The sequence below is a fragment of the Aliiroseovarius crassostreae genome (assembly GCF_025137635.1).
GTDB lineage: Bacteria > Pseudomonadota > Alphaproteobacteria > Rhodobacterales > Rhodobacteraceae > Aliiroseovarius > Aliiroseovarius crassostreae.
In genome coordinates this window covers 2,227,736-2,283,399 of sequence record NZ_CP080772.1, presented here as the reverse complement: position 1 = coordinate 2,283,399, position 55,664 = coordinate 2,227,736, and the positions used below count along the sequence as shown (strand labels likewise).

Annotated in this window: 58 protein-coding genes, 1 tRNA gene and 2 pseudogenes (2 of these 61 running past the window's edge); 28 read left to right on the top strand and 33 right to left on the bottom strand. The window is 59.9% G+C overall.

Features of this window, described 5'->3' with window-relative positions; all coding sequences use genetic code 11:
- The 6 genes from rpsA to trpB form a co-directional block, all read left to right on the top strand.
- Positions 1–637 carry the final stretch of a 30S ribosomal protein S1 gene (gene rpsA / locus K3J57_RS10940; RefSeq protein ID WP_074963728.1) on the top strand. 1,040 nt of this gene lie to the left of the window's left edge, so 637 of the gene's 1,677 nt are visible here — the last part of the coding sequence; the start codon falls outside the window, past its left edge; the stop codon is at positions 635–637.
- A gap of 100 nt (positions 638–737) precedes the next feature.
- Complete coding sequence (locus K3J57_RS10935; protein WP_259791771.1) at positions 738–1,007, top strand: hypothetical protein; 270 nt, start codon at positions 738–740, stop codon at positions 1,005–1,007.
- A complete protein-coding gene (gene ihfB, locus K3J57_RS10930) occupies positions 970–1,251 on the top strand; it encodes an integration host factor subunit beta (RefSeq protein ID WP_055190201.1) in 282 nt (93 codons plus the stop codon). Before K3J57_RS10935 ends, ihfB begins: the two co-directional genes overlap by 38 nt.
- 9 nt (positions 1,252–1,260) lie before the next feature.
- Positions 1,261–1,611, top strand: a complete 351-nt coding sequence (locus K3J57_RS10925) for a LapA family protein (RefSeq protein ID WP_173484994.1) — start codon at positions 1,261–1,263, stop codon at positions 1,609–1,611.
- Entirely contained in the window at positions 1,608–2,285 is a 678-nt protein-coding gene (locus K3J57_RS10920; RefSeq protein WP_259795851.1) for a phosphoribosylanthranilate isomerase, read from the top strand. Before K3J57_RS10925 ends, K3J57_RS10920 begins: the two co-directional genes overlap by 4 nt.
- Before the next feature lie 156 nt (positions 2,286–2,441).
- Complete coding sequence (trpB, locus tag K3J57_RS10915; RefSeq protein ID WP_259795848.1) at positions 2,442–3,689, top strand: tryptophan synthase subunit beta; 1,248 nt, start codon at positions 2,442–2,444, stop codon at positions 3,687–3,689.
- 208 nt (positions 3,690–3,897) lie between these two features.
- On the opposite strand, the gene K3J57_RS10910 is transcribed toward trpB, so the two are convergent.
- The 6 genes from K3J57_RS10910 to lepB form a co-directional block, all read right to left on the bottom strand.
- Positions 3,898–5,067: a serine hydrolase domain-containing protein gene (locus K3J57_RS10910; protein ID WP_259795844.1), complete on the bottom strand. Its 1,170-nt coding sequence runs from the start codon at positions 5,065–5,067 to the stop codon at positions 3,898–3,900.
- A gap of 39 nt (positions 5,068–5,106) precedes the next feature.
- Complete coding sequence (locus K3J57_RS10905) at positions 5,107–6,135, bottom strand: DUF2332 domain-containing protein (RefSeq protein ID WP_259795841.1); 1,029 nt, start codon at positions 6,133–6,135, stop codon at positions 5,107–5,109.
- Positions 6,132–6,809 (bottom strand): aminoacyl-tRNA hydrolase, encoded by a 678-nt coding sequence (gene pth, locus K3J57_RS10900; protein ID WP_259784577.1) that lies wholly within the window; start codon positions 6,807–6,809, stop codon positions 6,132–6,134. Before pth ends, K3J57_RS10905 begins: the two co-directional genes overlap by 4 nt.
- 208 nt (positions 6,810–7,017) lie before the next feature.
- Positions 7,018–7,491 carry a DUF411 domain-containing protein gene (locus K3J57_RS10895; protein ID WP_259784572.1) on the bottom strand — a complete coding sequence of 158 codons (474 nt, stop codon included), beginning with the start codon at positions 7,489–7,491 and terminating at the stop codon, positions 7,018–7,020.
- Between the two features lie 178 nt (positions 7,492–7,669).
- Positions 7,670–8,305, bottom strand: coding sequence for a 50S ribosomal protein L25/general stress protein Ctc (locus K3J57_RS10890; RefSeq protein ID WP_173484999.1), 636 nt, complete (start codon positions 8,303–8,305; stop codon positions 7,670–7,672).
- A 106-nt stretch (positions 8,306–8,411) separates the two neighbouring features.
- Positions 8,412–8,912 carry a signal peptidase I gene (lepB, locus tag K3J57_RS10885; RefSeq protein WP_259797765.1) on the bottom strand — a complete coding sequence of 167 codons (501 nt, stop codon included), beginning with the start codon at positions 8,910–8,912 and terminating at the stop codon, positions 8,412–8,414.
- Between lepB and K3J57_RS10880 the strand changes: the two genes are divergently transcribed.
- Positions 8,890–9,135, top strand: coding sequence for a hypothetical protein (locus tag K3J57_RS10880; protein ID WP_259795839.1), 246 nt, complete (start codon positions 8,890–8,892; stop codon positions 9,133–9,135). The genes lepB and K3J57_RS10880 overlap by 23 nt on opposite strands.
- Positions 9,136–9,244: 109 nt before the next feature.
- On the opposite strand, the gene K3J57_RS10875 is transcribed toward K3J57_RS10880, so the two are convergent.
- A complete protein-coding gene (locus tag K3J57_RS10875) occupies positions 9,245–11,380 on the bottom strand; it encodes a DEAD/DEAH box helicase (RefSeq protein WP_259797764.1) in 2,136 nt (711 codons plus the stop codon).
- Positions 11,381–11,678: 298 nt separating this feature from the next.
- On the opposite strand from K3J57_RS10875, the gene K3J57_RS10870 reads away from it, so the two are divergent.
- Positions 11,679–12,143, top strand: a complete 465-nt coding sequence (locus K3J57_RS10870) for an ACT domain-containing protein (protein ID WP_259795837.1) — start codon at positions 11,679–11,681, stop codon at positions 12,141–12,143.
- A gap of 42 nt (positions 12,144–12,185) precedes the next feature.
- On the opposite strand, the gene K3J57_RS10865 is transcribed toward K3J57_RS10870, so the two are convergent.
- The 3 genes from K3J57_RS10865 to K3J57_RS10855 form a co-directional block, all read right to left on the bottom strand.
- Complete coding sequence (locus K3J57_RS10865; RefSeq protein WP_259784568.1) at positions 12,186–13,361, bottom strand: alpha-hydroxy acid oxidase; 1,176 nt, start codon at positions 13,359–13,361, stop codon at positions 12,186–12,188.
- A gap of 319 nt (positions 13,362–13,680) precedes the next feature.
- A complete protein-coding gene (gene trpA / locus K3J57_RS10860) occupies positions 13,681–14,484 on the bottom strand; it encodes a tryptophan synthase subunit alpha (protein WP_259795835.1) in 804 nt (267 codons plus the stop codon).
- Between the two features lie 82 nt (positions 14,485–14,566).
- On the bottom strand, positions 14,567–14,737 hold the full coding sequence (locus K3J57_RS10855) for a hypothetical protein (RefSeq protein ID WP_259791749.1): 171 nt from the start codon (positions 14,735–14,737) through the stop codon (positions 14,567–14,569).
- 116 nt (positions 14,738–14,853) lie between these two features.
- Here K3J57_RS10855 and ychF point away from each other — a divergent pair, with 116 nt between their 5' ends.
- Complete coding sequence (gene ychF, locus K3J57_RS10850; protein WP_055190177.1) at positions 14,854–15,951, top strand: redox-regulated ATPase YchF; 1,098 nt, start codon at positions 14,854–14,856, stop codon at positions 15,949–15,951.
- Positions 15,952–16,020: 69 nt separating this feature from the next.
- On the opposite strand, the gene K3J57_RS10845 is transcribed toward ychF, so the two are convergent.
- Together K3J57_RS10845 and K3J57_RS10840 are read right to left on the bottom strand one after the other, a co-directional pair.
- Complete coding sequence (locus K3J57_RS10845) at positions 16,021–16,596, bottom strand: cytochrome b (RefSeq protein ID WP_259795834.1); 576 nt, start codon at positions 16,594–16,596, stop codon at positions 16,021–16,023.
- On the bottom strand, positions 16,596–17,195 hold the full coding sequence (locus K3J57_RS10840) for a YceI family protein (protein ID WP_259795832.1): 600 nt from the start codon (positions 17,193–17,195) through the stop codon (positions 16,596–16,598). The genes K3J57_RS10845 and K3J57_RS10840 overlap by 1 nt, the downstream gene beginning before the upstream one ends.
- 102 nt (positions 17,196–17,297) lie before the next feature.
- Here K3J57_RS10840 and K3J57_RS10835 point away from each other — a divergent pair, with 102 nt between their 5' ends.
- The 3 genes from K3J57_RS10835 to K3J57_RS10825 all read left to right on the top strand — a co-directional run bounded on the left by K3J57_RS10835 (position 17,298) and on the right by K3J57_RS10825 (position 19,399).
- On the top strand, positions 17,298–17,804 hold the full coding sequence (locus tag K3J57_RS10835) for a MarR family winged helix-turn-helix transcriptional regulator (protein ID WP_259775735.1): 507 nt from the start codon (positions 17,298–17,300) through the stop codon (positions 17,802–17,804).
- Positions 17,805–17,891: 87 nt separating this feature from the next.
- Positions 17,892–17,981, top strand: a tRNA-Ser gene (locus K3J57_RS10830).
- Positions 17,982–18,127: 146 nt separating this feature from the next.
- Positions 18,128–19,399, top strand: a complete 1,272-nt coding sequence (locus K3J57_RS10825) for a DUF6538 domain-containing protein (RefSeq protein ID WP_259795829.1) — start codon at positions 18,128–18,130, stop codon at positions 19,397–19,399.
- Here K3J57_RS10825 and K3J57_RS10820 read toward each other — a convergent pair.
- Genes K3J57_RS10820 through K3J57_RS10790 form a run of 7 tightly spaced genes read right to left on the bottom strand, consistent with a single transcriptional unit; the run spans position 19,381 to position 24,048 of the window.
- Positions 19,381–19,566 (bottom strand): hypothetical protein, encoded by a 186-nt coding sequence (locus K3J57_RS10820; protein WP_139231383.1) that lies wholly within the window; start codon positions 19,564–19,566, stop codon positions 19,381–19,383. The genes K3J57_RS10825 and K3J57_RS10820 overlap by 19 nt on opposite strands.
- A gap of 22 nt (positions 19,567–19,588) precedes the next feature.
- Positions 19,589–19,918 carry a DUF2190 family protein gene (locus tag K3J57_RS10815; RefSeq protein WP_259795822.1) on the bottom strand — a complete coding sequence of 110 codons (330 nt, stop codon included), beginning with the start codon at positions 19,916–19,918 and terminating at the stop codon, positions 19,589–19,591.
- 3 nt (positions 19,919–19,921) lie between these two features.
- Positions 19,922–20,137, bottom strand: a complete 216-nt coding sequence (locus tag K3J57_RS10810; protein ID WP_038145994.1) for a phage head-tail joining protein — start codon at positions 20,135–20,137, stop codon at positions 19,922–19,924.
- A gap of 1 nt (position 20,138) precedes the next feature.
- Positions 20,139–21,884 (bottom strand): prohead protease/major capsid protein fusion protein, encoded by a 1,746-nt coding sequence (locus K3J57_RS10805; RefSeq protein WP_259795820.1) that lies wholly within the window; start codon positions 21,882–21,884, stop codon positions 20,139–20,141.
- On the bottom strand, positions 21,863–22,051 hold the full coding sequence (locus K3J57_RS10800) for a hypothetical protein (protein WP_259795818.1): 189 nt from the start codon (positions 22,049–22,051) through the stop codon (positions 21,863–21,865). Before K3J57_RS10800 ends, K3J57_RS10805 begins: the two co-directional genes overlap by 22 nt.
- Positions 22,044–23,420 carry a phage portal protein gene (locus tag K3J57_RS10795; protein WP_259795815.1) on the bottom strand — a complete coding sequence of 459 codons (1,377 nt, stop codon included), beginning with the start codon at positions 23,418–23,420 and terminating at the stop codon, positions 22,044–22,046. The genes K3J57_RS10800 and K3J57_RS10795 overlap by 8 nt, the downstream gene beginning before the upstream one ends.
- Position 23,421: 1 nt before the next feature.
- Positions 23,422–24,048 carry a hypothetical protein gene (locus K3J57_RS10790; RefSeq protein WP_259795813.1) on the bottom strand — a complete coding sequence of 209 codons (627 nt, stop codon included), beginning with the start codon at positions 24,046–24,048 and terminating at the stop codon, positions 23,422–23,424.
- A gap of 229 nt (positions 24,049–24,277) precedes the next feature.
- On the opposite strand from K3J57_RS10790, the gene K3J57_RS10785 reads away from it, so the two are divergent.
- The gene (locus K3J57_RS10785) at positions 24,278–24,535 is read left to right on the top strand and encodes a hypothetical protein (protein WP_259795811.1); all 258 of its coding nucleotides are present in this window, start codon (positions 24,278–24,280) and stop codon (positions 24,533–24,535) included.
- Between the two features lie 39 nt (positions 24,536–24,574).
- Positions 24,575–24,868 (top strand): hypothetical protein, encoded by a 294-nt coding sequence (locus tag K3J57_RS10780; RefSeq protein ID WP_259795810.1) that lies wholly within the window; start codon positions 24,575–24,577, stop codon positions 24,866–24,868.
- Here the strand turns inward: K3J57_RS10780 and K3J57_RS10775 are convergent.
- From K3J57_RS10775 to K3J57_RS10750, 6 genes are all read right to left on the bottom strand, one after another.
- Positions 24,865–25,149, bottom strand: coding sequence for a hypothetical protein (locus K3J57_RS10775; protein WP_259795808.1), 285 nt, complete (start codon positions 25,147–25,149; stop codon positions 24,865–24,867). The two genes, K3J57_RS10780 and K3J57_RS10775, sit on opposite strands and share 4 nt — an antisense overlap.
- Before the next feature lie 14 nt (positions 25,150–25,163).
- Positions 25,164–25,694, bottom strand: coding sequence for a hypothetical protein (locus K3J57_RS10770; protein ID WP_259795806.1), 531 nt, complete (start codon positions 25,692–25,694; stop codon positions 25,164–25,166).
- 4 nt (positions 25,695–25,698) lie between these two features.
- Positions 25,699–27,471, bottom strand: coding sequence for a phage terminase large subunit family protein (locus K3J57_RS10765; protein WP_259795804.1), 1,773 nt, complete (start codon positions 27,469–27,471; stop codon positions 25,699–25,701).
- Positions 27,461–27,982 (bottom strand): hypothetical protein, encoded by a 522-nt coding sequence (locus K3J57_RS10760; RefSeq protein ID WP_259795801.1) that lies wholly within the window; start codon positions 27,980–27,982, stop codon positions 27,461–27,463. Before K3J57_RS10760 ends, K3J57_RS10765 begins: the two co-directional genes overlap by 11 nt.
- A 441-nt stretch (positions 27,983–28,423) precedes the next feature.
- Positions 28,424–30,457, bottom strand: coding sequence for an AAA family ATPase (locus K3J57_RS10755; protein WP_259795797.1), 2,034 nt, complete (start codon positions 30,455–30,457; stop codon positions 28,424–28,426).
- Positions 30,458–31,093: 636 nt separating this feature from the next.
- Positions 31,094–32,275, bottom strand: a complete 1,182-nt coding sequence (locus K3J57_RS10750) for a phytanoyl-CoA dioxygenase family protein (RefSeq protein ID WP_259795792.1) — start codon at positions 32,273–32,275, stop codon at positions 31,094–31,096.
- Between the two features lie 81 nt (positions 32,276–32,356).
- Here K3J57_RS10750 and K3J57_RS10745 point away from each other — a divergent pair, with 81 nt between their 5' ends.
- Positions 32,357–33,385, top strand: coding sequence for a LacI family DNA-binding transcriptional regulator (locus K3J57_RS10745; RefSeq protein WP_259795790.1), 1,029 nt, complete (start codon positions 32,357–32,359; stop codon positions 33,383–33,385).
- Between the two features lie 30 nt (positions 33,386–33,415).
- Here the strand turns inward: K3J57_RS10745 and iolG are convergent, their stop codons facing one another.
- The 5 genes from iolG to iolD are packed head-to-tail and all read right to left on the bottom strand — an operon-like array spanning position 33,416 to position 38,946.
- Entirely contained in the window at positions 33,416–34,405 is a 990-nt protein-coding gene (iolG, locus tag K3J57_RS10740; protein ID WP_259784544.1) for an inositol 2-dehydrogenase, read from the bottom strand.
- Between the two features lies 1 nt (position 34,406).
- The gene (locus K3J57_RS10735; RefSeq protein ID WP_259791673.1) at positions 34,407–35,237 is read right to left on the bottom strand and encodes a class II fructose-bisphosphate aldolase; all 831 of its coding nucleotides are present in this window, start codon (positions 35,235–35,237) and stop codon (positions 34,407–34,409) included.
- Positions 35,234–36,091, bottom strand: a complete 858-nt coding sequence (locus tag K3J57_RS10730; RefSeq protein WP_259791672.1) for a 5-deoxy-glucuronate isomerase — start codon at positions 36,089–36,091, stop codon at positions 35,234–35,236. Before K3J57_RS10730 ends, K3J57_RS10735 begins: the two co-directional genes overlap by 4 nt.
- 12 nt (positions 36,092–36,103) lie before the next feature.
- A complete protein-coding gene (gene iolC / locus K3J57_RS10725; protein ID WP_259787055.1) occupies positions 36,104–37,078 on the bottom strand; it encodes a 5-dehydro-2-deoxygluconokinase in 975 nt (324 codons plus the stop codon).
- Entirely contained in the window at positions 37,078–38,946 is a 1,869-nt protein-coding gene (iolD, locus tag K3J57_RS10720) for a 3D-(3,5/4)-trihydroxycyclohexane-1,2-dione acylhydrolase (decyclizing) (RefSeq protein WP_259795788.1), read from the bottom strand. Before iolD ends, iolC begins: the two co-directional genes overlap by 1 nt.
- A gap of 122 nt (positions 38,947–39,068) precedes the next feature.
- Between iolD and K3J57_RS10715 the strand changes: the two genes are divergently transcribed.
- The 3 genes from K3J57_RS10715 to K3J57_RS10705 are packed head-to-tail and all read left to right on the top strand — an operon-like array spanning position 39,069 to position 42,231.
- Entirely contained in the window at positions 39,069–40,172 is a 1,104-nt protein-coding gene (locus K3J57_RS10715) for a Gfo/Idh/MocA family protein (protein WP_259795787.1), read from the top strand.
- Between the two features lie 19 nt (positions 40,173–40,191).
- Positions 40,192–41,085, top strand: coding sequence for a TIM barrel protein (locus tag K3J57_RS10710; protein WP_259795784.1), 894 nt, complete (start codon positions 40,192–40,194; stop codon positions 41,083–41,085).
- Between the two features lie 12 nt (positions 41,086–41,097).
- Entirely contained in the window at positions 41,098–42,231 is a 1,134-nt protein-coding gene (locus tag K3J57_RS10705; RefSeq protein WP_259784523.1) for a Gfo/Idh/MocA family protein, read from the top strand.
- A gap of 2 nt (positions 42,232–42,233) precedes the next feature.
- On the opposite strand, the gene K3J57_RS10700 is transcribed toward K3J57_RS10705, so the two are convergent.
- Positions 42,234–43,232: a LacI family DNA-binding transcriptional regulator gene (locus K3J57_RS10700; RefSeq protein ID WP_259791658.1), complete on the bottom strand. Its 999-nt coding sequence runs from the start codon at positions 43,230–43,232 to the stop codon at positions 42,234–42,236.
- 185 nt (positions 43,233–43,417) lie between these two features.
- On the opposite strand from K3J57_RS10700, the gene K3J57_RS10695 reads away from it, so the two are divergent.
- The 4 genes and pseudogenes from K3J57_RS10695 to K3J57_RS10680 all read left to right on the top strand — a co-directional run.
- Positions 43,418–44,368, top strand: a complete 951-nt coding sequence (locus tag K3J57_RS10695; protein ID WP_259784519.1) for a sugar ABC transporter substrate-binding protein — start codon at positions 43,418–43,420, stop codon at positions 44,366–44,368.
- Between the two features lie 73 nt (positions 44,369–44,441).
- Positions 44,442–45,563: an ABC transporter permease gene (locus tag K3J57_RS10690; protein WP_259791655.1), complete on the top strand. Its 1,122-nt coding sequence runs from the start codon at positions 44,442–44,444 to the stop codon at positions 45,561–45,563.
- Position 45,564: 1 nt separating this feature from the next.
- The gene (locus K3J57_RS10685; RefSeq protein WP_259784515.1) at positions 45,565–46,353 is read left to right on the top strand and encodes an ATP-binding cassette domain-containing protein; all 789 of its coding nucleotides are present in this window, start codon (positions 45,565–45,567) and stop codon (positions 46,351–46,353) included.
- 577 nt (positions 46,354–46,930) lie between these two features.
- A pseudogene (locus tag K3J57_RS10680) lies at positions 46,931–47,201 on the top strand (hypothetical protein); the annotation flags it as partial.
- Here the strand turns inward: K3J57_RS10680 and K3J57_RS10675 are convergent.
- Positions 47,163–47,647 (bottom strand): annotated as a pseudogene (locus K3J57_RS10675) (transposase); the annotation flags it as partial. The pseudogenes K3J57_RS10680 and K3J57_RS10675 overlap by 39 nt on opposite strands.
- Before the next feature lie 457 nt (positions 47,648–48,104).
- Between K3J57_RS10675 and K3J57_RS10670 the strand changes: the two are divergent.
- The 6 genes from K3J57_RS10670 (at position 48,105) to K3J57_RS10645 (ending at position 55,119) form a co-directional block, all read left to right on the top strand.
- The gene (locus K3J57_RS10670; protein WP_259773028.1) at positions 48,105–48,494 is read left to right on the top strand and encodes a response regulator; all 390 of its coding nucleotides are present in this window, start codon (positions 48,105–48,107) and stop codon (positions 48,492–48,494) included.
- Positions 48,495–48,539: 45 nt separating this feature from the next.
- A complete protein-coding gene (locus K3J57_RS10665; protein WP_259791652.1) occupies positions 48,540–50,684 on the top strand; it encodes a hybrid sensor histidine kinase/response regulator in 2,145 nt (714 codons plus the stop codon).
- A 154-nt stretch (positions 50,685–50,838) separates the two neighbouring features.
- Positions 50,839–51,699 (top strand): glutathione-dependent disulfide-bond oxidoreductase, encoded by an 861-nt coding sequence (yghU, locus tag K3J57_RS10660; protein ID WP_259795782.1) that lies wholly within the window; start codon positions 50,839–50,841, stop codon positions 51,697–51,699.
- Positions 51,700–52,172: 473 nt separating this feature from the next.
- Positions 52,173–53,189, top strand: coding sequence for a TRAP transporter substrate-binding protein DctP (gene dctP, locus K3J57_RS10655; protein ID WP_055190124.1), 1,017 nt, complete (start codon positions 52,173–52,175; stop codon positions 53,187–53,189).
- Positions 53,189–53,764 carry a TRAP transporter small permease subunit gene (locus K3J57_RS10650; RefSeq protein WP_055190122.1) on the top strand — a complete coding sequence of 192 codons (576 nt, stop codon included), beginning with the start codon at positions 53,189–53,191 and terminating at the stop codon, positions 53,762–53,764. Before dctP ends, K3J57_RS10650 begins: the two co-directional genes overlap by 1 nt.
- Positions 53,765–53,805: 41 nt before the next feature.
- Complete coding sequence (locus tag K3J57_RS10645; RefSeq protein ID WP_259773023.1) at positions 53,806–55,119, top strand: TRAP transporter large permease; 1,314 nt, start codon at positions 53,806–53,808, stop codon at positions 55,117–55,119.
- A 254-nt stretch (positions 55,120–55,373) separates the two neighbouring features.
- Here K3J57_RS10645 and K3J57_RS10640 read toward each other — a convergent pair whose 3' ends face one another.
- Positions 55,374–55,664, bottom strand: partial view of a CaiB/BaiF CoA transferase family protein gene (locus tag K3J57_RS10640; RefSeq protein ID WP_259775725.1) — the final stretch only. 816 nt of this gene lie beyond the right edge of the window; 291 of the gene's 1,107 nt are visible here — the last part of the coding sequence; the start codon falls outside the window, past its right edge; it ends in the stop codon at positions 55,374–55,376.

The window sequence follows — 55,664 nt, the reverse complement described above, 5'->3', positions numbered from 1 at the left end:
GTCGCTCGGTCTCAAGCAGACCATGCGCAACCCGTGGGAAGTGTTCGCCGAAACTCACCCGGCCGGCACCGAAGTGGAAGGCGAAGTCAAGAACATCACCGAGTTTGGTCTGTTCATCGGCCTCGACGGCGAAATCGACGGCATGGTTCACCTGTCGGACATCTCGTGGGACGAGCGTGGCGAAGACGCCATCCAGAACTTCAAGAAGGGCGACATCGTCAAGGCTGTTGTTTCGGAAGTTGACACCGACAAAGAGCGTATCTCGCTGTCGATCAAAGCCCTGGAAGGTGACCCCTTCGCCGAAGCCATTGGTGGCGTGAAGCGCGGTTCGATCATCACCGTCGAAGTGACCGCCATCGAAGATGGTGGCATCGAAGTGGAATACGAAGGCATGAAATCCTTCATCCGCCGCTCCGATCTGTCGCGTGACCGTGCCGAACAGCGCCCCGAGCGTTTCAATGTCGGCGACAAGATGGACGTTCGCGTGACCAACGTGGACAGCAAATCGCGCCGCCTGGGCCTGTCGATCAAAGCCCGCGAAATCGCAGAAGAGAAAGAGGCCGTGGAACAGTATGGTTCGTCCGACTCCGGCGCTTCGCTCGGCGACATTCTGGGCGCAGCCCTGAAGAAAGACTAATCCTTAGTCTCTCGAAAGATCTTGAAACGGCCTCGCGGATGCGGGGCCGTTTTCTTTTGCACCGATCATCGTCACCGGGGGAAACTTCTGGTTCCGAATCATGTATTTGACCGGAAAGCCGCTGCAAACCCACCCCGTCAGACAGATGCAAATCCCGTTCATTTCCGAGTTTGAGGTGGGCAAACCGCCCCATGGACCGGTTTTTTGCCGGAAAATTGCCGATGGCCCCTCTAAGGGCTTGTTTATCAACAATCCCTTTGCTCCTATAGTTGGAACAACAAAGCGGCGCGAAGCCCAGCCTCGCGCCAAAAGCACTTTTTGGGGGGATATTCATGATCCGGTCGGAACTGATCCAGAAAATCGCGGATGAAAATCCGCATCTTTATCAGCGGGATGTCGAACGCATCGTCAACACGATTTTTGACGAAATCGTCGAGGCCATGGCACGTGGGGACCGGGTTGAACTGCGCGGCTTTGGCGCATTCTCCGTCAAGAAAAGAGATGCTCGTATCGGACGGAATCCACGCACCGGAGAATCTGTTCAGGTTGAAGAGAAACATGTCCCCTTCTTCAAGACAGGCAAGCTCCTGCGTGACCGTCTGAACGGCAAATAAGAGGTCAATATGCGGTATATCCGTTACCTGTTCCTGGCGGCCCTCGCGGTTTGCCTGGTAACAATCGCCATGGCGAACCGTGGCATGGTCACCCTTCACCTGCTGCCAGCCGAGCTGTCCGGCTTCCTCGGGTTCAGCTGGTCGATCACCCTGCCCCTGTTTATTGTGATCTTCCTGGGCATTATCGCCGGGGTCATGATTGGGTTTGTCTGGGAATATCTGCGCGAACATAAGTTTCGTGCCGCGGGCAAACGGACCCGCAAGGAACGCGACGCCCTGATCCGTGAAGTGAAAAAGCTCAAGGATCCCAAGGCCAAACCCGGTGACGATATTATCGCGCTTCTGGAAGAGGCCAAGTGAGCACATTTGTCCTTCCGGGCGGAAAACCTGACGCCGCCGTGAAAATTTGCGGGCTGAAAACGCCCGAAACCGTGCAGGCCGCCTGCGCGGCCGGTGCCCGTTATATTGGCTTCAACTTCTTCCGTAAAAGCCCGCGCTCCGTCAGCATCGATCAGGCCGCATCCCTCATGCTCGATATGCCCATCGGCGTGGCCAAGGTGGCGCTTGTGGTGGATATGACCGATGATGAAATCGCCCAAATTGTCGATGGCACCACCACCGAGATCCTACAGCTGCATGGGGCTGAGACTCCGGAGCGGGTGGCCGAGGTCAGGGCGCGGTTCGGGCTACCGGTGATGAAAGCAATCGGAGTAGCCGGACCGGAAGACGTGGGCGAGATCGACCGCTACGCCCCCGTCGCCGACCAGTTGCTGATCGATGCCAAGGCGCCAAAAGGGGCGGACCTGCCGGGCGGGAACGGGATCAGCTTCGACTGGCGGCTGGTGCAACGAAAATACTGGCCCTGCCCATGGATGCTCGCCGGTGGCCTCAACCCTGACAACGTCGCTGAAGCCATGCGCCTGACCGGCGCCAAACAGGTGGATGTGGCCTCGGGGGTGGAAAGCGCGCCTGGTGTGAAGGACCCCGATCTGATGCGCGCCTTTGTCCGAAACGCGACAGGCTCCTTCGCCTGACCCTTTCTTCTTGGCCAAAAACTCCGGGGTGAGGAACCGCTCGAAGAGGGGGGCCGAGGGGCAGAGCCCCTTTTGACCTTATCCCCCATCAAAAACCACTGGAACTGACACGCTGTGACGCCTATCAAAGTCCGGCAACGTGAACAGGGGGACCTCATGTCCAACGATCTTTTCAACAGCTTCATGAATGGCCCGGATGAGCGTGGCCGTTTTGGTGATTTCGGTGGCCGCTTCGTGTCGGAAACGCTGATGCCGCTGATCCTCGATCTCGAGGCCGAATATGAGAAGGCCAAGACGGAAGCCAGTTTCTGGGCCGAGATGGACTACCTGTGGAAGCATTATGTGGGCCGCCCCTCGCCGCTGTATTTTGCCGAGGGTCTGACCCGGCATCTGGGGGGGGCAAAGGTCTATATGAAGCGCGACGAGCTGAACCACACCGGCGCGCATAAGATCAACAACGTGCTGGGGCAGATTTTGCTGGCGCGACGTATGGGAAAAACCCGGATCATCGCCGAAACGGGGGCTGGGCAGCACGGGGTCGCTACCGCCACGGTCTGTGCCAAGTTCGGTCTGAAATGTGTGGTCTATATGGGTGCGCATGATGTGCGGCGTCAGGCCCCGAACGTGTTCCGGATGCGCCTGCTTGGTGCGGAAGTGATCGCGGTGGAAAGTGGTCGCGGCACGCTTAAGGACGCCATGAATGACGCGCTGCGTGACTGGGTGACCAATGTGCATGACACGTTCTATTGCATCGGCACGGCCGCAGGGCCGCACCCGTATCCGGCCATGGTGCGGGACTTCCAGTCGATCATAGGCAAAGAGGCCAAAGCCCAGATGCAGGAAGCCGAAGGTCGTCTGCCCGACACGGTGATTGCTGCCATTGGGGGGGGGTCGAACGCGATTGGCCTTTTCTATCCGTTCCTTGACGATGAATCCGTGCAGATCATTGGCGTGGAAGCCGGTGGTAAAGGTGTGGATGAAAAGATGGAGCATTGCGCCTCGCTGACCGGTGGACGCCCCGGCGTGTTGCATGGTAACCGGACCTACCTGCTGCAGGATGATGACGGTCAAATTCTGGATGGCTATTCGATCTCGGCGGGTCTGGATTATCCGGGGATTGGCCCTGAACACAGCTGGCTGCATGAAATTGGTCGCGCAGAATATGTCTCGATCACCGATAAAGAGGCGCTTGAGGCGTTTCAGCTCAGCTGTTCGACCGAAGGGATCATTCCGGCGCTGGAACCCTGCCATGCTCTGGCCCATGTGATGAAAATTGCGCCCAAACTGCCCGAGGATCACATCATTTGCATGAATATGTGTGGCCGCGGCGACAAGGACATTTTCACAGTGGCGAAATACCTTGGGTTCGATATGTCTGACACAGAAGGGCGCGAGGTGGACTGATCCACGCGTTCAACGGTCAAAAAGAAAGCCGCGCAAATCCAGCGCGGCTTTTTTTGTCACATCCGACAGGTTAAAATTGCGGATCAGGGGGGAACGTGGTTGCCCCTCAGATCTCGGGCCGCAAAACTAGAAAACTAGAAAACTAGAAAACTAGTATTCTGGTTTTACCTGCTTTGGGGCACCCCGCTGTTGCCAGTTTAAAGGCAGGTTATGATCCTGCTGCGGCAGCGATTTTGCGCATTATGTCGATATTTGCTTCATGTGCGCCCTGTTCCCGAAAACCACGGTCTGCTGCGTTCACCGCGACAACCACATCTCGGTTCGTGTCGATGAAGATGTATTGGCCATAAATACCGCGGGCAAAATACTCCCCTTTGGGAGCATCCGGCGCAATCCACCATTGATAGCCATATTGCTGTTCGCCCGGTTCTGTGGGGGCCGAGGGCACGGTAGAGGCTGCAATCCACTGCGCTGGCACCACCTGCTGCCCCTGCCATTCACCTTTTTGCAAAAACATCTGTCCAAACCGGGCATAGTCTCGGGTGCGCAGGTTCAGCCCGCCCAGCACAAAGGCCACGCCCTCCCCATCGCTCAGATAATAGGGGGCCATTTCGAAGCCCATCGGCCCTGTGATATAGGCGTTCATCAGGTCCGGGATTGTGCGCCCGGTGGCCCCGCGGATGACCATGCCGATCACATGGGTGTCGATCGAGACATATTGCCAGGTCTCTCCTGGTTGGGCGAAACGTTCGGTCAGCTCTGCGGTGAAATCATCCATGGATTTTCCAAGCGCAAGCACCCGTCCCATCTTGTTGATGTCCGAACCGCTGTCCAGATAATCTTCGTTGAAGGTGACGCCCGAGGCCATATTCAGCACATTGCGGATTGTTGCCCCATCATATGCGCCCCCAATCAGGCTGGGTGCATATTTGGTCACCGGGTCGTCCAGAGAAGCGACAGAGCCTTGCTCTACCAATACCCCCATCAGGGCGGACAGAAAGCTTTTAGCCACCGACCAGCTGATGCGCAGGTCATCAGCTTGGGTGTCAAGGTGATAGCTCTCATGGCGCAGCTTCCCGCCTTGCAGCACGACAAGCGCGGTGACAGATCGATCCGTGATCCACGCCTGGGCCCCTTCGGGCAGTTCCAGATCGTCGCCCTTGGGCAGCGGGCTGACCGGGCCGTCGCCACGCGACAATGGCACCGTCAGAAAAGCGTCCTTCATATGTGAGAAGTTCTGCACGATCTTTTCTTCGGAAAACAGCGTGTTAACCGCCAGAAGTCGCTTCAGTTCCTCGGCTTTCCACAGCCCCAGAAAGGCCACCAGGACAAAAGCAGCCAACAGCAGCTTGATGATGCGCTTAAACAGGTTTTCCATGAGGTCTCCGGGTTTGCGAGAATGGGGGCGAACGCTGCGCTAAGGTGCCGTCCAATCGATCCAGCGTCCATGAAAATCCACACGACCTAACGTCAGGCGTTGCCCTTCAGGCCATAAGGTCAGCGTGATGGCGGCGCCCTTGCCAATATGCTCATCGGCCTCCATCGACAGATGGGCGACAGGCCCCCGCCTGCCTGCGGCCTTGATCGCGGACAGGCAGCGCGTTTGTGTTTCGGTTGGGAAATACTGCCATGCAATGGTGTGATAGATCAGCGTCAGGTGGTCCGGCGCCGTGCACGTCAACTGGTCCACAAGCCAATCCGCCGCGTCGCCCTGATCGACCTTGGCACCAAACAATCTGATCGCGGCGCTGGTCCGGTCCAGACGTTCCGGCTGATCTGCCCAAAGATAGGATTGCAGGCGCAGCGCATCATCGGCGTTGCGCACATTTAACGGAGAGATATCCACCCCCCGGCGATCCAGAATAACGGGGGCATGTGCCGCCTGTGTCGGAAGGTCTCCACGCCATTCAGGCCTGAGTATCACTTGCGCATCTGCCGGTCCCATTTGCCCGTCTGGAAGCGCAAGCGCGAACCGGTCCCACATCAGGTTCAACCCGCCAGAGGCGCCAAGCTCCAGCATTCGAAAGGGGAGATCAAAGTGGGATGTCAGAAAATGCCCCGCTGCGATCATCACCACCGCGCGGCGCACTTCATTGGTCTGTGGCGGATTGTCTAGCCAGTGGTGCAGCAGCTCGCTGTGCGCGTTCAGGGCACTCTCAAGGGCTGCCCAAAGCCTGTCATCCTCCGGGGCGGGATGGGGTGGATACACCGCCACAAGCTCCGGGCAGGCCCCGGTGAGCACCAGCGCATGAAACCCTGCCAAAAGGCGCAATGGGACGGACTGCCCAATGGGCCCCAGTTCGCCGGGCCAATGAAACAGCCTGTCGGTCAATTCGGTGCCCGGGGTCAGCCGCTGTGCAAGAAGGTGTAAAATACGTGCGGTAAAAGGCGACCCCAGATTGGCATTGCTGCGTGCCTGTTGCTCCAGGGCTGCGCGCAGGGTCAAGAGAACTTGTCCATCAGTTTTTGCAATGGCGACCGCGTATCCTCAGCGGGCGTCGCTTTTTCGGGCTTTTTCTCCGGGGGAGTCTTTGACCCGTTTGAAGAGCGGGGCGGGTTCACGCGCAGGCCGATGGCGTTCATGAACTTCCCGCTATCCCCACGCGCAAGGTCAGCGGCCCCATCGGCGCAGCCCCGCAACACATCGTCCAACCAGCCCTGATCCGCCTTGGCAAAGTCATTCAGCACATAGCGCGAAACCGCATCCTTGTGACCGGGATGGCCAATCCCCATCCGCACCCGGTCATATTCGGCACCGATATGCTGATGGATGGAGCGCAACCCATTATGCCCGGCATGCCCGCCCCCGGTCTTGACCCGGCACTTGCCCGGCGCCAGATCCAGCTCATCATGAAACACAACCACATCCGCGGGGGACAGTTTGTAAAACCGCATCGCCTCTCCGACCGATTGTCCCGAAAGGTTCATGAAGGTTTCGGGTTTGAGCAAAATCACCTTCTCTGACCCCAGCTTGCCCTCGCAGAGCTGCCCCTGAAATTTTGCCCGCCACGGAGAAAACCCATGGTCAGAGGCAATCTGATCCAGGGCCATAAAGCCGATATTATGCCGGTTGCCCGCATATTTCGGTCCAGGGTTCCCAAGGCCAACAAAAAGTCGCATGGCATTCTCCACATGAGCAGAAATTTATCCGCCTGATGTAGCGCAACTGTCACCATGGCTCAACTCATGCGGCATCTGATGTGTCACCATATGCTTGCAAAAGGGGCCCATCGGGCTTTTTTCTTGCTGCAAATACCTCGGGGTGAGGACGAAGTCCGAGGGGCAGCGCCCCTGTTTGAGGGGGCTGCCCTGATCTGACCTCAAAGGGTCAGGCCGCTGGGTAACGGGCGAACAGTTCGGTCGAGCCATCTTTGCGCATCAAGAGCACATCATAGGCGTCCCGCTCGCTTTCCGGCCCCATGCCGGGGGCACCATAGGGCATGCCGGGAACCGTCAGGCCGATGGCCTCCGGACGCTCCGCCAGCAGGCGGTTCAGATCTGATGCCGGCACATGGCCCTCAATCAGATAGCCTTCGACCTCGGCAGTGTGACAGGACATCAGATCATCCTGAATGCCACCGGCACGCTTGAATTCATAAAGCGTGTCATAATCCATGTTGTTGATCTCGGCCGTGAACCCGCTGCGTTGCATCACCTTGACCCAGGCCCCGCAACAGCCGCAGCTTGGATCCTTGTGAACAATCATGTGCGGGGTGGTTGCAAAGGCGGGCAGGGCGGAAAGCGCCGGGGTTGCCAAGAGGCCCGCCAGGACGTGGCGGCGCGTGATAAGGCTCTGTGTCATGGAGTGTCCTGTCGTCTGGATAAGTCTGTCCATTGCTACCCCCGCCAGAACCGCGGATGTGTTGACCTGAGTCAATTTCACGAAAATGTGTGAACAGCACCGGTGCTGCGCAGTCGTTTGGGCAAAAGAAAACGGGGCCCGATTGGACCCCGCTTCCGCCTCGGCTTGCGCCCAGGGCTTATTCTTCGGCTGCAGCCTCTTCGCCTTCGCCTTCACCCTCGTCTTCGTTATCCGACGAACGCAGCGAGCTCGGCGCAGTGATGTTGGCGATCACGAAGTCGCGGTCGATGGTCGGCTTGGCGCCCGACGGCAGGGTCACGTCCGAAATGTGGATCACGTCACCCACGTCACGGCCGGCCAGATCAACAACGATCTGCTCGGGGATGTCACCGGCAACAACGTTCAGTTCGACTTCCGGACGCACAACGGTCAGAACACCGCCCTTTTTCAGACCCGGCGCATCATCGTGGTTTTCAAATTCCACGTGGATGAACAGGCTGATCCGCGAGGTGCGGCGCAGGCGCATCAGGTCGATATGGGTCGGCAGGTCTTTCACAACGTCACGCTGAACGCCGCGGCAGATCACGCGCACATCTTCTTCGCCTTCAACCTTCAGGTTCCAAAGGGTCGACAGGAAGCGGCCAGCTTTCAGTTTCTTCAGCAGGTCGTTGAACGGAATGTTGATCGACAGGGGATCGGCGTCGCCACCATAAACCACACCCGGAACCAGCCCGTCACGACGTGCCTGGCGAGCGGCGCCCTTGCCCGTCCCCGCGCGTTTCTGAGCAACAAGATCAGGGATCTCTTTTGCCATTTGAATTCTCCAATATAGATAGGGCGGGGCTCCTCCAAGGCTGTAGCCCCGCGATGAAGCCCTGCCCATACAGGGGAATCATTCAAAAGGGAAGGCATTTCTGCGCTTATTCAAAGATGCCGAGAATGTTTTCAACCGGGATCATGCCGGGGCCGGCGGCGGCTTGAGGGACGCGACTGTCTGCGGCGTTATCGCGATGGTCCCCCAGGACAAAAACATGCTCCGCTGGAACAATGAATTCGGGGGTGGAGTCAATCCTGAACGTTCCGATATTCCAGATCTCGTAGCTCTTGCCTGATGGCAGGGTTTCGCGCAGCCGAAAGCGGGTGCAGCTTTTCCCCGGAATGGCAGGGCGCTCAGCGCATCGCGGGAAGGGGGGTGTTGTTGGAACCGTGGATATGTCCTCACTCAGCTTCACCTGCGGCAAAGGGTGTCCGTTCAGTACGACACCCCCATCCTTTAGCTGGATTCGGTCCCCGGCAATCGCCATCACCCTGAAAACAAACGCGGCGGGCTGCACCGGATGCGTAAAGCCGATGATGTCGCCGCGCTGAACCTGATCTGTTTGCGGGTCAATATGGCGCATGACGGCGCAGTCCCCGGTCATCATCGTGGGCGCCATCGCCGCGGAGGATGCCCGGAAATTTTCCAGTTTTGGGTTAACAGCGCAGGAAAAACAGATGCAGGATCCGGCCGTGGCGCCATGGGGTGTCAAGGCGATGGCAAACAAGAGGACGGTTGCGGCATGTGAAAACAGGGTGCGGCGCATTGCAAAAACTTGGGGCAAAAAGCCTGAGGTTAAATATAAATACATGGCTGATACTCGGTAAGACATGGGTTCGTGTCAACTTACCGATCAGACTGCCCTGTTCCAACAGGGTTTGCGCGCAGCCGGGCGCGCGAAAAAGGCAGCCCCTTTGCAGGAGCTGCCTTCGGTTGTTATTTCTTGGTTCGGCGCGGCAGGGCATTGGCTCCGCGCGGCTGGTTCTTGCGGGCCTTTGGCGATTTGGAGGGCGATTTGGCCGTTTTCCCGGCTGGTTTGCCGAACTTGCCTTCGGGCTTACCCGCTTTGCCTGCCTTGCCGGGTTTGTCTTTTTTCCAGCGCTGCTTCTTCCCCTCCGCATCGCGTTTCTTGCTGGGGGATGTGCCCGGCGTGGTGGCTTTTTTCTCGTCACGCGATTTGGGCGGCTGATACTCGCTGCGTGTTTCGGGGTTCACTTCCGGGGCCAGTGCGGGAGCCCATTGCGCAGGCGTGTTGGCAGACGGGGCCGTGGCGCGGTCATCGCGCTGGTTTTGCGGACGCAGCGATTTCTTGGGTTTTGCAGGGCGTTCGGAGCTATCCCCCTTGCGGTGCGGTTTCGGCGCGCGATCTTCCCGGTCTGACCTGTCCTTGCCCTTGTAACCGGGGCCCTTGTAACCGGGCTTGTCGCCATATTTCCCGCCCGGCTTTCCACCGGTCTTGCGCGGGGCCGGGGTCAGGTCCGGCTTGCCGTCCAGCTGCGTGGCGCGGATGCCATCCTCCAGCTCCCCCCCTTGGGCTGCAGCCAGGAATTTCTCAACCGCGTCATTGGTCAGTTCGACAAAGGTTTCACGCGACTGGACTCGAATGGCGCCAATGTCGTTTTTGTCGAGATTGCCTGACCGGCAGAGCATCGGCAGGAGCCAACGCGGCTCGGCATTCTGCTTGCGCCCGACCGACAGTGAGAACCAGGTCGACGGGCCAAAATCCCGCTCTTCCCGGCGTGCCGGTTTGGCCGCGATTTCAGCAAGTTCTTCAGGGGCCGAGAACTGTTCGCGGTGCAGGCGGATACAGGCGGTGGCAATCTGTTCCGGGGTGAAGCGGGCGATCAGGTCACCTGCCAGCTGCCCTTCATCACCGGATTGGCCTTCCTGCCACATCGGGTGGTCCATAAGGCGTTCCACATCGCGGGCCCGGATGTCGTCAGCGGAGGGGGGGAAGTTCCATTTTGCGGTGATCTTGGCCCAACCCAGCAGGCGTTCAGCGCGTTTGACCATGCGGGGGGGGACGATCAGCGCAGACACGCCTTTGCGCCCGGCGCGCCCGGTGCGGCCCGAGCGGTGCAGCAGGCCTTCGGTGTTTGTGGGAAGCTCTGCATGGATCACAAGATCCAGCATTGGCAGGTCAATACCGCGCGCTGCCACGTCGGTGGCCACACAGACCCGCGCCCGCCCGTCGCGCATGGATTGCAGCGCGTTGGAACGTTCGGACTGGGTCAGTTCACCGGACAGGCACACCACCGACAGGCCTCGGTTCGAAAGACGTGAGGTCAGGCGGTTTACCGTGGCGCGGGTATTGGCAAATACGATCGCATTCTGCGCATCGTGAAAACGCAGAAGGTTGATGATCGCGTGTTCTTCATCCTTATCCGCCACGCGCAGCGCCTGATAGTCGATATCCGCGTGTTGCTTTTCCTTCGACACGGTTGATACCCGCACCGCGTCGCGCTGGTATTGCTTGGCGAGTTTCGAGATCAGCGGTGACACCGTGGCTGAGAAGAGCAGCGAGCGGCGCTCTTCGGGGGCGGCGTCCAGCATGAATTCAAGATCTTCCTTGAACCCCATATCCAGCATCTCATCCGCCTCATCCAGCACCACGGCCTTGAGCGAGTCCAGCACCAGGGCACCCCGGGTGATGTGGTCGCGCAGGCGGCCCGGTGTGCCGACGACGATATGGGCGCCGCGCTCAAGGGCACGCCGTTCGGTGCGCTGATCCATCCCCCCCACACAAGATGCGATCCGCGCGCCGGCATGGGCGTAGAGCCAGCTCAGCTCGAACTTCACCTGCATGGCCAGTTCGCGGGTCGGGGCGATCACCAGCGCCAGCGGCGTGGCGGCGGGGCCGAAGCGCTCACCCTCCAGAATGGTCGGGGCAATTGCCAGGCCAAAGCCAACGGTTTTACCCGAACCGGTCTGGGCTGAAACCAGAAGATCCTGATCGGCCAGCTCCGGGTTGGTCACCGCCTCCTGCACATCCGTCAGGGTCTCATACCCTTTGTCCGCAAGGGCCTGGGCAAGGGTGGGAACGAGGTTGGGGGCGGGGGTCGGGGTCGTCATGGCGGCGTCTTTCTTCGGGGCGCCGGGCAGGGTGCAGGCGCGAAAGACCTGCGCATACAGGGTTTCGAGGCAAAAGGATAGAGGCAGATTGCGATGTGGGGTCTGCGCCTGATCTGATGGCTGGCGCGGGTCAAAGCACGAACCGGAAATGTCGGCTATCCTTACCGCGGCGCGCGGCGGCTCCATATCTCGCTGTTGCAACGGAATGTGGAAACGCTTTAGGAAAGATCAAGACCCGCCGGGACGACCCGGCTTTGACAGGGCGATACGGGACGACCCGCAATTGGCGAGGTTTGACATGTCACTGAATTCTCCTTCCCCCACTTCCGCTTCTCCCGGCACACCGGGTGAAACGGATCTGGCGACACTGCTGGCAAGCCTGTCGCCCCGGCTCGACGGGGAAACATATGTGTTTGCAACGCTCAAGGGGACCTGCCCGGCGGGGGTGTCTCCACGGATGTCCTTTCAGGAGGCGGAAGGGGTGACACTCATCCTCACGCAGGCTGAAGCCCGGGCAGCGGGGCTCGGCCATGTCTTTCCCTGTCGGATGATTTCACTTGAGGTGCATTCCTCGCTTGAGGCGGTGGGGCTTATTGCGCGTATCGCCTCCGAGCTGGCCGCGCTGGGAATGGGGGTGAACCCTGTATCCGGGTTTTATCATGATCATCTGTTTGTGCCGGAGCACCGTGCCGAAGAGGCGATGGCGCTATTGCAGGATCTGGCCCGCACGGCCGCTGACAGTCAGACGAAAACCCCCGCCTGATGGTACAGGCGGGGGTTTGATTGGGAAATCCGTGAGTGGTGGCTACTCCCAGTCGCCCGAAAACCCTTTGGGGATATAAAGGATATCCCGTGTCACGGTGTTGATGTCCGTATGGCCGCAAAATGCCATCGACACTTCCAGCTCTTTCTTTGTCATTTCAAGGACTTTGGTCACGCCAGCCTCGCCCTGCGCGCCGAGGCCATAGACAAAGGCGCGGCCGATATAGGCGCCTTTGGCCCCCATGGCGACGGCCTTGAGAACGTCCTGTCCCGAGCGGATACCGCTGTCGATATGCACTTCGATCTTGTCGCCCACCGCGTCCAGAATGGCAGGCAAAGCACGGATCGAAGACAGTGCCCCATCCAACTGCCGCCCACCATGGTTCGAGACAATAATGGCATCGGCCCCCACATTGCAGGCTTCCAGCGCGTCCACCGGCTCCATGATCCCCTTGATGATCAGCTTGCCGTCCCACATTTTTCGGAACTGGCGGATGCGGTCCCAATCCAGGGACGGGTCAAACGCCTCGGCGGTCCAGGTGGCAAGCGATGAGGGATCTTCGACCCCTTTGGCATGTCCCACGATATTGCCGAAAAACCGCCGCTTGGTGCCCAGCATACCCAGGCCCCATTGCACTTTGGTCATCATGTTGGCCACGGATTTCACCGTCAGCTTGGGGGGCGCCGACAGACCGTTCTTCAGATCCTTGTGGCGCTGGCCCAGCATTTGCAGGTCAACCGTAATCACCACCGTGTCACATCCCGCCGCCTTGGCGCGATCAAACAGGCGTTGCATGAAATCATCATCTTTCAGCGTGTAGACCTGAAACCAGAAGGGCGTGTTGGTGTGTTCCGCCACATCTTCGATCGAGCAGATCGACATGGTGGAGAGGGTGAAAGGCACGCCGAATTTCTCCGCAGCGCGCGCCGCTTTGATTTCGCCATCGGCGCATTGCATGCCGGTCAGCCCCACCGGCGCAAGTGCCACAGGCATTTCCACATCCCGCCCGATCATCTGCGTCCTGGTCGACCGCCCGTCCATATCCACCGCGACCCGTTGTTTGAAGTAGATCCGGTTGAAGTCCGATGTGTTCTCGCGGAAGGTCTGTTCCGTCCAGGACCCGCTTTCAGCGTAATCATAAAACATCTTCGGGACACGGCGTTTGTAGATCCGTTTCAGGTCTTCGACCTCGGTGATGACTGGGTTGAGAAGGGGCATGATCGGCTCATTTCTTGAATTGGTAAAAATTATTTACCACTTGAGATGTGATTATGCAATCCTCTTCTGTCCTGCTGTTCCCCTTCGGGCCCGCGTGCGGAAATGTGCTCAGGGGTTTCTCGCGCAAAGCCATGTCATACGACTTGGGTCAGCCACAGCTTTTGTGTCGTCTGGATCGGGGCGGCACAGGGGACTGCGGTCAAAGGAGGTCGTCTTTGAAGGGGGGAGAGAAGGTGGCGCCTTGGGGAATTGCCCGAACCACCTAGAAAGCCTGCCCCCGCCAGAAGCGCCGGGGGCAGCATGGGTATCTGTTGCCGGGTCAGGCGCGATGGGCGCCGTCGGCCAGGGATTTGACAAATTCCAGCACGTCCCGCACCGGTTTCCCGGCGGCGATCTGGCTGACGATGGCGCTCCCGACCACGGTGCCATCGGCGGCCCCTGCAATGGCTTCGGCCTTCTCGGGCGTGTTCACGCCGAAGCCGACAATCACGGGAAGATCGGTTTTGGCCTTGATCCGGGCCACTTCCGGGGCGACGTCGACAGCTTGCGCTTCGGCCGACCCGGTGACGCCGGTGACCGAGACGTAATAAACAAAGCCCGAGGTGTTTTGCAGCACGGTGGGCAGGCGCTTGTCATCGGTGGTGGGGGTGGCGAGACGGATGAAGTTCAGGCCCGCGGCCTGCGCCGGGATGCACAGCTCGTCATCTTCTTCGGGCGGCAGGTCCACCACGATCAGCCCGTCGATGCCTGCGGCTTTGGCGTCTTTCAGGAACGTGTCGACCCCGCGGTTGTAGATCGGATTGTAATAACCCATCAGCACAATGGGGGTGGTGTCGTCGCTCTTGCGAAACTCTGCCGCCATATCGAGTGTCTTTTGCAGGGTCATGCCCCCGTCCAGCGCACGCCCCCCTGCCAGTTGGATGGTCGGGCCATCTGCCATCGGGTCTGTGAAGGGCAGGCCCAGCTCGATCACGTCCACGCCAGCGCCCGGCAAGCCTTTCATGACCTCAAGTGATGTGGCCACGTCCGGGTCCCCGGCCATGATATAGGAAACGAATGCCTTTTTGCCCTGAGCTTTCAGCTCGGTGAATTTGGCGTCAATACGGGTTGCTGGGCGTGTCATCGGTGGTTCCCTGTTCTTGTCTCTTCACCGATGTGCCGGAAGCGGGCGGGGAAATCAATCCCGGCTGTCTTTTGTCTTCTTATTATGGGGGCGCCTGTCCATGCAGGGGCAGGCTCGCCCTGGGCCGCGCCTCAGCGCCGGGCATTCCATCGTAAAGCAGGAAAAACAGCTCCTCTCCGCCAAAAATGCGGGCGCAGGTTTCAAAGGCGTCGCGGCATGTGCTGTTGATGGTCACATAGGGGGGCATTTTCATGGAGCGCCGCCTCTCCTGCGGGTCCAGCCCACTTGCGCCCTGACGGTCAAAGCCCTAGAACGCGTCCAGCCGAATTATGGCGACAGATACGTATTATACTATGAACGGAGGCCGTGATGGGTTTCAAAATGGGCATCGTGGGCCTGCCGAATGTGGGCAAGTCGACGCTTTTCAATGCGCTGACCAAAACGGCTGCGGCACAGGCGGCCAATTTTCCGTTCTGTACCATCGAACCCAATGTGGGGGAAGTGGCGGTTCCGGACAGCCGTCTGGACAAGCTGGCGGCGATTGCCGGGTCCAAGGAAATCATTCCCACCCGGATGACCTTTGTCGATATTGCGGGGCTCGTGAAAGGGGCCTCAAAGGGCGAAGGTCTTGGCAACCAGTTTCTGGCCAATATCCGCGAAGTGGATGCCATTGCCCATGTGCTGCGCTGTTTTGATGATGGCGATGTGACCCATGTCGAAGGCCGCGTGAACCCGGTCGAAGACGCGGAAGTGATCGAAACCGAGCTGATGCTGGCCGACATGGAATCGATCGAAAAGCGCCTTCAGAACATCGTGCGTAAGGTGCGCGGGGGCGACAAGGAAGCGGTGCAGCAGGAGCGGCTGATGAAGGCGGCCATGGCGGCCCTGGAAAACGGTCAGCCTGCCCGCACGGTGGAGGTGGACGACGAGGACCGCAAAGCATGGAACATGCTTCAGCTTCTGACCACCAAGAAGATCCTTTATGTCTGCAATGTGGATGAAGGCGATGCGGCGACCGGCAACAAATACTCGGATGCCGTTGCGAAAATGGCTGAAGAACAAGGCGCCGCCTCCGTGGTGATTTCTGCCAAGATCGAAGAGGAAATCAGCCAGCTTGACGCGGATGACATGGAGATGTTCCTTGAGGAGCTTGGGCTGGAAGAGGCGGGGCTCGACCGGCTGATCCGCGCCGGTTACGAACTTCTCCACCTGGAAACCTATTTCACGGTTGGCCCGAAAGAGGCGCGTGCCTGGACCATTCGCGAAGGCACTTTGGCGCCGCAGGCAGCTGGTGTGATCCATGGGGATTTTGAGCGCGGTTTCATCCGTGCCGAGACCATTGCCTATGATGATTACGTGGCTTTGGGGGGCGAAGGTCCGGCCAAGGAAGCGGGCAAGATGCGCGCTGAGGGCAAGAGCTATATGGTCAAGGACGGCGACGTGTTGCACTTCCTGTTCAACGCCTGATCGGGTCTGATCGGGCGCAAGACCAATGAAAACGGCCGGGGCATTGCTCCGGCCGTTTTCGTTTCAGGGTCAGCTGTCAAACCGTCCGAAGCTCATACGTTTCAGCACGTCGTCCTTGTGGTAAAGGTGGTGATAGAGCGCCGCCCCGATATGGCCAATCAAAACAGCCACCAGCGCCCACGCCGCATAGAAATGAACCGTTGCAAAAAGTTCAGACAGCGCCTTGTCGCCCGGCACAAACGGGTCATACATCTCAAACAGGTCAAACACCTTGTTCTTGATGCCAAACGTATCCTGCAAGGGAGAGGCCGACGCCATGAGCCAGCCGGAAAGCGGCATGATCAGCATCAGGGCGTAAAGCGCAAGATGACCCAGATGGGCGGCCAGACGTTCATGCGCCGGCATGTGGTCGGGCATATCGGGCGCGCGGTTCATCAGCCGCCAGACAATGCGCAATCCCGCCAGAACAAAGGCCACAAATCCCCAGCTTTTATGTGTCTGGATCAGTGGAAACTGGGCCAGCGCATCGGTGACCCATTGTGTCATGTATATCCCCAGCCCGACGCAAAACAGGATCACCCCGGCCGTGGCCCAATGCAGGAGGCGCGCAGGCGCCCCCCAACTGGTATGCGTGTTGCGGATCATTACTCCGGCCATCCGCCTTTGCGCAGTTCAGCCGAAATGCCCAGGCGCACCTCATCCGAGGTCAGCGGTGCAAACATGCCCACCCCGTAATCCGAGCGCAGCATCTCGCCCGTGCCCTGCACGCCGATCCAGTCGCCTTGATAGAATTCGACGAATTCCCCCAGCGGGTGGGCGCCATTATGGTTGAGGGTGAAGGCCATCGTGATCGGCTTGGTATTGTCCTTGATGGTCAGGTCGCCGGTCAGGTTGATGGTGTTGTCACCGGTCTGTTCCACCCCGGTCGAGGTGAAGGTGATTGTGGGATAGGTTTCCACATCAAAGAAATCGGCGCTTTTCAGATGCTCGTCCAGCGCGGTCACGCCGGTGTCGATCGAGGCCGGATCAATGGTGACGGTCACTTTGGTGGCTTCGACATTGGCCGGGTCGAAATCCACCTCTCCGTCGATCACTTTCCACTGGCCGTGCTGATCGGAAAGGCCAGCGTGGTTGTAGTAGAAATGGATTTCGGTATGGCCCGGATCGAATTTGTAGATGTCCGCGCTGGCGGCGGTTGTGAAGGCAAAAGAGGCAAGGGCGGTGCCCAGCAGGATCTGTTTCATGGATTCACTCCAAAGTGTGTTGCACTATTTAGATGCATGTGCATGTATCTAAATGGGCGCACCCTTGCAAGCGAAACGAGGGTGACATAACAGGAATGTGAGATGGACACACCAAACCCAAATGACAGTACAACCGCAATCTGGGTGCTGCTGAACCTGGCGCACCGGCAGGTAACGGGCAGGTTCGAGGTTGCGCTCAAGCGTGCGGGCCTGCCCAATGCACGCTGGTATGATGTCCTGTGGGCGCTTGAAAAAAATGGCGGTGACAAGGGGCTGCGCCAGTTTGAGCTGGAAAGCTTCAGCCTGTTTGATCAACCCAACCTGTCGCGCACGCTCAAACGAATGGTGGAATCAGGCCTGGTCACGCAATGTGCTGCGGAAAATGATGGACGGGGCCGGGTGCTGCGCATCACAGAGGCGGGGCGCGATCTGCGGGCCAGGATGTGGCAGATCTATGGCGGGTTGATGATCTCTGAAATCGAAGAAAAACTGCCAGCAGATCTGGCCCATGCTTTGGGGCAGGGGCTGCAATACCTCCTTTCCGATGAAATAGCAGAGAAGTTTGCGCATAAGTTCCCGCCCCGCGATCCGTCCAGGCCTGACGCTTGACCCGCAAATTCGGGGATTGCGCAAGCTTCATGGTTTTCTCACTTTTCCCTCTTGCCCCCCTCGTCGCATCCCATTAAACGGGTCGACGGAGACGTGGCCGAGTGGTCGAAGGCGCTCCCCTGCTAAGGGAGTAGGCCCGGAAGGGTCTCGAGGGTTCGAATCCCTTCGTCTCCGCCAGATTTCCCAAGTGTGAAATCAGCATTTATTAAGCAAAAACAAGATGATATGGAAATCCGCCGCCCGGCGGGTCCGCTATTATGGCTTGATTTGCTACACATTTTGCCGCACAAATCGCAACACGGGGCAAAACCGGGAGTCCGGCCATGACCATTATGAAGCGCGGCAGCACATACCACCTGCGGAAGCGGGTTCCGACGCGATACCAGCGGGTTGAAGACCGCAAGAGCGTCTGGATTAGCTTGCACACTGATTCCGAAACCATTGCCAAACAAAAGGCCCCAATCGCGTGGCAACATCTGGTGGAGGCATGGGAAGCCCGGCTGGCGGGCGACACGGCGGACGCTGAACGGCGCTTTGACGCTGCCAAGGAATTGGCGGCGGTGCGGGGCTTTCGATACCTTCCGGCGGCCCGCGTGGCCGATCTGCCCCGCGAAGACCTTCTGGCCCGCGTGGAGGCCGTCACAGGGCGGGACGGTGAGCCGGACACGCGCGAGGCGGCGGCGGTGCTGGGCGGCGTCTCCGAGCCGCAAATCACGGTCTCTAGGGCGCTGGACCTGTATTGGGGCTTGGCCGCCGATAAGACCCTCGGCAAGAGCGATGACCAGCTTCGGCGCTGGAAAAACCCCCGCAAGAAAGCGGTGCGCAATTTCATTGAGGTGGTCGGGGACAAGGCCCTGCCCGACATTACGGGCGACGATATGCTGGATTTCCGGGGCTGGTGGCTCGAAAAGCTGGAGTCCGACAACCTCACCCCGAACAGCGCCAACAAGGACCTGATTCACCTCGGGGACGTATTGAAGACGGTGAACAAGATGAAGCGCCTCGGGCTGGTGCTGCCCCTGTCCGATCTTTCGTTCAAGGAAGGCGAAGCGCGCCAGCGTCCGCCCTTCTCGGAAAGCTGGATCAAGGACCACCTCTTGAAGCCCGGCGCGCTGGACGGGCTGAACAAGGACGCCCGGTGCATCCTCTTGGCGATGGTCAACACGGGCGCGCGGCCCAGCGAACTGGCGTCCCTGACGGGCGCGCAAATCCATCTGGACGCCCCCGTGCCCTATATCTCCATTGAGCCGGTCGACAGGCAGTTGAAGACCCGCAACGCCCGCCGCGTCATTCCGCTGGTGGGCGTGTCGCTGGACGCCTTCAAAGCCTGCCCCAAGGGCTTCCCCAAATACCGCACAACATCCGCCAGCCTGTCCGCGACGGTGAACAAATACCTTCGCGCCAATGGTCTCATGGAGACGCCGGGACATTCTCTCTACGGGTTGCGACATAGCTTTGAAGATCGACTCTTGGCGGCGGGCATAGATGAACGGATCAGGCGCGACCTGTTCGGCCACGCCCTTGATCGTGAGCGTTACGGCAAGGGGGCTTCGCTGGCCCACGTTCGGGACCTGATTCAGCGGGTGGCGCTTTGAGCGGCAACCGCGCGAGCGCGGGCCACCACGTCATTCGCCAGCAAGGCTTCCTCTTGCGCGATTTCGGCCTCTAGGCGGCTGAAAATCGGCGCATAGACGGGATCGGCCACCACCAGCTTGGCAACGGTCTCAAGAGCCGCCCGAAGGCGCTCCAAGTCCGTTTGCATGGTGGTGGCCGCCCGCATCGTCTTAGCCGTTCAGACGCACGTTGACGGTGCCCGACGGGTTCCCGGCGGCGGTGACGGCGAGGCCGATCAGTTCATTGTTGCCCGTGTCGTCATCGGCGGTCGCCAACTTGGCGGTATCGTCCCAATAGACGAAATCGCCCACGGCCAGAACGTCGGTCGAGACTTTCGGCATGTCGAAAACACCGACGGTCACAAGGTCGAGGGTGTCCCCGATCTCGGCATTCCCGGCAGCAATGCCAAAGAGGTTGCCGACAAGGACGCCTTGGCCGGACGTGGCAGCGGCGGTCGCGGTGATGGTGATATTCTCACCCTTCTGCACATAGTTCTTCATGGGTCAGATTCCCTTGCTCATATTGAAGTGGATGGTGGAGGCAGGCCGGGCCGTCTGGGCGGCGATTTCCGCATCAAGAGCGGCCAGCGCGCGGGCCATCTCGGAGTCGGAGCGGTATTCCACTTCTTCCCCGTTCTGGTCCCGGAAGCGCCGGACGCCGCCAGCACGGGCGGCCAAGAGGTCCGCCCGCATTTTCTGAAGTTCGGCCACGGTCGCCATATTACGCGCCTTCGTTGAAGTAAGCGCCGCGCCAGTCAGCCCAGCCCGTGCCGAAGTCGAGGAACGCGCGATACTGCATCCCGAGCGTGGTCCACGCTTCCTGACGCTGAATCTGGACGCCCTGCGCAGACGACAGATAGGCGAACTGAAGCGACGGGACCGCCGCCGGATCGGCCATGACATACCAGCCGGTGCCCGTGATCCGGGGTTCCACCACCAACTTCAGCTTGATCGGCTGCACGTCATCCGTGGTCGCGGCGTAGATCGCGGCCAACAGCTTTTCGGCCTTGGTTTCGAGTTCCGGCCCGATCACCAGATAGCGCGGGGTCACGCCGATGATGGTCTTGCCGTCGAGACCCTTCACGCCGCGCATGGCGAGCCGGGCCGCGTCCAACGACGTTTCGGTGATGTCAGCACCCGCCGCCGCCATGTTGCCGCGCCCAGTGGCGAAGACCGCCGTGCCGTCGGACAGGTCGGGGTTGCCGATGAAGGTCGCCACCAGTTCTTCGGCTTCGGTCTGGGCCGCCGCCGCACCAATGGCCGCCGTCATGTCGCCCAGCATGTTCAGATCATCGTCGATCAGAAGTTTCCGGCTAACATTGATCGCCCGCCCGAAGGTCTTCAGGGCCATCTTCTCGCCCGCTTCGGCGCGGCTGGTCGCTTTGAACTCGCCGTGTTCCGTCATTTCTTCAAGGCGGCCCATCTCACCCAAGCGGATGGAGGTGGATTCCTTGAAGTTCGGAAGCGTCCGCTGGCGGGCCAGCGCCTTCAGCGGGCTTTCGGCGGCGCGATACGAGTCCAGGGCGACTTTGCCCATCGCATTGGAGACCAGAAGCGGGAAGTCGCTGGTGCCATGCGCGGCGGCGCGCTGGAACAGTTCATCCGCCGAAAGGCCACGGGTGGACTCGCCCGCCCGAGTCAGGGCATCGGCGGCCATATCGCGGAGCGACATATTGACGAACTCGCGCGAGGCATCGGGCAGTTCGCCCCCAGCCATGCGGAACGCGAGGGCGTCAGACTGGCGGGTGCGCAGCGCGGCGGGGTCATCGTTGGCCGGGGCGGCGGTGCGGATACGGGCCGGGGTCCGGCGCTGCATCGCCTCAAAGGCTTCGGCGCGGGCTTCGGTGATGGACAGATCACGGTCGATCATGTCATCAGCCTGTTCCGCCGTCATGCCAGCGGAGCGGCAAATCTGGCGGATAGCCGCGCGGGTTTCGGTTGCGGTGGGGTTCTCCACCGTCTGAAGGTCGTCTTCGTTTTCCATGTTTTTACCTCGGAATTGGCTGCCGGGATCGGCGGGGATCGGGACGGCGGAGACTTCATTGATTTCCCAAGCCGCCGCCGTCCGAACGCGGGCACGGGTCACGGGATCGTTGGAATCGGTCCATTTGCGGACGCGATAGCCGATGGAGACGCCTTTGATGGTGCCTTCACGGATACGTTCGACGACGGGCACAGCATCGGCTGCCCCGGAAAGCCGGATCATCGCCACCAGCTTGCCGTCTTCCATGCGGTGCCCGGTGATGGTGCCGATCACGTCTCGGGCGGAGCCTTGGCGGTGGCCGTCCAGAACAGGCGCACCGATCAGGCGGGACGTGTCCAGCCCGGCAGGGTCCAGCCGCTCCATGAAGCCCTTGCGCTGCACCGGGGCGAAGGTCGAAATCACGGCCTCCACGGTGCCCGCATCGGCGTTGAAGGTGTCCGGGGCGAAGACCGCCCGGCGGGTCAGGACAGCTTGCGTTTCCACGTTTCAAATTCCTTGTCTTGGGGCGTCAGCTTGCGGCCTTCTTTTGGCAGCACGATCACGGCGGCCTTGGCCGGATTCACGGTCAGCTTGGGGCCACGAATTTCGTCGGAAGCCCCGGCCTTCCGGGCTAGCTTTTTGCAATAGGCGTCATAGTCATAATCAGGCATCGGACGACTCCTGCTTCGGGGCGTTCTGGCGCGGATCGGCGGCGATTTCGGAATCGAGGTCTTCCAGCGCCCAGCCACGTTCCGCCACGGCCTTGCGGCGCGAGGTCAGCCCGGCTTCCAGTTCGGCCACGGTCGCTTGCGTGTCTTTGAGCGGGTCCACCTGCATCGGCTTCGGCGGCAGCCATTCGGCGGCATAGGCGCGCGGCGCGGACTCGAAATCCGGGGCCGCCAGATCGCCGGACAGGACGGCAAACGTCACCACCTGCCGCCAGATCGGCGCGAGGAACTGGGGCACAAGAACCCCATATTGGATTTGCTCCACCCGCTGGCGGAAAGGCAGAAGCCCGGCGCGCAGGCTCGAATAGTTCGCGTTCGAGAGGTCGCCCGACAACAGATGATCGGGCAGCCCAAGGCCCGCCGCGAGTTGCTGAAGCTGAAGGCGGAGGAAAGCCCCGATTTCGGTCAATTGGCCGGGGGTGTTGAACTTCACGTCATACCCGGTCGGCAGGCGCTTCATGGTGCCGGGTTCCAGCCCGGTTTCCAGAATGCCGCCTTCGCCCGTGCCGTCATAGGGTTCCCCGCCAGTCCCGTTCAGGTCGATCAGGAACGCGGAGTGCATGGCGGCCACCTTGGCCCCCATCAACAGGGCGTCACAAAGCTGGTCAAAGTCGGAAGCGGACAGGATCACCGGGGCAAGCCAAGACACGCCCCGGACCTGCCCAGCGGCCAGCGGTTTCATCACATGAAGGATTTCGTCGGCAGGGACGCGCACCGGGGGCGCATAGTTGGCGAACTGGTCATGGGGGCGATAGGGCAAGACGTGATAGGCCACGCGGCGGCCCTCGGAGTCGAACTCCACGCCCTGCACAATCACAGCGCCATTGCCCAGTTCACGGGTCAGGCTTTCGTCCACCAGTTCCGGCGGCAGCAAGCGGAGACGCGGCCCGTCTTCGCCCGGCAAGACGTGAAGGAAGGCTTCGCCATCAATCACCAGCCCGCGCGCCACGTCGGCTTGCAGGCCCCGGAAATCCGTGCGGCCATCGGCGTCCGCGTCATCCGCCCAGCCTTGGAAGGCGGCGGTCACATCGGCGCGCGTGGTGGCGTCCGGGTGTTTCGGGGTCGGCACGATACCAGACCCGACAAGCGCCCCGGCCCAGTTCGCCACAGCCTGCGAAAGCCACGGATTGTTATTGGCGAGATACCGGGCGCGGCTGCGAAGCGTGGCCCCGCCTGCCGAAACCTCGGAATTGACCCGCCCGAACGTCCCCATGCCGAAGCCACGACGGCCACCAGCGGCCCCGTCAAAACGGCGGGTTTGCTGCGGCTTGGCCGGGCGGCTGAACAGACGAGAGACGAACGGAAAGGCCATCTTAGTTCACCACGGGTTTGTCGCGGGTGATGTGTTCAAGGATCGGGTCCAGATCGAGGACCCAGAGCGAACGGCGTTCCCAGCTTTCGCCGGGGTTCCAGAAAGACGTGCCCACCGAATTATTGGACTTGAAATCGTAATGGCGGACGCGGGCCGTGAACTTCAGGTCGCCCCGCCCAGTCGTGTTACGGATAGTGGCGAGTTCAAGGCCGAAGTTGCGGTGGCCTTGGAGATAGCCGCGCATAACCCACGCGGCGGGGTTCGGTGCGGGCGGCTCTTGGCCGTCAAGGTCATTGAGGTTCCAACCCAAGAAATGACGCCCAGCGGCGGCCATAGGCTCACCAGTCAGGCCACATTCGGCAAGGCGGTGCAGGATCGCGGTGACAAGAACCTGTTCAGCCCGGAAAAGATAGCTGCGGCGCTTGTCAGAGCGGCGGCGTCCGTAAGGCGTCACATACCCGTCGGCAACACGATTGCGGAGAAACTTGGCCGCCTGCTTCGCGTCAAAGCCCACATGGGCGAGCGCACGGGCGGCCTGTTCAGTCGTCACCCCGAGTTCGTCGGGGGCTTCTTCAGGGATGAAGAACACACCCCCATATTCAGGATCACGGTCTTCGGTGCTGGTCATTGTCAGGGACTCCTAAGTTGGCGAATCCCTGAATATCATCTCGCAGCAAGTCATCTCAAGTGTCTATAATATCACGTCAAATTCGGTTTGACGGTCGATTAAATGACACAGCGAATCCTCGCATCGTCTTGCAGGAAGATGGTATGGAGGATTCGTCAACACGCCAAAGGGGCGGGCGGGGTTTCGACATGGCCTCGCCCGCCCTATCCATTTCAGAAGGATCAAAGACGTGGACCGCAACACCCGGAACGCCCACAGCCTGTTTGCCCCGTTCATTGCGGGTGAGATTCATCCCAAGCGCCAAGAGGTCGCCCAGCAACTTGTCCACCAATGGGTTCGGCGGTCGGGCGAGTTTGCCAGCCTGTCTTGGGATGACGATCAGATTTGCGAGGCGATTGACGCCGATATGGCACGCGACACGGGCTTTACCGCCATGCTGAACAAGATTTTGGCGTTGCGGGATGGTCGCGGCGCGCTGCCGGTCTAACGCTTGCAGAAGGCGACAGCGGCGGGCTATGCTCGCCGTATGAGTGAAATCCCTGAACACAAAGCATTAGCCGACGAATTGCGGGCCATCCTAGATGCTGCCCCCTATCCGTCTCTGGACGCGCTCAAGGGCCGCGTTTCTTCCGCGCGGGCGCAATACTCGCACGGCTTCAATCCGGGTTACGAACAAGAGATTCTGCACCGTGCCTGTCAGTCCGTCGAAAAGGTTCTGACGAAACGCGGCTGCACCGATGAGGCCAAGCGTAGTTGGGCACTCGGCGATATTTCCCGAGTGATGAATCTCAAAGGCTTTCGGAATCAAGGCAACGCCTAGTCGGCTTGGTTTTCAGCCAATTCTTCCCGAAGAATAGAAACAACCCTTTCCAGTTCTTCAAGCGTCACAATCATTTCGCACATATTGCGGTCCTTTTGGTCCGGGTCGGTGTCGGTCATTACGTTCAGGCTAACCGGGTGGCCGCCGTCTACAATGCAATTGTCCACGCCATGAATCGCCAGATAGCGCCCGCTCACAATGCAGTTGACGGCTTTGCGCCCCCTGCGATTGCGAATCCGATCCCATGTTGTTCTGGGGAAGCGGGTTACATCAGATGTCATCTCTTACCCCCCCCTTAGTGCATCGAGAAGCCAAACTTCGAAAACCCATGACCATCTCCCGGTCGATGCTTAAGCCATTCTTGAATCTGGGCAAATATCATAGCATGCACTTTCTCTATCTGGGGGCACTCACGCCCATCAAAGTCGCAATCAGTTGATTCTCCTGAAACATCTATATGGACCCTGCTTCCTTTCCGTTTGCACTCAACATGCAGTATCAAATTGTGCTTCGGAAATGCACCTTCCGCCCGTTCCAAAATAACACCAAAGGCAAACTTGAATGAGCCATCTGAAAAGTGGGACAAGGCATCCATATAGAAGTCCTTTTCCTCAGTATTGCCATCCTCATCAACGCTGAAAAATGGGGTATAACTCTGGGTGTAAGTCACATCACCATCTTTTCGCGGAAAGCTTGCAGGCATTTCAAGGTAGTCCCTAAGTCCATTCACAATAAGAAGCGCTAGAGTCTGATTCTCTTGGACATATTGGCGCTCAGCTTCCTTGTATTCTGCGAAAGCTGAGCGAAGTTCATCGTATTTACTCATTTATTTATCCTTCAAGCCACATGGACTTAACAACCACAGGGGCCTTTTTCGGCCCGTCTTTCCTCTTAAGATCGCTTTCCCGGCGCTCCATGTCCAGTCCGACAAGCTGCCGCGCGGCGTAGGAATAGGCCAAAGTGTCCAGCGCCTCATTTCGGCGGCCCGAGATGACTTCCCAAATTCTCATCGGGCGGCCCCGGCTGAACTTCGTGACCAGCCGTTCCGCGCGTATCTGGTCGAAATAATCGCCGGACAGGTCTTCCGAAAACAGGATGGTTTCGCCGTGGGCAAGGCGCTGGTGCAAGGCCAGCTTCACCCCGTCCACCCCGATCAGGGCCAGCCGGACCTTGCGGGACGAACTGAAGGCAAGGCTGGGGCGGCTGAAGCCGGACACGCCTTTGCCGGGCAAGACCCGGCGGGCCGTGCGGGGACGGCAAAAATCATAGACTTGATCGGCCCAGTTCCCGGAGTCGATCACGGCGGCGTCCACGTTCAACACGCCCCCCAGCGGGTGCCGGAACTGGCGGCGCAAGGCGTCTTCCACCTCCACCCATGTTTCGGCGTCGGTCGGGTGGCCCCAAATCGGGACATGACCCAAGACGCGCATGTCCCCGTCTGCGGTCCAGCCCGTATAGGTCAGTTCCACGCGGTCCTTTTGAACGTCCCCGCCCACGGTCAGCACCAGAGCGTCTTCGGGCACGATGTCGAGGCTGAAGGGCCGCTGCAAGGCCGCGAAGTCTGTCGAGTCCAGGTCATCACCTTCCCCGCGCCACGGCTCGCCGAGAACGGTATTCAGCCACGGCTTCAGGGTCGTGGGGCTGCGCTTGGCCTGAAGGAACTCCGCCGCCAGCTTCGGCCACGTCGCGTTCGGCAGGGTAGAGGTCAGCGAGGTCAGCTTATAACCCCGGTGCCCCTCCACATGGGGCGCGAGCGCCCGCCAGCGGCCCGCCGCGACGATCTGGGCCTTGTGGCGGTCTTCCACCCGGCCTTCGCAGTTCGGGCAACGCCAATGAGCAGTCTCGGGCTTGTCCGGTTCCCAGCGAATATCCCCCCAGAGGATTTCCGAGAACTGGCCGCAATGAGGGCAAGGCACCTCGAAAACGCGCTGGTCGCTTTGCTCATAGGCCCGCAAAATCCGGCTGGTCTCGGCATCAACGGGCGTGGAGGCCAGCACGATCCGGCGATTGCCGAAGGTCATGGTGCGGCGCATCGCCAATTCCACGGGGTCGCCTTCGGTCCCGGCGGACAGTTCATAGGCGTCGATTTCGTCAGCAAAGAGAATCCGGGCCGTGCGGGCGCGAAGGTTGCGCGGCGCGCGGGCTGAGACGATGGAGAGGCTGCCCCCGGCGAAACGGCGGTGAAGCATGGTGTCGCGCCCGGCGGTGTCTTCGGACAGGGCGGCGCGAAGCGACGGGGACTCTTGGAACGTCGGTTCGATCACCGAAACCATCAAGTGACGGGCATCGGCTTCGGCAGGCACGACACAAAGGACCGGGCTGGGGTCATTCTCCACGAAATGCCCCAAGGTCCCCACCATGAGTTGCGTGGCCCCGACGCGGGCAGATTTCAGGATGGAAACGCGCTCCACGGTATCGTCGCCGATGGAGTTGGCGATTTCGATCTGGGGCTTCCAAAGCCGCATACGCCCCGGCTGGGCGGCGATGCTGGAAGGCAGGAAGACGGACGCTTGAATCCAGTCTGCCAGCGCCAGTTTCGCAGGCGGACGGAAGGCTTGCAGGGCGTCCCGGCGCATTTGGGTAAGACGGGGGTCAACGGTCATCGGAAATCACCTCCATAGCGTCCCGGATTTCGGCGTCCAGCGCGGCGGTCGTGGCACGGTCCATCCCCATCCGCCCGGCCACCCGCGACGGCACGGCCAGCACGGCGGCGCGCAGATCGGTCACGATAGAGCGCCAAGCGTTCGCCACCTCTTTGCCGTCCAGAAGATCGCCCCGCGCCTTCGCGTTCTGGATTTCCAGTTTCTCGGCGGTGGCCTTCGCGGCGCGCAGTTTCTCGGCGGCCAGTTCAGAGTCGACGCGGCGGCCCTGCGCCCCGGCACGGGCATGATCGCAATAGGCGCGGATCGCCTTGCGGAGCGGAAACCGCTTGTCGGGGTTCCGGGGCAAGACGCCTTCGCGGGCGAGCGCCGAAACGCGGTTGGGGGTCAGGCCCAGCCATTCCGCCAGATCGGCAGCGTTCACCAGATTGCCGTCTTCGGCCCGCGTCTCGGGCATCCCGATCAGGTCATCAATCTCGGCAAGTTCGGTATCGGTCAAATTCTCCATGCTCATGGCCTCTCAACTGTCCTGATCATCCCGCCACAGCGGAAAACGGGTTTTCGATTTCAAAATTTTCGTGGTGGGCAATACATCGGGGCTCCGCGTCCCCCGCACCCCACCCACCGGGGAAGGACCCTAGCCCGATCAACGTGCCGCCGTGGTCAAGTCTCTCTTGCTCTCCCCCTAAAGCCTGCATGTCCGGGGCATGTGCGGACCGGACAGACGGACAGCCCTTAAGGGGCTTGTCCGTGTCCGTCCGGTGTCCCGCCCACCTATTGCCCGCCGGACAGGGGCGGACATGTCCGGTCATTGTCCGTGTCCGTCCGTTTTGTCCGGTGTCCGGGTTCGCCTGCCGCTGCCAATGGTAAGGCTGCACGGATTCCGCCCCGGCGTTTCGACCGCCTTGGAGCGGCCCGGAAGAATTGGCCGCCGTGGAGATTTGCGCCGCCTTGGTCATTGCGCCCCCTCCACCATGTCGTCGGTGAAGTCTTCGCAGTCGCCCGCCGCCAGAACGAATTTGCCGTCAGCAAACACCACAATGCCTTTGCGGGTCAGGTCTTCCACGGCCCGCTTGTAAGCCTTACGACGGCTATCCGGGTCATCGGACGCGGACACGGTGCGGGCGTCGATCACGGCTTGCCGCCAATCCTCATCCGTCACGGGCTGGGGCAATTCATTGAAGATCGCAAGGGCTGCCGCAACGCTGGCGGACAGTTTCGGGGCAGCACGTTCCGGCCCGTCGGACTCCTCGCAAATCGCCGTGGTGATCGGGTCGCCGTCGTCATCCTCGCCCAGCGTCACGGTCTTCACGGTGAAGGCCAAGGTTTGATCGGTCGTGCCGTTCCGGTTCTTGGTCAGGCGGCCCGTCACCACGCCGCCGTCCCGCTTCAGGTGAAGCGACATATCCAGCGCCCCGTTCAGGATGGAGTGACCACGCGGGAGTCCTTGCTGCCCGTCCTTCGTGTCGTGATGGATCAACAGCACCGCCGCGCCCCACTTGGTCAGGGACCGGGCAGCGCGCACGACAAGGCCCATGCTGCGCGCGTCGTTTTCCTCCAAACCGGGGAAGGCCATAGCGATGGTGTCAATCACCACCAGCGCGGGCTTGCGGGTCTTCACCGCCTTTTGCAACGCGGTAAGGTGGGGGCTGGGCTTGCCCGCCACTTGGCTGTTCAGAAGGTCCGAAACGCCCTCCACCAGACGGAAGGCGTCCGCGTCCCCGTGGGTGTCCTTCAAGGCCGTCACCCGCCCGCGCATCCCGTGGGCGTCTTCGGCTGCAACATAAAGAACGCCACCCGCCCGAGTCCGGTGGCCGAAGACCCGATCACCCCGCGCCACGCCATAGCCAAGGAACGGGGCCAGAAGGGACTTGCCCGCGCCCGGTGCCCCCACGATGCACCCAACATCCCGTTCGGCCAGAAGGCCCTTCACGACATAGCGGCGGGCGGGCATCCCCTCACATTCCGAAGGGGACAGGAAGCGAAGCTGGGCTTGCGCGGTGATTGCGTCCAGATCGGCCTTAGCCTTGATCGCGGCGGGGTCGCCCACCAGTTCGTCAATCGTCGCGGCGGTCTCCGCCTCCACCAGTTCTTCGGGCGTCCAAAGCACGTCAAAGAGGGAATCGAACTCCGCCGCCCGTTCAGCCTGCCAAATCGGATCATGCCACCCGTGCCGACGGGCTTCGGCCCGGATCGTGGCGAAGGTCCGCACCGGGCCTTCGGAACGGTGGAAGGACTGCCAAACGGACTCAGTCTCGCCTTCATCATAGGTCGGGTGCTGAGCGCTCCATTCCTGCACCAGTTCCAAGCCGTCGTCGCTGCCGTCCGTCTCATGGTGAACAGCGGCCACGATCTTCAGCCAATCGTCGCGGCTGGCGAAGGCGTCCCCGTCATTGGGCAGGGCCATGACCGCTTCCCGGATCACGGCAAGGGAAAGCCCCTCGCGTTCGCCAGAGGCCCCTTCAAGCGCGTCAGGGCGAGCCGGGTGAAGCCCTTCCGGCCAGTCGGGCAGATCGGGCGTCAGGTGGCCGGCATAGGCCCCTTTGCCGTTCACAGCGCCCGGCGCAATGACATAGCCCCCATCGCCCCGCACATCCACGCCAGCGGGCAGCCCGGCGGCGGAGTTTCCCAGACCCTCGGGCCACCGGAAATAGAGGTGCAGCCCGCCGGACGGGGTGGAGATGATGGAGGGGGACAGCGAGTCCGGCGCATAGCCCAGATCGCGCAAGGCCGCTGCCCCGTCTTTGTCCGGGCGCTTGTCGAGGTCCAGCACGGCCAGCCCGGACGCCCGCCCCATCGGCAAGCCGGGCATGGCTTCGGGCCATTTCTGCCACCAGCGTTCAATCTGGGCCGGGTTGGTCGTGGCCCGGTCGCGCCACTTCACCAGCGGGCGCTTGTCCGCACCGCAAGGGAAGACGGGCCGCCCCGCCTTCGCGTGGAACAGCGCGGCTTGCAGGTTGTCTTTCAAAATCGTATCTTTGGCAGGCATTATGCGCCCTTTCTTCTGTGGGGTTTCGGTGCGTTAGATTCATCCTCTGGACGCACCACTTCTTCAGCGCCCCCGGTCAGCCAACCGGGGGCGTTTCCATTTCCGAGTTTATCGGGAATCGGGTCTATCGCCACCAGATTTTGCAACACAAGTTGCAACACATTTTGCAGCGCGCGAATTTTACAAGCGATTGATTTAATGTGCTTATGTAGTCTGATGAAGCCGAAACGGCGGACTTCGTCTCCGCCATTTCACCCCATTCAGTACTTTTTGTCTGACGTCAGCGCCAATGGGGCTCGCCCGCATTGCCGACCATAAGATCACGCGTCTCGACGAGTTGCTCACCTGGCGTTACGCTGCCCAGGCTGCGTAACAACCTCGGTACAGGTTCAAAAGGCCGTGTTCAGCGGACGGTTACGATTGAAGCGCGAGCCAAAGGATAAAAAGTAAGTAAAAGCAGCACATTGGGGTTTTTGGCGGTGTTTGTGAAGTATTGCATTTCGCACTCGTGAGTCTGCCCCCTACCTCCTCCGCCATCCATCTCTAGGTGTCGCAGCGCGTTCATTAAATTCAATCCGGCAGCGTGTGTGCCCGAGGGCCAATCCTGATTTGGTCCTCAGGCTGCTTTCGTACAAGCTACGCGTGTTTGCGGGTCGCCTGCGCCTCCAGAAGCTCTGTTGCCCGGTCTGGCCCCTCCTGTTCCAAGACCGATCTCTTGAACAAAGCGGCCTGTGTCTCAGGTGCCAAGCCCCCGCTGGGGGGATCCGTGTCGAGGTTCGTCGGGAACGAGTAGCCTTCAGCCGATGCCGCAATCACCGCGTCCAGTTCAGCCTCGGACATTTGCCCGTCACGCCAAGCTCCCGAAAGCGGGGCAAGCAGTTTCTTGCACATGCTCAACCGGTCCACACTTTCCATCGCCCGCCCAAACGCTGACGAGATCTGAAGCAAATTGACCATTCGGTGCACGTCGGTGCTGTAGTTTTCGCCAGCGGCGTGGAAGAGCGCGGGATTGAAGAAGATCGCGTCGCCTTTTTCCAATGGCAGTTGGACGTGATGCGCTTCGAAATACTCGCGAAAATCTTCGCGGCGCCACGCTGCATAACCCGGTTTGTAAAGCTGCGAAAACGGAAGCAGCTTCGTCGGACCGCTTTCGATGGGGATGTCGCAATGCGCGATCCCGCCTTGCAGGGTCATCAGCGGAGACAGGTCGTGGACATGGGCCGGGTAGGTGGCGCTGACCTCCGCCGTCTGGAACCCAAGGTGATAGTCGCGGTGGGCTTGCTGGGCTTGGCCTCCGGGGCGGACCAGGTTGATCTGCGCTGTCATCTGATAGTTCGGGCCAAGCCAGGCTTCAGCAGCCGCGTCGATGGCTGGGGCCGCAAAATAGGGGATAAATACCTCTGGCGCCGCGAAACAAAGTTTCTGTAGCGAGTTCCAGATCCGGTCATTGCTGCCTGCCGGGGCGAAATGGTCGGCGGCTTCTCCGTTTTTCGCTTTTTCGTCCTTGATGATCTGTTCATAGGCCGCCGAAGCGGCATCAATTGCGGCGTGATCCGGTTGTGCCTGTTTCAGCACGAACACGCCCGCGCCGGCATTCAGGATCGTTGCCCACTCGGCCATCAGGGCGCGACGCGTGTCGGCGTTTGACAGGTGCGCGGTCAGGGCGGGGATGTCGTAGATCGGGATGTTCTTCTGGATCGTTTTGGCATGGGGTACCTGTTCAGATTCCAGCGTGCGCTTGGTTAGCGCCGCAAAATCATCCAGCTTACAGGCGTCAGCGGAATAAAAGCCATTTTCGGTCAGCGTTTGGGTGTTCATCAGGGTCCTCCTGTTCGTCACAGGTAGAATATGGGCAGCCGACACTTGATTGTGGTCGAAAACACATCAATAAACCATCAAATGACACATCGCTTCCCCATAAAGGAAATCGCGCGGCATGCCGGGCTTGGAACCGCCACGGTGGATCGTGTGTTGAACAATCGCGCGCACGTAAGTCCACAGACCCGCGTGCGGGTTGAAGCTGCCCTGGCCGAGTTGGAGGCACAGGAACGTCAGCTTTCGGCGCGTGGGCGGCGGATTTTTGTTGATGTGGTTGTCGAGGCGCCGCAGCGGTTCAGTCGCCAAGTGCGTGCTGCCTGTGAAGCTGTCTTGCCTGATCTGACCGAGGCGGTCTTTCGCCCGCGCTTCCTGTTGCAAGAAGTGATGGAGGAGGACGAGATCCTCGCCGCCCTTGCGCGTATCAAGAAGCGCGGAAGTCAGGGGGTTCTTCTGAAGGCGCGGGATGTTGAGGCAATTGCGGACGCGGTGAATGAGCTAGAGGCTGCGGGCATTCCGGTCGTCACTCTGGTGACGGATATTTCGCAGTCCGATCGCTCGGCCTATGTGGGGATCGATAATGCCAAAGCCGGGTTCACCGCTGCCTATCTGTTGGCCAATCTGCTGACCGAACCCACCGGAACGGTTCTGACCTCGCGCAGTCAGGAGGCCTTTCAGGGTGAAGCAGAGAGATTCCTGAGCTTTCGAGAGCGATTTCTGGCATTGCGTCCACACTACGAAGTTCTGGAAATTACGGGAGGAGCCGGGCTGTCCACCAAGACAAAGCGGCGGTTCGTCGCTGGATTGGAAAAGGTGTCTTCAGTGGATGCGGTTTATTCGATGGGTGGGGGCAATCGCGCGATCCTTGATGCGCTCAAGGACACCGGGCGCGCGCCACGGCATTTCATCGCCCATGACCTTGACGCAGATAACCTTTCGTTGCTCAGGCAAGGTGATATTGGGTTTGTTTTACATCACGATTTGTATCACGACATGCGCCAAGCCTTTCGCGCAATCTCGGCGCGTCACGGGTTGTTTCCGCCGGCGGAGAAATCCCAGCTAAGCGACGTGCAGATCATCACGCCGTACAATATTCCCGGGACGGCTGACTGAAGGCATTTGAGCCGCCTTCAGCCTTCGAGGTCAGCTCAAATCAACCGGAGCACCCTCGGCGAGCGATTGCGCGGCAGCGTCTGCCAGAAGTTGCGCCTGCAACCCGTCGAACAGGTTGGGGGACGGGGTGTTCCCCGTCGCGATCGCGTCGATGAAATGGCACATCTCGGCCCGATAGGCAGCTTCATAGCGTTCCAGGAAGAAATGCTGCGCCGGGGCGCGTGTGAAGCCCGATGCGGTGGCCATCTCGACGGTGTTTTCGTGGACGTTATCTGCACGCAGCATCCCGTCTGATCCATGCACCTCGATCCGCTGATCATAGCCGTAACTGGCGCGGCGTGAATTGGTTATCTGGCAGATCTTGCCACTGGCGGTCGTGAGCGTGACGGCCGCAGTGTCTACATCTCCAGCTTTTCCAATCTCGGGATCCACAAGCGACGATCCGACGGCATAGACACGCACCAATTCCTCGCCAAGCAGGAACCGCGCCATGTCCAGATCGTGGATCATCATGTCGCGAAACAGCCCACCAGAGCTTGCGATATAGCTGACCGGGGGCGGAGAGGGGTCGCGCGACTGGATCGTCACGATCTCGACCTCGCCGATCTGCCCTTGGCGCAGACGGGATTGCAGGTCTGCAAAGTTCGGGTCGAAACGCCGGTTGAAGGCGGTCAGGAACGGCACGCCGGCAGCTTCCACAACCTTCATGCAGTCGCGAATGCGATCTGACGACAGGTCCACTGGTTTTTCACAGAAGATGGCTTTGCCCGCGTGGGCGGCGGCATGGATCAGGTCGTAATGGGTATCCGTCGGGGTGCCGATGACAACCGCGTCCACGTCAGCGCTTTCAATCAGGGCCAGGGGCTCCAGCACCTTCGCGCCGGTGCGGTCCGCCAAAGCTTGCGCCGGTTCGGCGAATGCATCCGCAACAGCGGTCACCGAGGTATCGTCGATCTGGCTGATCGAGCGGGCATGTACCTGACCAATCCGGCCACAGCCCAGAAGTCCGATCCGTGTCATCTTAGGCTCCTTTAAACGCTTGCAGGACCCGGCGGGTTGCAACCACAACCGGGTCGTGGGTTTCTTTCAGAATTTGCACGCGGTCAAACCGCGCCGGGTCGGCATTGACCGCGTCGCGCAGGGCGTGTCCGAAGGTCATGCGCAGCTCGGTCCCGATGTTGAACTTGCAGACCTTCGATCCACGAGCAAGCGCGGTGCGCTGGGCGACCGGTACGCCGGATCCGCCATGGATCACCAACGGCACCTCGGTCACGGCCTCGATTGCACGGATGCGGTCAACGTCCAGACCGCCCTCCTTGTCCTGCTGCAAATGCACGTTCCCGACCGAGATTGCCATCGCATCCACGCCGCTGTCGCGGGCAAAGGCAGCGGCTTCTTCCGGGTCGGTGCCGGCTGACCCTTCGCCGCCAGAATAGCCGACGAAGCCGATCTCGCCCTCGCAGGACACGCCCGCCGCATGGGCCATTTCGGCAATCGCGGCGGTCTCGTCGATGTTCTGTTGAAGCGGCTTGCGCGACCCGTCGAACATCACCGAGGTAAACCCGCTGTCGATCGCCTCGCGGCATTCATCGAACGTGTACCCGTGGTCAAGGTGCGCCACGACTGGAACCGATGCGGCTTCGGCCAAATGGCGAAACATCTTGCCCAACACCGGCAAGGGCGTGTGCTCGCGGCAGGATGGACCTGCCTGCAAAATGACCGAGACGCCTTCGGCCTCGGCCGCCGCCACATAGGCGCGCATCTCTTCCCAGCCCAGCGTGACCAGACCGGCCACGGCGTAGCCTTCCTTCAGCGCGGGCTGAAGGACATCTTTCAACGTCACAAGACTCATTTGAACTTCGCCACCATGTCCATGATGCCGGGAATGGTCTGCAGCTGCGCTTCATGCGTCGGCTGGAAGTATTGCTTCAGCGACCGCTGGCTGAGGCCACCCAGAATGGTGAAATAGTACATCTGGTAGCCCGGCAGAACCGCGCAGGGGTGATAACCCTTGTCCAGCAAGATCGTCGAGCCATCCATGATATGATAGGCGTCGCCCGGCTTGTTGTCTTCACGTTGCAACATCTGCACGCCCGAGCCGTAGTTCGGCTTGAAGCGGAAGTTATAGGTTTCGTCGTGGCGGGTTTCGATCATCCCACCATTGGGGTCAGGGCGGTCGGTGTCGTGCTTGTGCGACGGGAAGCCGGACCAGCCGCCTTCGCCCACGGTGTAAAGCTCGGAGACCAGCAGGCGACCCACGCGATCATGGTGGTTCGCGCCAAGGATATGCTTGATCTTGCGGTGGGTCTTGGTGTCGTCCGATCCGTATTGCACGACGTCCAGTTCGGCCTCGCGCACATCGAAGGGTTCTAGCACCTTGTCGTATTTCGCACCGGCGATGAAGGTCTCGGTCGCGTCGGTTTTACAGGTGATACGCACCTTCGCGCCGACCGGGACATAGACACCCTCGGGCTCGCCGTCCCAGACGTCTTCGGTGCGGTTGCCAAGGTCCGGATACACGGCCCCGTCAACATCCACATCAACTGTGCCGGTGGCAGGCACCACGCAGGTCTCATAGCCGGGCACGGCGTATTCGAAGACCTCGCCCTTTTTCAGTTTGACGATGTTAAAATAGTTCAGCGGGACCAGTGCGTTATCCGCATCTACGATGGGTTTGTTCTGGTTGTCATGAGGCGCAATGTGCATTGGGCTCTCCTTTCATTCTGTTGGGCCGGGGTGCGAGGCCAGGAAGGCCTCAAGCTCGGCGGTTGTGGGCATGGCATTGGCGCAGCCGGGTTTCGAGACGACGATGGAGGCACAGGCCGAGCCGCGCAGGACGGCATCGCGCAACGAATGCCCCGCGGCGATCGAGGCCAGCAGCCCCGCCATGAAGCTGTCGCCAGCGCCATTGGGTTTGACGGCGGTGACGGGATAAATTCCGGTGCGGATCTCTTGACCGTCGACCAAAGTGATCGCGCCTTCGTGGCCCATCTTGTAGACCACCATGCGCCCTTCGGCGGCCAGCGCACGCGCTTTGTCGAGCCCTTTGTCGATGCCGCCTGCCATGAAGCCAAACTCCTCGTCATTGCCGACGATCAGATCACTTGCTTCGCCTGCGCGTGACAGGACGTCTGCCGCGACCTCGGGCGATGGCCAGCTATAGGGGCGATAGTCGATGTCAAAGATCACCGGCAGCCCGGCCTTTCGGGCATTGTCAAACGCCCGGAAGGTGGCCGAGCGCGAGGGGTCGGCGGCAAAGACGGTGCCTGCGGTGATCAGTGCCGTAAAGGCAGAGTAGTCGACCGCATCCATATCCGCTTCGGTGACTTGGAAGTCGGCAGCGCCATTGCGATAGATAACGTTCTGGAAATCGTCGATGCAGCTTTCATAGACCGCCAGCGATGTGCGGGCCTCGCCACCGACTGCACGGACATAGCGGGTCTCGACGCCGTAATCTTTCAGGCGGTTTACGCAGAACCGTCCGACCGCATCATCCGAGACCGACGTCACCAGCGCGGCTTCAGACCCAAGCTTCACCAGCCCCGCGCAGATATTGGCGGACGAGCCGCCCAGATCAGCGCGGAACGTGGCCGCGTCTTCGCTTTTGGTGCCAATCGGGTCGGCGAACATATCCATGCCCGCACGTCCAAAGACCGCAAAACGATTGCCCTTGATACCTTCGATCAACGCCATCATACGCCCCGACGCTGTTTCGAACGGCTGGCTTCCCAATCGATATGGGCCGCGCGTACCTTCTCATCTTCAGTGATGTGTGGTGTGCCGACTTCCCACCAGGCGTGACCTTCCGTGGTCCAGCCGTCGTAGGGGTCCACATCCATCACAATCACATAGGTTTTGTCGGACGCCTTGGCGCGTTTGAACGCCTCGCCAAGCTCGGCAGGGTTTGAGACCTTCTCGGCCGTTGCCCCCATTGACGAGGCATGGGCCACGAAATCGACGCCGAAGGGCTGCGGGATCGTCGGGCAGTCCTCAAGCAGGTTGTTGAAGCTTTCATTCCCGGTGTTGTTCTGAAGCTTGTTGATGACCGCGAAGCCACCATTGTCTAGCAGCATAACGATCATCTTCTTGTCTGACAGGACGCTGGAATAGATGTCCGAGTTCAGCATCATATAAGAGCCATCGCCGCAGAAGGTGATTACGTCTTGATCGGGCTCCATCTGGGCCTGCGCGATGCGTGCGCCCCAAGCGCCTGCGATCTCGTACCCCATGCAGGAAAAGCCGAACTCGACATCGACCGTGCCAATGTCTAGCGTGCGCCAGTTGGCCGTTACTTCGGCAGGCAGACCACCTGCGGCAGCGACTACACGATCACGTCTGTCGCACAATGCGTTCACCACACCGATGGCCTGCGCGTAGGAATTTGGGCGGTTCCCGTAAGAGACGTTCTTTTCAACGTAATCGTCCCAGCTTTTCCGCTCGGCCTGCGCGAATGCGACCCAATCAGCGGGGGCTTTGTAACCGGTTGCTGCATTTAGCGCATTAAGGCTCAGCTTTGCGTCCCCTACAACGGGAAGGGACATGTGCTTGCCGGCGTCATGCCGCGCCGCGTTGATCGAGATGAACTGCGCATCCTTGTCAAAGGCGGTCCAAGATCCGGTGGTGAAGTCCTGCAGGCGGGTGCCGACGGCGACGATCACGTCTGCTTTCTCGGCAATCGCGTTGGCGCTGTCCGATCCGGTCACGCCGATGGGGCCAATGTTCAGCGGATGGTTGGCCAGCATGTTGGCGCGTCCGGCGATGGTCTCGACCACGGGGATGTTGTGGGTCTCGGCAAAGGTGGTCAGCTCGTCGACAGCGCGCGAGTACTGCACGCCACCGCCTGCGATGATCATGGGACGTTCGGCATCAGCGAGGGCAGCGACCGCATCGGCGATCTCGGCCTCGTCTGGTGATTGCCGACGAATGCGGTGCACCTTCTTTTCAAAGAACTTGACCGGATAGTCATAGGTCCAGCCCTGAACATCCTGCGGAAGGCCAAGGAAAGCCGGGCCGCAATCAGCGGGGTCCAGCATTGTGGCGATTGCGGCCGGCAACGACTGGATCACCTGCGCCGGGTGGCTGATACGATCCCAGTAGCGGCTGACCGGTTTGAACGCGTCATTCACGCCGAAAGTTGGATCATAGAAGTTCTCCATCTGCTGCAATACGGGGTCGGGCAGGCGGGTCAGGAACGTATCGCCGCATAGAAGCAGCATGGGCAGGCGGTTGGCGTGGGCCAATCCGGCAGCCGTTAGAAGGTTCGCAGTGCCCGGTCCAGCACTTGCCGTGCAGAACATAAAGCGCTGGCGCAGCCAGGTCTTGGCATAGCCCGCGGCGGCGAATCCCATGCTCTGTTCATTCTGTCCTCGATACAGCGGCAGCTCGTCGCGCACCGTATTCAAGGCTTCGCCCAGACAGGTCACATTGCCGTGCCCAAAGATGCCGAAGCCGCCGCCACACAGGCGGAGTTCCTCTCCGCCTATTTCGATGAACTGGTTGGAAAGCCAGCGAATGATCGCCTGAGCGGTGGTCAGGCGGATGGTGTCGTCTTGCGCAGACATGTCAGCGTATCTCCCACGGGAAAAATTAGTGCGGTGCCGAATGCGGCTTGCGGGGTTTCGATTCTCAGGATACAGTTTTTGCAACCGGTTGCAAATTGTTTTCAAACGAGGGAGGCGTCGACGTGGCACAGATCGGCATCGGCATACTTGGCGGGGGCTACATGGGTAAAGCGCATGCAGTGGCCATGTCCGCTGTTGGCGCGGTGTTTGGCACCGCGCTTCGACCGCGCTTGGAAATGGTCTGCGCCTCGTCCCCGAACAGCGCTGAACATTACCGTCAAGCGTATGGATTCGCTCGCGCGACAGACAACTGGCGCAGCTTGGTCGAAGATGATGCGGTTGAGGCGATCGTTATCGCCACTCCACAAGAAACCCACCGGCAGATCGCCGAGGCCGCCTTTGCCTTGGGTAAGCCCGTCTTCTGTGAAAAGCCCTTGGGGGCGTCGCTGGACGATAGTGTGGCTATGGTGTCTGCCGCCGAGGCTTCGGGTGTGACCAATATGGTTGGCTTCAACTACATCCGCACCCCCGCTAGCCAGTACGTTCGCGCCTTGATCAAAGCCGGAGAAATCGGCGAGATCACGTGGTTTCGTGGTGAGCACACTGAGGATTTCTATGCTGATCCACAGACCCCGGCCAGCTGGCGCACCAGCGGCATGGCCAACGGCACGATGGGGGACCTCGCGCCCCATATGGTGAACGCAGCACTTGCGCTGTTGGGTCCGATTGCGCGGGTCATGGCCGAGGTTGAAACCGTTCACACTGACAGGCCGGGCGGGCGCGTGACCAATGACGACCACGCCCAGATGATGTGCCGCTTTGAAAATGGCGCGATGGGGCAGATGTATTTCAGCCGCATCGCGACGGGGCGCAAGATGGGCTATGCTTACGAGATTACCGGCACCAAGGGCGCAATCCGCTTTGATCAGGAAGATCAGAATGCGCTTTGGCTGTACCGGATGGACGATCCCGAACCCGAGCGTGGCTTCCGCAAGATCCTGACGGGTCCCGCCCATCCTGACTATGAACCTTTCTGTCAGGGGCCGGGACACGGCACCGGGTATCAGGACCAGATCATTATCGAGGCACGTGACTTCCTGCGGGCCATCGAAACCGGCGTGGATGTGTGGCCCACCTTCCGTGACGGGCATGAAGTAAACCGGGTGATTGCGGCGGGGCTTGCCTCGTCCGACAGTCAGTCCTGGAAAGATATCAACGACTTCTGAGCATCGGAGACACGAAAAGATGAGCATCAGAATTGGCAATGCACCCTGTTCCTGGGGTGTTGAATTTGCGGATGATCCGCGCAACCCGACCTGGCGATCAGTCCTGAAGGACTGCGCTGAGGCGGGCTATAAGGGCATTGAACTTGGCCCTGTCGGGTTCATGCCTGAAGACCCAACCGAGCTGGGCGAAGCTTTGGCCGAACATGATCTGGAACTGATCGGCGGTGTTGTGTTCCGTGCCTATCACGACCCGGACGCATGGGACGACGTTCTGGATGCCACACACCGCACAGCGCGGGCGTTGAAGGCGCATGGCGCGCAGCATCTTGTGCTGATCGATTCAATTTCGCCGCGCCGCGCCCCGACTGCTGGTCGGGCAGCCGAAGCCGAGCAGATGGGCAAGGCCGAGTGGGTGGCCTATCGCGACCGGATCGCGGAAAGCGCCCGGATTGGCGCAGAGGAATATGGCCTGACCGTCGGCATCCACGCCCACGCTGCGGGCTTCATGGATTTCGAACCAGAGCTTGAGCGTTTGCTTGATGAGGTTGACGAGAGCCTTCTGAAAATATGCTTTGACACGGGTCACCACTCCTATGCCGGGTTTGATCCCGTGGCGTTCATGAAGCGCCATGTCGGACGGATTTCCTATATGCATTTCAAGGACATCGATCCGAAGGTGAAAGCCGACGTGATCGAGAACCGCACCGGGTTCTATGACGCCTGTGGGCAGGGGATTTTCTGTAATCTGGGTGAAGGCGACGTGGACTTCCCCGCCGTCCGCCAGGTGCTGTTGGATGCAGGGTTCGAGGGCTGGTGCACGGTCGAACAAGACTGCGACCCGACGCTTGATCCGGATCCGGTGGGGGATGCCCGCAAGAACCGCGAATACCTGGAATCCATCGGCTTCAAGTAAGGAGATACCATCATGACGAAATTGAAATGGGGCATGATCGGTGGCGGCGAAGGCAGCCAAATCGGTCCGGCGCACCGCCTTGGTGCCCTCGCGGATGGCCGTTTTGAATTCACCGCAGGGGCCTTGGATCACCGTCCTGACGTGGGGCGTGAGTATGCGCAACGTCTAGGCATCTCAGCGGACCGTGCCTATGGCGATTGGGAAGAGATGCTTGCAGGCGAAAAAGACCGAGACGACAAGATCGATCTGGTCACTGTCGCTACACCCAACGCGACGCATTTCGAGATCACCAAGAACTTTCTGGAAGCCGGCTTTAACGTGCTGTGCGAAAAGCCGATGACCATGACGGTCGAGGAAGGCGAAGAGATCGTGAAAATTGCCGAGAAATCGGGCAAGATCTGCGCAGTGAACTACTGCTACTCGGCCTATCCGATGGTGCGACAGGCGCGCGCGATGGTGCGCGCGGGCGAAGTTGGCAAGATCCGTCTGGTCGTCACCAGCTTCAGTCATGGACATCATGGCGATGCAACAGACGCGGACAATCCGCGCGTGCGCTGGCGCTATGACCCTGAAATGGCGGGGGTTTCCGGGCAGTTCGCCGATTGCGGCATCCATGCCTTGCACATGGCGAGCTTCATTTGTGACGACGAGGTGCAGCGCCTCTCGGCCGACTTTGCCTCGACCATTCCGTCGCGGGTTCTGGAAGATGACGCGATGGTCAATTTCCGTATGGAAGGCGGCACTGTCGGGCGGCTTTGGACCTCGTCAGTGGCCATCGGTCGCCAGCACGGGTTCGACATTCAGGTGTTTGGGGAAACTGGTGGGCTTCGCTGGGCCTCTGAGCAACCCAACCAGCTGGTCTACACCCCGGTTGGCGGACGTACCCAGATTATCGAGAAGGGTGAAGGCGGGCTGCATGAAGACGCGCAGCGCCTTAGCCGAGTGGCCATTGCCCATCCCGAGGGCTTCCCGCTGGCCGTCGCCAACATCTATTGTGATCTGGCGGATGCGATTTCTGGCGCGGATCGCGACGGGCTGCCCAACGCAGCGGACGGCGTGCGCTCAATGGCGGCAGTTCACACAGCGGTGGCGTCGGCCAAGGATGGCGGGGCGTGGATGGACGCGCGTCCGCCGATGTTCAGGTAAGCTTACGAGGCGGGGCGCAAAGTGCCCCGCTCGACGATCGAACAAGGGAAGATCCGGGCCTCGGGATAGCGGTCTGGTTCGTCCAGCATCGCGACCATAAGTTCAATGGACGAGGTCACAATCTGCCGGATGGGCTGGTGAATCGTGGTCAGGTCGATGTTCTCCCAGCGCGCCATTTCCATATCGTTCAGGCCGATGATGCCAATGTCTTCCGGGACGCGCAGATTGCTGTCTTTGATGGCAGACAGGGCGCCGATCGATAGCACGTCATCGCCGCAGAAATAGGCCTGCGCGGGGGAGGTGTCGATCAGCCGCAGCATCTCTTTCCGTCCGGCGTCGAAGGAATAGGCCTCGGCGAAAGAATGTGTGGTCTGAATGTTTGGGTGCTTGGTTATTTCTGACATGAACCCGGCAAAGCGGTCTTGGGTTGAGGTTGCATCCTCTGGCCCGCCCATGAAGGCCACATGCGCATACCCGCGTGCGATCAGGGTCTGTGCGGCCATGCGCCCGCATTCCACGTTGTCGATGCCGACCACATGCACTTGCGGAGCCGAAGAATACCGGCCAAAGCTGTGTACAACCGGGACGCCCGCATCGCGGAAGGCCTTGGCGAAGCCCGGCGGCAAGGTGGAGGACGCGACGACGACACCGTCGACGGAATACTGGCGCAACATCTGCACCGAGTTTTCGGGATCTGTTTCATCAGACAGGTTGACCAGAAGAGGGCGCAGGCCCCGATCCTGCAGGCCGCGTGTGAACAGGTCAAACACCTCAAGGAAGATCGGGTTGTGAAAGTTGTTCGAGACAAGGCCGATCAGTTTCGTGCGCCCCGTGGTCAGAGACGAGGCCAAGGCGTTCGGGCTGTAGCCAAGCTCGCGCGCGGCCTTTTCGACCTTGCGCCGCATCTTGTCCGAGACCGAGGCGCCATCGGTGAAGGTGCGCGAGACGGCTGAGCGGGATACGCCTGCGCGCTCTGCAACCTCTTTCAACGTAACGGCCATGCTGTGTTTGCCTTCTTAACTTGCTTCTGCGATCCTTTTAGCGGGTTTCTGCGGTCCCTGCAGTATGAAATGCACTCCGTCATTTTGCAACCGGTTGCAAAATGGTTCGAGGTGTGTTTTATTTGAGTCGAGAGGCGGAGAAGACCGCTCTCGCACCGTGAAAAGGTGAATTTTGGGAGGAAATCATGACTTCACTTACGAAGAAACTTGCGCTTGCGGCTGCTGTGGCTGCGGCGCCGCTGATGGCGGCGACCACCGCCTCGGCCGAGGGCGAGAAATACATCCTCGTCAGCCATGCGCCTGACAGCGACAGCTGGTGGAATACGATCAAGAACGGAATTGCGCTGGCGGGCGAACAGATGGGTGTCGAGGTTGAATACCGCAACCCGCCCACCGGCGATCTGGCGGATATGGCGCGCATCATCGAGCAGGCTGCGGCCTCTGGTCCGAATGGAATCATCACCACTCTGGCGGATTATGACGTTCTGTCCGGCCCGATCAAATCGGCCGTGGATAGCGGCGTTGACGTGATCATCATGAACACCGGCACCCCGGAGCAGGCCCGCGAAGTCGGCGCCCTGATGTATGTGGGTCAGCCGGAATATGACGCGGGTTATGCGGCCGGTCTGCGCGCCAAGGGCGATGGCGTGGGCAGCTTCCTTTGCGTAAACCACTATATTGTGCAGCCATCTTCGCAAGAGCGGTGTCAGGGGTTTGCTGACGGTCTGGGTGTTGAGCTGGGCACGCAGATGATTGATGCGGGGCAGGACCCGGCGGAAATCAAGAACCGCGTGCTGGCCTATCTGTCGGCCAACCCGGACACGGATGCGGTTTTGACCCTGGGGCCGACATCGGCTGATCCGACCCTTCTGGCGCTGGAAGAAAACGGCATGGCGGGCGACATCTATTTCGGCACCTTCGATCTGGGGGGCGAGATTGTCAAAGGCATCAAATCCGGTGTGATCCAGTGGGGCATCGACCAGCAGCCCTTCCTGCAGGCCTATCTGCCGGTTGTGGTTATGACCAATTTCCACCGTTACGGTGTTTTGCCGGGCAACAATATCAACTCTGGCCCCGGTTTCGTGACCGCAGACGGGCTTGAGAAGATCGAAATGTTTGCAGGCGAATACCGCTGATCTTCTCCCGAAGGGCGACCGGAGCAATTTGGTCGCCCTTAATCCACCCTGATCAAGGACCCAGAGGCATACCATGTCCCAAGCACCCACCAAACCTGTGGTCGATGAGAGAATCAAGACCCGGTCCCGCTTTCGCGAAGCGCTGATCCGCCCCGAATTGGGAGGCATCGTCGGCACCGTCGCCGTCTTCACTTTCTTCCTGTTGTTTGCCTTCGACAGCGGCATGTTCAACAGCCAGGGCATGATGAACTGGTCCACCGTTTCGGCCCAGTTCATGATTATCGCCGTAGGGGCCTGCCTGTTGATGATTGCGGGCGAGTTTGACCTGTCGGTCGGGTCGATGATCGGCTTTGCGGGCATGTTGATCGCGATTTTCAGCGTGACCCTTGGCTGGCCGGTCTGGTTCGCGATCCTGCTGACCTTTGTTATCTGCATTGCCATTGGGGCGTTGAACGGGTTCATCGTGATCCGCACGGGGCTGCCAAGTTTCATCGTGACGCTGGCCTTCCTGTTCATCCTGCGTGGGTTTGCCATTTTCCTGCCGCAGGTGATTGAGCGCAAAACCATTATCGGCGGGATCAAGGACGCGGCCGAAGGCGACTGGCTGGCGCCGATCTTTGGGGGCAAGATCCTGACCGGCCTGTTTCAGTGGCTTGGTGACACCGGCATGATCGCGGTTTTCGAGCGCGGCACCCGCAAGGGTCAGCCCGTTGTGGACGGGGTGCCGATGCTGATCATCTGGGCGATCCTTCTGATCGTGTTTGGCCATGTGCTGTTGACCAAAACCAAGTTCGGCAACTGGATCTTCGCCTCGGGTGGCGATGCCGAAGCGGCGCGCAACTCGGGTGTGCCAGTCAACAAGGTCAAGATCCTGATGTTCATGTTCACCGCCTTCTGTGCGACCATCTTTGCGGTCTGCCAGGTGATGGAGTTTGGCTCGGCCGGCGCGGATCGGGGGCTTTTGAAAGAGTTCGAAGCGATCATTGCTGTGGTCATCGGCGGCGCTCTTCTGACCGGTGGCTATGGTTCGGTGCTGGGGGCGGCCCTTGGCGCGCTGATCTTCGGCGTCGTCCAGCAGGGCCTGTTCTTTGCCGGTGTCGAAAGCAGCCTGTTCCGTGTGTTCTTGGGCGTGATCCTTTTGGGGGCCGTGATCCTGAACACCTATATTCGTCGCATCATCACGGGGGAGCGTTGATATGAATCCGGAAAAAGCTCCAATCATCCAGATGAAAAACATCGAGAAGCATTTCGGCAGCGTCATCGCGCTGGCAGGTGTCTCGCTTGAGGTCTTCCCTGGCGAATGCCATTGCCTGCTGGGCGACAATGGCGCGGGCAAATCGACCTTTATCAAAACCATGTCCGGAGTGCATCAGCCCACCCATGGCGAGATCTATTTCGAAGGCAAACCGATGAGCTTTGCCGACCCGCGTGACGCGATCAGTGCAGGGATTGCGACGGTGCACCAGCATCTTGCGATGATCCCGCTGATGTCGGTCAGCCGGAACTTCTTTATGGGCAATGAACCAGAGAAGAAGGTCGGTCCGATGAAGTTCTTCGACCATGACTATGCCAATCAGGTCACCATGGACGAGATGCGCAAGATGGGCATCAACCTGCGTGGCCCAGATCAGGCCGTGGGCACCCTGTCGGGTGGTGAACGCCAGACGGTTGCCATTGCCCGCGCCGTGCATTTCGGTGCCAAGGTGTTGATCTTGGACGAGCCGACCTCGGCCTTGGGTGTGCGTCAGACGGCGAATGTGCTGGCCACGATCGACAAAGTCCGTAAACAGGGGATCGCTGTGGTTTTTATCACGCACAACGTACGCCACGCGCTTGCGGTTGGGGATCGTTTCACGGTGCTTAATCGCGGCAAAACGCTGGGCACGGCGCAGCGCGGACAGATTACCCCTGAAGAGTTGCAGGACCTGATGGCTGGCGGGCAGGAACTTGTCGCGCTTGAGGGCAGCCTTGGTGGCACGGTGTAGGGCATCATGGCCCCTGCGGGGGTGTTGAAACCTTAAAAGGCGGAGCTGTCAGGCTTCGCCTTTTTCGATTGGTGTTGCCATTTGAGTGGAGCCAACGGAATGTCTTGAAGGGGGTTAGGTTGACACACTCTCAAGGGCCAGCTTTCTACAATTTGAATCAAAGCCGATGATGGAAGTGTGGGAATGCCCCTAAAAATATTTGTGTTTGCCATACTGGGGGCGCTGGCTGGACACTTCAGGGATGTGTTGAGGCTGACACGCAAAGGACTTCGAATATTGCTCAGCAAGGCCATCGTGTTGCTGGGGCAGGGGACGCGGTTTTCGTCCGGCGAGACGTTCTGGTGCAGGCAGGTCAGGAGGCGATCAACAGCGCCTCGTCGAGGAGCAAACGCAGTGGCCGATCCTAATTTGATCAGCACGGAGGGGCTATTCCCCATTCGGGCGTGGCAAGCATAAACACCTATCCGATTGTCGTGCCACCCAACCTGCCACTGCCTGACGTCAGCGCCAATGGGACAGTTTAGGTCGATTTGATAAGAGAGGGTTTCTGGCACTTCGTAACCAACAAGGAGTGGAGATGAGGCAGAAGCCCGGTGCCCGCAAGAGCTTCGGCGAGAAGATCGTCAAAGACATCCGCCGCGCCACGCGCAAGCAGTATTCAGTTGAGTGAGCCCGTGAACGCCATTGGTCCGAGTGATCGGGTGAACAAGATCAGGATCGTGCTGGACGGCCTGAAGGGTGAAGACAGTATTGCAGAGCTGTGCCGTCGCGAGGGCATTGCTCAGAGCCTGTATTATAGCTGGTTTAAAGAGATCGTCGGTGAGCTTGCGGTAGCCATAGACCTTGCCGCTGTCCGCCCAAGCCTGCCGGATCAGCTCGGTTTGCCGTTCATCTTCCAGTGCGCGGTGGCTTAACGGTTCCTTAAGCCATGCATAGAACCCGCTGAAATGAACCCGAAGCACCCGGCACATGGCCCGGATGTCGAACTCCTCGCGATGTGCACGGATGAAAGGGTACTACATTGGGACCCTCGCGCGAAGTACACGGTTGCCTTTTTTAGGATGTCACGCTCCTCCGTCACCCTGGCCAGTTCGCGCTTAAGTCGCCGGTTCTCGGCTTCATGATCCACGTCGGGCTTCTTTGGTGCCGGCTCACGGAATTGCTTCTTCCACTTGTACAAAGAATGTGTGCTGACGCCCAAACGCCGGGAAACCTCCCGAACCGGATACCCCCGCACCGTGATCTGATGCACCGCATCACGCTTGAACTCGTAAGCCCCTGACAGCACGATGATGCGTTTTGCGCCAGCATGAATTCTGGACCCGGTGCGGGAAGGCAAGGGCAACGGCCCCGCTACCGGCACGAAATTTGGTGGGTTGTCTGGCGACATCCCCTTCCCATGGCACAGTCATCTGGTACAGTTCAGATAAGTACCTCTGGTGTGGTTCAAGCTAACCCACTGGCATCGTTGCATCGGCAGATTGAAATAGGATATCCCTTCGTCTCCGTCATTTCATATCAGTGATAGAGTTGATCGAGTGTTTGGGGTGAACAGCCCTCAGGGCTGTTTTCGTTTCTCCTTGCCTAACAGACTTCGCTTCAAGCGCCCCTTGCGCCTTCATAATGCCGCCAACCATCGGGAAATTTGTTTTCGGGTGTCGAAAGCGGTTGCATATTGATGCATCTCAAAGTTTTACTGACAGCTCAAACTATCCTTCAAGTTGCGTGAGCGCAGTTAGGGCCATTTTGACATGAAGCAACTGTATATTGCAGATGACAATTCCGATTTTGCTCTGTTCCTCAAAACGGTGGCTGAGCGCGATGGCTGGTCTGTTGTGGTCTGCGCAAATGGGCGGGAGCTTCTGGATCAGGTGCAGTTGGCAGGGGGGGCAGCCCTTTTGCTGGTGGATATCAATATGCCCGAACTGGACGGGATCCAGGCGGTTGAGGGGTTGGCCGGGGTGGATCGCCCGTTGCGGATACGCTTCATGACCGGGGGGGCGGATACGTCGATCATGGCGGCCAAGATGATTGCGCGTGCAAGAAGCCTGTCCGTGGGGCGCAATATTTTCAAACCGGTCACCAAGGATCGGTTGTTGTCAATCCTGGCAGATGAGGCGACTTTGCTTGCGGATGGATGAGGTCGTGGGGATGAGTGGCGCATATCACGGCCATGGGGGGTATCTTTGACAGTTCCCTTTTCTTCCGAAGCACCGCTTCAATCAGCCTCCGGTCAGGCGTTTTTCGATCAGTTTGTGCAATTTGCAGGCCTGCAGCTACAGGCTGAGATGGTCACAATCGGTGCGTTTCGGATGTTTGAACACGAGCGGGTGCAGGTCTGTGCCAGCTCGTTCAGGGACAATGATCGTGCGTTGTTTGAGTATGAAACCCTGGGGGCGCCATGCCATGAAGTGGTGGTGTCGGGGCGGGCTCTGGTCGTGTTGGGTAATGTGCAAAACCTCTATCCGCGGGACAGTTTTTTCCGGCGCTACGGGTTTCACTCCTATGTGGGGATGCCGCTTCGAAACTCGGTTGGGGAAATCATTGGGCTGGTGCAGGCCAGTTGGAAACGCAAGGTCGGCGAGGAAGACAGCCGGTCCGCGCTTGAGTTGCTTGAACGATTTTCGGCCCGTCTGGGGTATGAGCTGGAAATGCGCGGAAAGATCGCGACGCTAAGTGCGCTTTTGCAGGATGCCGAGGCGGATGATAGCAACGCGCGGTTTCCGCGATTGGCTGCCAGCTTGCAGGCGGCGCTGGCGCTGAAAACAGTGTTTATCGCCGAATGTGTCGACAGTGATCCCGACCATTTCCGTATCCTCGGATATTGCCTGGCCGGGGTGGATGTGCCCGCGCTTCAGGGGGCGCTGGTCCCTTATGAGGGGTCCCCTTGTGAAGGGCTGCGGAAGAGAAGGAAGCTCCTGATCGAAGAGGGGTTGCAACAGATGTTTCCCAATCAGCCCGCCTTTGCCGAACAGGGGGTGCAGGCTTATCTGGGAATTGCTTTGCGTGATGCAGAGGGGCGGGTCATTGGTCACGTCGCTTTGCTAAATGACCGGCATATGTCGGAACGATTGGGAGAGAGCGATTTGTTGCGGCTGCTTGTGCATCGGGTTGAGACCGAGCTGCGTCGCCACCAGTCGGATCAGCTGCGCCGTGCGGCGGAGGCTGCGTTTCTGATCAAACAGAAGACCGAAAGCCTGGGATTGATGGCAAGCAGCCTGTCGCATGATTTCAACAATTTGCTGGCCAGTATGGTTGGGCATTCAGAGCTTGCTTTGGACGTGCTGGAACCGGACCATCCGGCGCGCAACAGCCTTGATGTGATCAGTTCGTGCCTGGAGGCGTCCACCAGCCTTGTGGGGCGCCTTCTGGATTATGCCAAAGGGGCGGGTGCCGGTCAGATGCAGCCGGTGCAATTCGGAGAGACCATCCGTGAGGCGCTGCGATTGTTGCCCTTTTCAGCGACGCAATTTGACCTGCAGCTGGAGCTGCCCGAACAGCCATTCTGGGTGCAGGCGGACAAGACGCAGATTGCCCAGTTGCTGATGAACCTCGTGCTGAACGCGATGGAGGCCATGACGGAAGGCGAGGGTCGCATCACAATCCGGCTGCAGCGCCGCCCGCTGACATTGGAGGAGCGCGGGCGCATGGTGTTTGAACCTGCTCGCACCAAAGGGGAGTGTGTGCTTCTGGAGCTGTCTGACACAGGTCCGGGCATGTCGGCCGAGGTCGCGGCAAAAGTGTTTGATCCCTATTTTACCACGAAAGAGAACGGCAAGGGTCTGGGGATGGCGGCGGTGCTGGGGATTGCCCGCGCCCATGGGGCGTCGATCATGCTGGACACAGAGGAAGGGCAGGGGACCACGTTCCGCTTCGCCTTTCCGCCGGTGGCAGCGCCGTCTGCCGGGGCTGACAAAGCGACATGTGTGGACGGCGTGGTGCAGGGGGGTGATGCGCGTGCGCAGAAGGTTTTGGTGGTGGATGACGAAGAGGTCTTGGGGGCGATGCTCAGAACCTCTCTGACCAAGGCAGGATATGCCCCGTTTGTTGCACAGGGGTGCGATGGCGCGCTGGCTTTGATGCGCAGCAAAGGGCCGTTTGATTGTGCCTTGATCGACATCACCATGCCGGGCCGCAATGGTTGGGAAACCTATCGCGCGCTGGCGGATATCCAGACGGGCCTCAAGGCCATCATGATGAGCGGCTTTTCCATTTCGCCTGCGGATGCAGGGTTTCCGGAACTGGCGGATTTCCCGTTTGTGACAAAGCCTTTCCGACCGTCGCAACTCCTCCCGGTTCTGGCGGAGGTGCTGAAACAGCCAGACACCTGATCCCTGGTGGCGGGTTGGGGTTTCACGGATTTTTCATCGTTTTTCCCGGCGGGATCATGGTCTGCCCATTGCCTTTGGGCCGGGGCGTTCCATATCTTCCGTGTAAAGCAGCCGCCAGCCCAGGTGCTGGTCACAGACGTGGTAAGGAGAACCAATGGCACCCAAAGACATATATGAACCGCCGAAGGTCTGGACCTGGGATGAGGAAAACGGGGGCGAATGGGCCAAGATCAACCGACCCATTGCCGGGGCCACACATGACAGGGAATTGCCGGTCGGTGACCACCCGCTCCAGCTTTACTCTCTGGGCACGCCGAATGGTCAGAAGGTCACCATCTTGCTGGAAGAGCTGCTGGCGCTGGGCGTTGCGGGGGCGGAGTATGATGCCCACCTGATCCGCATCGGTGAGGGCGACCAGTTTTCCTCCGGCTTTGTGGCGGTGAACCCAAACTCGAAAATTCCCGCGTTGTTCGACCGTGACACCGGGACCCGCGTGTTTGAAAGCGGTCACATTCTGCTCTACCTCGCTCAGAAATTCGGCCACTTCCTGCCAGAAGATCTGTCCCATCGGACCGAGGTCATGAACTGGCTGTTCTGGTTGCAGGGATCGGCCCCCTATCTGGGTGGCGGTTTCGGGCATTTCTACGCCTATGCGCCAGAAAAATACGAATACCCCATCAACCGCTTTACGATGGAGGTCAAGCGGCAGATGGATCTGCTGGACCGCGAGCTGGCAGAGCATCGCTTCCTTGGCGGCGACAGCTATACAATTGCCGATATTGCAACCTGGCCCTGGTATGGCAACCTGGTGCTGGGGCAGGCCTATGGCGCGGGGGAGTTCCTGCAGGTCGAAAGCTACAGGCATCTGCGGCGCTGGGCGGAAGAGATTCTGGAGCGTCCCGCCGTTCAGCGCGGTCGTATTGTGAACCGCACCTGGGGCCCGGAAGAGGAACAGCTGCACGAACGCCATGACGCGTCGGATTTCGAGCGGCTCAGCCAGGGCGACGTGACCTGAAACGCAGCAAGAGGTATCACTGATCCGGGTGTTTCGAGGCAAATACGCGCCTCAGGATTGACCCGAAACGCCTGAGCCCCCCAATCGCACCCTGAGCCTGACGGTTCAGGGTGTTTCTGTTTGCGATAACGAAATTTACCTGGGGGACGTCAATCAGGATTCGAATCGTGACCTAGGGCAGCTTATGCGACAATTTTGTGCGCGTTCAGCATGGAAAACCGCAAAAAGATAACTTGCAATAATTCGTTAGAATTCATGGTAAATCTCTGAAAATAAAAAATATTACAAAAACACCCCTGTCTCTTTTGATCAAAAGTGCGCATGAAATTGCGCAAAAACGCCGCGTAAATTGCTTAAAATATTGCGCGGCATTGGCGGGATGCTGTAGGAGCCGGAGGCATACCGGCCTGCTGCTCTGCGTGACCGGACGGTATCCCTGAAGACTGTGAGGCCTTGCCTCGGGAGGAGACAAAATGACTTTCACAACCTTTACGCGCCGCGCGGCCCTTGGTGCCCTGGCCGGTGCTGCCGCCCTGGCCACCGTTGCGACCACCGCGTCGGCTGACACCGTGCGCCTGCGGTTCCACACCTTCTATGGCACCGAGATCGACCCGATCGCCAAGAAGTTCCGTGATGCGGTCAAGGAGGCCTCGAACGGCACGCTGCGGATCCAGTATTTCCGCGGTGGCGAGCTGGTGGCTTCGGACCAGTTTGCAGATGCTGTTGCCAAGGGCACCGTCGACATCGTGCACGGCACTGGTGGCTACTGGTCGGGTCAGATTGACGTGGGCAATATCGAAGCTGGTCTGCCGGGCGCATGGGCAACCGTGGAAGAGGCCAAGGGCCTGTTCGAAAGCGCCGAAGTGGATGCGCTGCTGACTGAGGCCTATGCCGAAGCGGGCACCGTTTATCTGGGCAAAGGCTATGGCCACAACTACGACCTTCTGACCAAAGAGCCGGTGACCTCGCTGGAAGATCTGAAAACCCGCAAAATCCGCGCCACCTCGAACGTGGCCAAGGTTCTGTCGGCCTTTGATATCCCGACCGTTTACCTGCCCGCGCAGGAACTTTACATCGGCATGTCGACCGGCGTGATCGATGGTGCGATCTACGGTGGCCCGGTGGAATACGAGCAGCTGAAACTGCACGAGACCGCCACCAACTACACCTTCATGAACATGCTGATGCCGGGGTGGACCGAAACCTTCCTTGCCAACCCCGACAGCTGGAACAAGCTTTCGGATGAGCATAAGGACATCCTGAAAACCGCGATCCAGCAGTTTGCCGACGACATCCACCAGTGGCTGGCTGATGGCAATGAAGGCGTGGCTGAAGGCACGTTCCAATACGCCACCCTGCCGGATGCGGACAGCAAAGCGCTGACCCAGGCCGCGCAAGGCGTGTGGCAGGAAGAAGCCGCCCGCAGCCCGCGTAACCAGAAGTTTATTGACGCTCTGGTTGCCAATGCGAAGGCCCAAGGGCGCCTGTAATGGGTTGGGTGACAAGATATCTTGTCATTCAAGATGGCCTGTCCGAGTTCGTCGGACGGGCCATTTCTTGGTTGACGCTTGCGATGATTGCCGTGCTGATGCTGGAAATTATCGCACGCTATTTCCTTAATTCGCCCACGATCTGGGCGCATGAAATGTCGACGATGCTCTATGGCGGTTTCTGCATTCTCGCAGGTGCCTTCACGCTGCGCCATGGCGGACATGTGCGCTCCGAGGTGATCTGGGGCATGTTGGGCGAGCGCGCCCGCGCCACCTGTGACGTGATCATTTTTGCCATCGGCCTGCTGGTCATGGGGATCTTTTTTGTCATGGCGGTCGAGTTTGCCGCCGAAAGCTGGGCGGTGCGCGAATATTCGAACAAGTCGATCTGGCAGCCGGCGCTTTATCCGATCAAGACGGTGATCCCGGTGGCTGTCGGGCTGGTCTGGCTGCAGAACCTGGCCGAGTTCCTGCGCGCCTTCCTGACCATGCTGGGGATTGATTTCGAAGATCCGCGCGATGGCGAGGACAGTTCGCAGACCGACCCGGAATATGTACCCGAGGCGCAAGACTAATACGAAAAAGGGGCGGAACGGGCCCCGGTTGGGAGTGTAAAATGGCGGATCTGGATCCCCTTACGATCACTGCGATCATGTTTTTGTCGATGCTGGGGCTGATGGCGCTGGGCGCGCCGCTGGCCTGGGCCTTGACCATTTGCGGCGTGGGCAGTGCCTGGATGATTTACGGGGATGGTGGGCTGGACCTGCTGATTTCCTCAACCTTCTCTGCGATGGACAATTTCCTTCTCGTGGCCCTGCCAATGTTCATCTTCATGGGGTTGGTGCTGCAGCGATCGGGCATTACCGATGACCTGTTTGAAATGATTCACAAGCTGATGGGCCGTCTGCCCGGCGGGCTTGGCATCGGTACGGTGATCATCTGTGCGCTGATTGCGGCCATGGCGGGCGTGTCCGGGGCGGCAACTGTGTCGCTGGGGATCATTGCGCTGCCGGCGATGCTGAAGCGCGGATATGACAGCAAGCTTGTGACCGGGACAATCATGGCCGGGGGCGCGTTGGGCTTTCTCATCCCCCCTTCGGTTCTGATGATCATCTATGCCTTCCTGTCGCGTGACAGCGTGGGCAAGCTTTTTGCCGCGGGCCTTGTTCCGGGCCTGATGCTGGCCGGTATTTATATCACCTATATCCTCGTGCGTTGCCGTATCAACCCGCTGATGGGCCCCCCGGCAGAAGAGCAGTTCTCGGCCAAAGAGAAATTCCTGTCGCTGCGTTTCCTGATCGCGCCGGGTATCCTGATTGTCACTGTTCTGGGCTGTATCATCGGCGGTGTAACCTCACCCTCCGAAGCCTCTGCCATTGGGGCGTTCGGCGCGCTGGTCATTGCCGGGATCCAGCGCCGTCTCAGCTGGGACATGCTGCGCTATGTCATGCTGACCACCACCAAGCTGATGGGCATGCTGATGTGGATCACCATCGCGGCCGTGTTCTTTTCGAAGATCTATGTGGGGCTGGGGGCCGGGCAGATTGTCGGCGAGTTGATCGAAGATTTCGACCTGTCGCCAATGTGGGTAATCATTGCCATGCTGGCCACCTACTTTGTGCTCGGCATGTTTCTGGATGACTTTGCGATCGTGTTCATCACGGTGCCGCTTTTTGTGCCAATTGTCCGTGACCTTGGCTTTGATACTACCTGGTTTGCGGTGCTGTTCATCCTGTCGATGCAGTCGGCCTATCTGACGCCCCCGTTCGGATACAACCTTTTCTACATGCGCTCTGTGGCGCCGCCCGAGATCACCATCGTGGATATCTACAAAGCGGCATTGCCCTTTGTGGTGCTGCAGATCATCGGGTTGGCGCTGGTTGTGGCCTTCCCGGAAATCGCCCTCTGGCTGCCGAACCTGTTGTTCTAAGCCAAACCAGATCCGGCGCTGCACCCCGTGGCGCCGGCCCGTGTCTGTTCAGACACTCCCATAACTGGCCGCCCGGTCCTGTTTTCAGGCGGGCGGCCTTTTTTGTTGTGGTCTTGGGAGGGGAGGTGGATTTCGAAGAAAACTAGAAAACTAGAAAACTAGAAAACTAGTTTTCTGGCTCTTTGCCCATTTCCACAGGACCCAAAAAAGGCCGGGCGGAATGGCCCGGCCTTATGTTCGTTTTTGGGGCAGGATCAGGGTTTCGGCAAGACGGGTGCCGATTTGTCCAGAGCCAGGCTCGCATCTGAAAAGACCCAGGGTCCACGAACCCCACGCACCCCTTCCGGTGCAATTTCCATGCCCCGGTGTTTGATCTGAGCGTCGTCAAATGCTTCACCGATCGAGTTGATCGGGCCAGCGGGCACCGTGGCGGCCTCCAGCGCGTCCAGAAGATCGGCCTTTTGCCATTTCTGCGTTTCCTGCTCGATTTCGATCGTCAGAACCTCTCGGTTCTCAACGCGCAGCTGATTGGTGGCAAAATCGGG

Coding starts and splice junctions, on each gene's coding strand:
- K3J57_RS10790 (WP_259795813.1), bottom strand. CDS start 24,048: ATGACCAGCACCGAAGACCGTGATCCTGAATATGGGGGTGTGTTCTTC.
- K3J57_RS10760 (WP_259795801.1), bottom strand. CDS start 27,982: ATGAGCATGGAGAATTTGACCGATACCGAACTTGCCGAGATTGATGAC.
- K3J57_RS10695 (WP_259784519.1), top strand. CDS start 43,418: ATGACTTCACTTACGAAGAAACTTGCGCTTGCGGCTGCTGTGGCTGCG.
- K3J57_RS10865 (WP_259784568.1), bottom strand. CDS start 13,361: ATGCCCCTTCTCAACCCAGTCATCACCGAGGTCGAAGACCTGAAACGG.
- K3J57_RS10925 (WP_173484994.1), top strand. CDS start 1,261: ATGCGGTATATCCGTTACCTGTTCCTGGCGGCCCTCGCGGTTTGCCTG.
- iolD (WP_259795788.1), bottom strand. CDS start 38,946: ATGTCTGCGCAAGACGACACCATCCGCCTGACCACCGCTCAGGCGATC.
- ychF (WP_055190177.1), top strand. CDS start 14,854: ATGGGTTTCAAAATGGGCATCGTGGGCCTGCCGAATGTGGGCAAGTCG.
- K3J57_RS10840 (WP_259795832.1), bottom strand. CDS start 17,195: ATGAAACAGATCCTGCTGGGCACCGCCCTTGCCTCTTTTGCCTTCACA.
- K3J57_RS10705 (WP_259784523.1), top strand. CDS start 41,098: ATGACGAAATTGAAATGGGGCATGATCGGTGGCGGCGAAGGCAGCCAA.
- yghU (WP_259795782.1), top strand. CDS start 50,839: ATGGCACCCAAAGACATATATGAACCGCCGAAGGTCTGGACCTGGGAT.
- K3J57_RS10750 (WP_259795792.1), bottom strand. CDS start 32,275: ATGAACACCCAAACGCTGACCGAAAATGGCTTTTATTCCGCTGACGCC.
- K3J57_RS10730 (WP_259791672.1), bottom strand. CDS start 36,091: ATGCACATTGCGCCTCATGACAACCAGAACAAACCCATCGTAGATGCG.
- K3J57_RS10775 (WP_259795808.1), bottom strand. CDS start 25,149: ATGACATCTGATGTAACCCGCTTCCCCAGAACAACATGGGATCGGATT.
- K3J57_RS10710 (WP_259795784.1), top strand. CDS start 40,192: ATGAGCATCAGAATTGGCAATGCACCCTGTTCCTGGGGTGTTGAATTT.
- K3J57_RS10645 (WP_259773023.1), top strand. CDS start 53,806: ATGGCGGATCTGGATCCCCTTACGATCACTGCGATCATGTTTTTGTCG.
- K3J57_RS10735 (WP_259791673.1), bottom strand. CDS start 35,237: ATGAGTCTTGTGACGTTGAAAGATGTCCTTCAGCCCGCGCTGAAGGAA.
- iolG (WP_259784544.1), bottom strand. CDS start 34,405: ATGACACGGATCGGACTTCTGGGCTGTGGCCGGATTGGTCAGGTACAT.
- K3J57_RS10745 (WP_259795790.1), top strand. CDS start 32,357: ATGACACATCGCTTCCCCATAAAGGAAATCGCGCGGCATGCCGGGCTT.
- K3J57_RS10890 (WP_173484999.1), bottom strand. CDS start 8,305: ATGGCAAAAGAGATCCCTGATCTTGTTGCTCAGAAACGCGCGGGGACG.
- K3J57_RS10880 (WP_259795839.1), top strand. CDS start 8,890: ATGACGGCGCAGTCCCCGGTCATCATCGTGGGCGCCATCGCCGCGGAG.
- K3J57_RS10755 (WP_259795797.1), bottom strand. CDS start 30,457: ATGCCTGCCAAAGATACGATTTTGAAAGACAACCTGCAAGCCGCGCTG.
- K3J57_RS10780 (WP_259795810.1), top strand. CDS start 24,575: ATGAGTGAAATCCCTGAACACAAAGCATTAGCCGACGAATTGCGGGCC.
- K3J57_RS10875 (WP_259797764.1), bottom strand. CDS start 11,380: ATGACGACCCCGACCCCCGCCCCCAACCTCGTTCCCACCCTTGCCCAG.
- K3J57_RS10770 (WP_259795806.1), bottom strand. CDS start 25,694: ATGAGTAAATACGATGAACTTCGCTCAGCTTTCGCAGAATACAAGGAA.
- trpA (WP_259795835.1), bottom strand. CDS start 14,484: ATGACACGCCCAGCAACCCGTATTGACGCCAAATTCACCGAGCTGAAA.
- dctP (WP_055190124.1), top strand. CDS start 52,173: ATGACTTTCACAACCTTTACGCGCCGCGCGGCCCTTGGTGCCCTGGCC.
- K3J57_RS10855 (WP_259791749.1), bottom strand. CDS start 14,737: ATGAAAATGCCCCCCTATGTGACCATCAACAGCACATGCCGCGACGCC.
- K3J57_RS10910 (WP_259795844.1), bottom strand. CDS start 5,067: ATGGAAAACCTGTTTAAGCGCATCATCAAGCTGCTGTTGGCTGCTTTT.
- iolC (WP_259787055.1), bottom strand. CDS start 37,078: ATGGCGTTGATCGAAGGTATCAAGGGCAATCGTTTTGCGGTCTTTGGA.
- K3J57_RS10685 (WP_259784515.1), top strand. CDS start 45,565: ATGAATCCGGAAAAAGCTCCAATCATCCAGATGAAAAACATCGAGAAG.
- pth (WP_259784577.1), bottom strand. CDS start 6,809: ATGCGACTTTTTGTTGGCCTTGGGAACCCTGGACCGAAATATGCGGGC.
- ihfB (WP_055190201.1), top strand. CDS start 970: ATGATCCGGTCGGAACTGATCCAGAAAATCGCGGATGAAAATCCGCAT.
- K3J57_RS10870 (WP_259795837.1), top strand. CDS start 11,679: ATGTCACTGAATTCTCCTTCCCCCACTTCCGCTTCTCCCGGCACACCG.
- K3J57_RS10700 (WP_259791658.1), bottom strand. CDS start 43,232: ATGGCCGTTACGTTGAAAGAGGTTGCAGAGCGCGCAGGCGTATCCCGC.
- K3J57_RS10650 (WP_055190122.1), top strand. CDS start 53,189: ATGGGTTGGGTGACAAGATATCTTGTCATTCAAGATGGCCTGTCCGAG.
- K3J57_RS10765 (WP_259795804.1), bottom strand. CDS start 27,471: ATGACCGTTGACCCCCGTCTTACCCAAATGCGCCGGGACGCCCTGCAA.
- trpB (WP_259795848.1), top strand. CDS start 2,442: ATGTCCAACGATCTTTTCAACAGCTTCATGAATGGCCCGGATGAGCGT.
- K3J57_RS10815 (WP_259795822.1), bottom strand. CDS start 19,918: ATGAAGAACTATGTGCAGAAGGGTGAGAATATCACCATCACCGCGACC.
- K3J57_RS10825 (WP_259795829.1), top strand. CDS start 18,128: ATGACCATTATGAAGCGCGGCAGCACATACCACCTGCGGAAGCGGGTT.
- lepB (WP_259797765.1), bottom strand. CDS start 8,912: ATGACCGGGGACTGCGCCGTCATGCGCCATATTGACCCGCAAACAGAT.
- K3J57_RS10845 (WP_259795834.1), bottom strand. CDS start 16,596: ATGATCCGCAACACGCATACCAGTTGGGGGGCGCCTGCGCGCCTCCTG.
- K3J57_RS10800 (WP_259795818.1), bottom strand. CDS start 22,051: ATGCCTGATTATGACTATGACGCCTATTGCAAAAAGCTAGCCCGGAAG.
- K3J57_RS10670 (WP_259773028.1), top strand. CDS start 48,105: ATGAAGCAACTGTATATTGCAGATGACAATTCCGATTTTGCTCTGTTC.
- K3J57_RS10690 (WP_259791655.1), top strand. CDS start 44,442: ATGTCCCAAGCACCCACCAAACCTGTGGTCGATGAGAGAATCAAGACC.
- K3J57_RS10820 (WP_139231383.1), bottom strand. CDS start 19,566: ATGCAAACGGACTTGGAGCGCCTTCGGGCGGCTCTTGAGACCGTTGCC.
- K3J57_RS10835 (WP_259775735.1), top strand. CDS start 17,298: ATGGACACACCAAACCCAAATGACAGTACAACCGCAATCTGGGTGCTG.
- K3J57_RS10810 (WP_038145994.1), bottom strand. CDS start 20,137: ATGGCGACCGTGGCCGAACTTCAGAAAATGCGGGCGGACCTCTTGGCC.
- K3J57_RS10935 (WP_259791771.1), top strand. CDS start 738: ATGTATTTGACCGGAAAGCCGCTGCAAACCCACCCCGTCAGACAGATG.
- K3J57_RS10795 (WP_259795815.1), bottom strand. CDS start 23,420: ATGGCCTTTCCGTTCGTCTCTCGTCTGTTCAGCCGCCCGGCCAAGCCG.
- K3J57_RS10895 (WP_259784572.1), bottom strand. CDS start 7,491: ATGACACAGAGCCTTATCACGCGCCGCCACGTCCTGGCGGGCCTCTTG.